General features: G+C 33.2%; 51 protein-coding genes and 1 tRNA gene (1 of these 52 cut by a window edge). 29 read left to right on the plus strand and 23 right to left on the minus strand.

Translation table 11 applies throughout. From position 1 onward, the window contains the following. Positions 1–7: 7 nt before the first annotated feature. The 9 genes from murG to EV144_RS20260 all read left to right on the plus strand — a co-directional run bounded on the left by murG (position 8) and on the right by EV144_RS20260 (position 11,371). A complete protein-coding gene (gene murG, locus EV144_RS20220; protein ID WP_134150966.1) occupies positions 8–1,093 on the plus strand; it encodes an undecaprenyldiphospho-muramoylpentapeptide beta-N-acetylglucosaminyltransferase in 1,086 nt (361 codons plus the stop codon). Positions 1,094–1,249: 156 nt separating this feature from the next. Next, positions 1,250–2,599 carry a UDP-N-acetylmuramate--L-alanine ligase gene (murC, locus tag EV144_RS20225; RefSeq protein WP_134150967.1) on the plus strand — a complete coding sequence of 450 codons (1,350 nt, stop codon included), beginning with the start codon at positions 1,250–1,252 and terminating at the stop codon, positions 2,597–2,599. Next, a complete protein-coding gene (locus tag EV144_RS20230) occupies positions 2,586–3,308 on the plus strand; it encodes a cell division protein FtsQ/DivIB (protein ID WP_134150968.1) in 723 nt (240 codons plus the stop codon). Before murC ends, EV144_RS20230 begins: the two co-directional genes overlap by 14 nt. A 6-nt stretch (positions 3,309–3,314) precedes the next feature. After that, positions 3,315–4,736 (plus strand): cell division protein FtsA, encoded by a 1,422-nt coding sequence (gene ftsA / locus EV144_RS20235; RefSeq protein WP_134150969.1) that lies wholly within the window; start codon positions 3,315–3,317, stop codon positions 4,734–4,736. 84 nt (positions 4,737–4,820) lie between these two features. After that, a complete protein-coding gene (gene ftsZ, locus EV144_RS20240; protein WP_134150970.1) occupies positions 4,821–6,815 on the plus strand; it encodes a cell division protein FtsZ in 1,995 nt (664 codons plus the stop codon). A 203-nt stretch (positions 6,816–7,018) separates the two neighbouring features. Beyond that, positions 7,019–7,468: a GatB/YqeY domain-containing protein gene (locus tag EV144_RS20245; RefSeq protein ID WP_134150971.1), complete on the plus strand. Its 450-nt coding sequence runs from the start codon at positions 7,019–7,021 to the stop codon at positions 7,466–7,468. 77 nt (positions 7,469–7,545) lie between these two features. Then, a tRNA-Arg gene (locus tag EV144_RS20250) sits at positions 7,546–7,619 on the plus strand. A 318-nt stretch (positions 7,620–7,937) separates the two neighbouring features. Beyond that, on the plus strand, positions 7,938–10,103 hold the full coding sequence (locus EV144_RS20255) for an erythromycin esterase family protein (protein WP_134150972.1): 2,166 nt from the start codon (positions 7,938–7,940) through the stop codon (positions 10,101–10,103). Between the two features lie 428 nt (positions 10,104–10,531). After that, on the plus strand, positions 10,532–11,371 hold the full coding sequence (locus tag EV144_RS20260; RefSeq protein WP_134150973.1) for an alpha/beta fold hydrolase: 840 nt from the start codon (positions 10,532–10,534) through the stop codon (positions 11,369–11,371). A 123-nt stretch (positions 11,372–11,494) separates the two neighbouring features. On the opposite strand, the gene EV144_RS20265 is transcribed toward EV144_RS20260, so the two are convergent. From EV144_RS20265 to EV144_RS20275, 3 genes are all read right to left on the minus strand, one after another. After that, positions 11,495–11,959, minus strand: coding sequence for a DUF962 domain-containing protein (locus EV144_RS20265; RefSeq protein WP_134150974.1), 465 nt, complete (start codon positions 11,957–11,959; stop codon positions 11,495–11,497). Between the two features lie 141 nt (positions 11,960–12,100). After that, positions 12,101–13,351, minus strand: a complete 1,251-nt coding sequence (locus EV144_RS20270; protein WP_134150975.1) for a TMEM143 family protein — start codon at positions 13,349–13,351, stop codon at positions 12,101–12,103. Positions 13,352–13,504: 153 nt separating this feature from the next. Then, the gene (locus tag EV144_RS20275) at positions 13,505–14,161 is read right to left on the minus strand and encodes a hypothetical protein (RefSeq protein ID WP_134150976.1); all 657 of its coding nucleotides are present in this window, start codon (positions 14,159–14,161) and stop codon (positions 13,505–13,507) included. Between the two features lie 429 nt (positions 14,162–14,590). Here EV144_RS20275 and EV144_RS20280 point away from each other — a divergent pair, with 429 nt between their 5' ends. Beyond that, positions 14,591–15,007 carry a DoxX family membrane protein gene (locus EV144_RS20280; protein ID WP_134150977.1) on the plus strand — a complete coding sequence of 139 codons (417 nt, stop codon included), beginning with the start codon at positions 14,591–14,593 and terminating at the stop codon, positions 15,005–15,007. A gap of 400 nt (positions 15,008–15,407) precedes the next feature. Here EV144_RS20280 and EV144_RS20285 read toward each other — a convergent pair whose 3' ends face one another. Beyond that, positions 15,408–15,902, minus strand: coding sequence for a hypothetical protein (locus tag EV144_RS20285; RefSeq protein ID WP_134150978.1), 495 nt, complete (start codon positions 15,900–15,902; stop codon positions 15,408–15,410). Positions 15,903–16,303: 401 nt separating this feature from the next. Here EV144_RS20285 and EV144_RS20290 point away from each other — a divergent pair, with 401 nt between their 5' ends. Then, complete coding sequence (locus EV144_RS20290; protein WP_134150979.1) at positions 16,304–16,543, plus strand: hypothetical protein; 240 nt, start codon at positions 16,304–16,306, stop codon at positions 16,541–16,543. An 868-nt stretch (positions 16,544–17,411) separates the two neighbouring features. Here EV144_RS20290 and EV144_RS20295 read toward each other — a convergent pair. Then, positions 17,412–18,122, minus strand: coding sequence for a LytR/AlgR family response regulator transcription factor (locus tag EV144_RS20295; RefSeq protein WP_134150980.1), 711 nt, complete (start codon positions 18,120–18,122; stop codon positions 17,412–17,414). Beyond that, a complete protein-coding gene (locus tag EV144_RS20300) occupies positions 18,098–19,093 on the minus strand; it encodes a sensor histidine kinase (RefSeq protein ID WP_134150981.1) in 996 nt (331 codons plus the stop codon). The genes EV144_RS20295 and EV144_RS20300 overlap by 25 nt, the downstream gene beginning before the upstream one ends. 195 nt (positions 19,094–19,288) lie before the next feature. On the opposite strand from EV144_RS20300, the gene EV144_RS20305 reads away from it, so the two are divergent. From EV144_RS20305 to EV144_RS20325, 5 genes are all read left to right on the plus strand, one after another. Next, positions 19,289–20,248, plus strand: coding sequence for a DUF6268 family outer membrane beta-barrel protein (locus EV144_RS20305; protein WP_243854719.1), 960 nt, complete (start codon positions 19,289–19,291; stop codon positions 20,246–20,248). 47 nt (positions 20,249–20,295) lie between these two features. After that, complete coding sequence (locus EV144_RS20310) at positions 20,296–20,505, plus strand: hypothetical protein (RefSeq protein ID WP_317129088.1); 210 nt, start codon at positions 20,296–20,298, stop codon at positions 20,503–20,505. A 101-nt stretch (positions 20,506–20,606) separates the two neighbouring features. Next, entirely contained in the window at positions 20,607–22,136 is a 1,530-nt protein-coding gene (locus tag EV144_RS20315) for a SulP family inorganic anion transporter (protein ID WP_134150984.1), read from the plus strand. Positions 22,137–22,468: 332 nt separating this feature from the next. Continuing rightward, positions 22,469–23,377, plus strand: a complete 909-nt coding sequence (locus tag EV144_RS20320) for a helix-turn-helix domain-containing protein (protein ID WP_134150985.1) — start codon at positions 22,469–22,471, stop codon at positions 23,375–23,377. 91 nt (positions 23,378–23,468) lie between these two features. After that, positions 23,469–24,308 carry an oxidoreductase gene (locus EV144_RS20325; RefSeq protein ID WP_134150986.1) on the plus strand — a complete coding sequence of 280 codons (840 nt, stop codon included), beginning with the start codon at positions 23,469–23,471 and terminating at the stop codon, positions 24,306–24,308. Positions 24,309–24,552: 244 nt separating this feature from the next. Here the strand turns inward: EV144_RS20325 and EV144_RS20330 are convergent, their stop codons facing one another. The 10 genes from EV144_RS20330 to miaB all read right to left on the minus strand — a co-directional run bounded on the left by EV144_RS20330 (position 24,553) and on the right by miaB (position 33,994). Continuing rightward, positions 24,553–25,749: an ectonucleotide pyrophosphatase/phosphodiesterase gene (locus EV144_RS20330; protein WP_134150987.1), complete on the minus strand. Its 1,197-nt coding sequence runs from the start codon at positions 25,747–25,749 to the stop codon at positions 24,553–24,555. A gap of 229 nt (positions 25,750–25,978) precedes the next feature. Then, positions 25,979–27,607, minus strand: coding sequence for a chaperonin GroEL (gene groL, locus EV144_RS20335; RefSeq protein ID WP_134150988.1), 1,629 nt, complete (start codon positions 27,605–27,607; stop codon positions 25,979–25,981). 89 nt (positions 27,608–27,696) lie between these two features. Beyond that, positions 27,697–27,972 (minus strand): co-chaperone GroES, encoded by a 276-nt coding sequence (gene groES / locus EV144_RS20340; protein WP_012023920.1) that lies wholly within the window; start codon positions 27,970–27,972, stop codon positions 27,697–27,699. A gap of 140 nt (positions 27,973–28,112) precedes the next feature. Further along, the gene (gene secG, locus EV144_RS20345; RefSeq protein ID WP_134150989.1) at positions 28,113–28,454 is read right to left on the minus strand and encodes a preprotein translocase subunit SecG; all 342 of its coding nucleotides are present in this window, start codon (positions 28,452–28,454) and stop codon (positions 28,113–28,115) included. A 3-nt stretch (positions 28,455–28,457) separates the two neighbouring features. Continuing rightward, complete coding sequence (locus EV144_RS24470) at positions 28,458–29,933, minus strand: tetratricopeptide repeat protein (RefSeq protein WP_134150990.1); 1,476 nt, start codon at positions 29,931–29,933, stop codon at positions 28,458–28,460. Between the two features lie 91 nt (positions 29,934–30,024). Continuing rightward, entirely contained in the window at positions 30,025–30,543 is a 519-nt protein-coding gene (locus EV144_RS20355) for an LptE family protein (RefSeq protein WP_134150991.1), read from the minus strand. Between the two features lie 116 nt (positions 30,544–30,659). Further along, complete coding sequence (locus EV144_RS20360) at positions 30,660–31,919, minus strand: sigma-54 interaction domain-containing protein (protein WP_134150992.1); 1,260 nt, start codon at positions 31,917–31,919, stop codon at positions 30,660–30,662. A gap of 123 nt (positions 31,920–32,042) precedes the next feature. After that, positions 32,043–32,216, minus strand: coding sequence for a GxxExxY protein (locus EV144_RS24430; protein ID WP_317129089.1), 174 nt, complete (start codon positions 32,214–32,216; stop codon positions 32,043–32,045). After that, on the minus strand, positions 32,164–32,415 hold the full coding sequence (locus EV144_RS20365) for a GxxExxY protein (RefSeq protein ID WP_317129090.1): 252 nt from the start codon (positions 32,413–32,415) through the stop codon (positions 32,164–32,166). Before EV144_RS20365 ends, EV144_RS24430 begins: the two co-directional genes overlap by 53 nt. A gap of 133 nt (positions 32,416–32,548) precedes the next feature. Then, on the minus strand, positions 32,549–33,994 hold the full coding sequence (gene miaB, locus EV144_RS20370) for a tRNA (N6-isopentenyl adenosine(37)-C2)-methylthiotransferase MiaB (RefSeq protein ID WP_134150993.1): 1,446 nt from the start codon (positions 33,992–33,994) through the stop codon (positions 32,549–32,551). Between the two features lie 417 nt (positions 33,995–34,411). On the opposite strand from miaB, the gene topA reads away from it, so the two are divergent. From topA to EV144_RS20410, 8 genes are all read left to right on the plus strand, one after another. Further along, complete coding sequence (gene topA, locus EV144_RS20375; RefSeq protein ID WP_134150994.1) at positions 34,412–36,946, plus strand: type I DNA topoisomerase; 2,535 nt, start codon at positions 34,412–34,414, stop codon at positions 36,944–36,946. Positions 36,947–36,949: 3 nt separating this feature from the next. Further along, complete coding sequence (locus EV144_RS20380; protein ID WP_134150995.1) at positions 36,950–38,101, plus strand: formimidoylglutamase; 1,152 nt, start codon at positions 36,950–36,952, stop codon at positions 38,099–38,101. Between the two features lie 263 nt (positions 38,102–38,364). Beyond that, positions 38,365–39,768 carry a gliding motility lipoprotein GldK gene (gldK, locus tag EV144_RS20385; RefSeq protein WP_134150996.1) on the plus strand — a complete coding sequence of 468 codons (1,404 nt, stop codon included), beginning with the start codon at positions 38,365–38,367 and terminating at the stop codon, positions 39,766–39,768. A gap of 55 nt (positions 39,769–39,823) precedes the next feature. Next, the gene (gene gldL / locus EV144_RS20390) at positions 39,824–40,471 is read left to right on the plus strand and encodes a gliding motility protein GldL (protein ID WP_134150997.1); all 648 of its coding nucleotides are present in this window, start codon (positions 39,824–39,826) and stop codon (positions 40,469–40,471) included. Between the two features lie 52 nt (positions 40,472–40,523). Beyond that, on the plus strand, positions 40,524–42,065 hold the full coding sequence (gldM, locus tag EV144_RS20395; protein WP_134150998.1) for a gliding motility protein GldM: 1,542 nt from the start codon (positions 40,524–40,526) through the stop codon (positions 42,063–42,065). A gap of 45 nt (positions 42,066–42,110) precedes the next feature. Next, entirely contained in the window at positions 42,111–43,100 is a 990-nt protein-coding gene (gene gldN, locus EV144_RS20400) for a gliding motility protein GldN (RefSeq protein ID WP_134150999.1), read from the plus strand. Positions 43,101–43,278: 178 nt separating this feature from the next. Beyond that, entirely contained in the window at positions 43,279–44,268 is a 990-nt protein-coding gene (gene gldN / locus EV144_RS20405) for a gliding motility protein GldN (RefSeq protein WP_134151000.1), read from the plus strand. A gap of 71 nt (positions 44,269–44,339) precedes the next feature. After that, on the plus strand, positions 44,340–45,389 hold the full coding sequence (locus EV144_RS20410) for an NAD(P)/FAD-dependent oxidoreductase (RefSeq protein ID WP_134151001.1): 1,050 nt from the start codon (positions 44,340–44,342) through the stop codon (positions 45,387–45,389). Positions 45,390–45,395: 6 nt separating this feature from the next. Here EV144_RS20410 and EV144_RS20415 read toward each other — a convergent pair whose 3' ends face one another. Further along, on the minus strand, positions 45,396–45,791 hold the full coding sequence (locus EV144_RS20415; RefSeq protein ID WP_134151002.1) for a DUF983 domain-containing protein: 396 nt from the start codon (positions 45,789–45,791) through the stop codon (positions 45,396–45,398). Positions 45,792–46,174: 383 nt separating this feature from the next. Between EV144_RS20415 and EV144_RS20420 the strand changes: the two genes are divergently transcribed. Next, the gene (locus EV144_RS20420; protein ID WP_134151003.1) at positions 46,175–48,088 is read left to right on the plus strand and encodes an ABC-F family ATP-binding cassette domain-containing protein; all 1,914 of its coding nucleotides are present in this window, start codon (positions 46,175–46,177) and stop codon (positions 48,086–48,088) included. A gap of 196 nt (positions 48,089–48,284) precedes the next feature. Here the strand turns inward: EV144_RS20420 and EV144_RS20425 are convergent, their stop codons facing one another. Continuing rightward, positions 48,285–49,247: an App1 family protein gene (locus EV144_RS20425; RefSeq protein WP_134151004.1), complete on the minus strand. Its 963-nt coding sequence runs from the start codon at positions 49,245–49,247 to the stop codon at positions 48,285–48,287. Positions 49,248–49,309: 62 nt separating this feature from the next. Between EV144_RS20425 and EV144_RS20430 the strand changes: the two genes are divergently transcribed. Then, on the plus strand, positions 49,310–50,179 hold the full coding sequence (locus EV144_RS20430; RefSeq protein WP_134151005.1) for a diacylglycerol/lipid kinase family protein: 870 nt from the start codon (positions 49,310–49,312) through the stop codon (positions 50,177–50,179). Between the two features lie 51 nt (positions 50,180–50,230). Here the strand turns inward: EV144_RS20430 and EV144_RS20435 are convergent, their stop codons facing one another. Continuing rightward, a complete protein-coding gene (locus EV144_RS20435; RefSeq protein WP_134151006.1) occupies positions 50,231–51,376 on the minus strand; it encodes a GNAT family N-acetyltransferase in 1,146 nt (381 codons plus the stop codon). Between the two features lie 117 nt (positions 51,377–51,493). Next, a complete protein-coding gene (locus EV144_RS20440; RefSeq protein WP_134151007.1) occupies positions 51,494–51,982 on the minus strand; it encodes a DUF1761 domain-containing protein in 489 nt (162 codons plus the stop codon). Between the two features lie 180 nt (positions 51,983–52,162). On the opposite strand from EV144_RS20440, the gene EV144_RS20445 reads away from it, so the two are divergent. From EV144_RS20445 to EV144_RS20455, 3 genes are all read left to right on the plus strand, one after another. Next, positions 52,163–53,020 carry a Two component regulator three Y domain protein gene (locus EV144_RS20445; protein ID WP_134151008.1) on the plus strand — a complete coding sequence of 286 codons (858 nt, stop codon included), beginning with the start codon at positions 52,163–52,165 and terminating at the stop codon, positions 53,018–53,020. Between the two features lie 250 nt (positions 53,021–53,270). Beyond that, entirely contained in the window at positions 53,271–53,576 is a 306-nt protein-coding gene (locus tag EV144_RS20450) for a hypothetical protein (RefSeq protein WP_134151009.1), read from the plus strand. Positions 53,577–53,725: 149 nt separating this feature from the next. Then, positions 53,726–54,730 (plus strand): hypothetical protein, encoded by a 1,005-nt coding sequence (locus tag EV144_RS20455; RefSeq protein WP_134151010.1) that lies wholly within the window; start codon positions 53,726–53,728, stop codon positions 54,728–54,730. 9 nt (positions 54,731–54,739) lie between these two features. Here EV144_RS20455 and EV144_RS20460 read toward each other — a convergent pair whose 3' ends face one another. The 3 genes from EV144_RS20460 to EV144_RS20470 form a co-directional block, all read right to left on the minus strand. Then, the gene (locus tag EV144_RS20460) at positions 54,740–56,404 is read right to left on the minus strand and encodes a serine hydrolase domain-containing protein (protein WP_243854720.1); all 1,665 of its coding nucleotides are present in this window, start codon (positions 56,402–56,404) and stop codon (positions 54,740–54,742) included. Positions 56,405–56,480: 76 nt separating this feature from the next. Next, a complete protein-coding gene (locus EV144_RS20465; RefSeq protein WP_134151011.1) occupies positions 56,481–57,293 on the minus strand; it encodes a helix-turn-helix domain-containing protein in 813 nt (270 codons plus the stop codon). A 108-nt stretch (positions 57,294–57,401) separates the two neighbouring features. Further along, a protein-coding gene (locus EV144_RS20470) for an Hsp70 family protein (RefSeq protein ID WP_134151012.1) crosses the window boundary here: on the minus strand, positions 57,402–57,671 show its 3' portion. 2,217 nt of this gene lie beyond the right edge of the window; only the last 270 of its 2,487 coding nucleotides appear in the window; the start codon falls outside the window, past its right edge; it ends in the stop codon at positions 57,402–57,404.

Raw genomic sequence — 57,671 nt, forward strand, 5'->3', positions numbered from 1 at the left:
TTTAAATATGACAAAGCATAAATTCATACTAAGCGGCGGAGGAACAGGAGGACATATTTATCCTGCAATTGCGATTGCAAATGAGTTAAAGTCACAGTTTCCAGATGCAGAATTTCTTTTTGTAGGCGCCAAAGATAAAATGGAAATGCAAAAAGTGCCTCAGGCGGGTTATGAAATAAAAGGACTGTGGATTGCAGGTTTACAAAGAAAATTGACTTTACAAAATATGATGTTTCCTCTAAAACTAGCAACCAGTTTGCTAGAATCAAGAAGAATCATCAAACAGTTTAAACCCAATGTAGTAATTGGTACGGGAGGTTTTGCAAGCGGACCTTTATTGCAAGCAGCAGGTTCTGCAGGTATACCAACAGTGGTGCAGGAACAGAATTCTTTTCCGGGCATTACAAATAAATTGTTGAGTAAAAAAGCAAACACGATTTGTGTAGCCTATGAAAATTTAGAGCGCTTTTTTCCAAAAGAAAAAATTGTTTTAACGGGAAATCCGGTTCGTCAGGATTTAATAGACATAGACAGCAAAAGAGAAGAAGCCATCAAGTTTTATGGTTTAGATCCAAATAAAAAAACATTATTGGTTTTAGGCGGCAGTTTAGGAGCCAGAAGAATCAATCAGTTAATAGAAAAAGAATTGCATAATTTCTTAGCACAGGATGTTCAAATAATCTGGCAATGCGGAAAATTATATTTTGAAGATTATAAAAAACACAATCAGCTTAATGTAAAAGTGATTGATTTTATTGAAAGAATGGATTTTGTGTACTCGGCTGCCGATGTAATTATTTCAAGAGCAGGAGCATCATCAGTTTCAGAACTATGCATTGTTGGAAAACCGGTAATTTTTATACCATCGCCTAACGTTGCAGAAGATCATCAGACAAAAAACGCACAAGCAATTGTAAATGCAAAAGGCGCTATTTTATTGAAAGAATCTGAGTTAGATACGCAATTTAGCATTGTTTTTGAAGCCTTATTAAAAGACGAAGGAAAACAAAAACAACTGAGCGAAACAATAAAAAAACTAGCAATGCCAGATGCAACAAAAGACATTGTTAAAGAAATTATAAAGTTGTTATAATGTAATTTTTAAAGAAAATTATACAACATCATTAGAAAAGGAGAGTGCTATTTTAGGCATTTTTGATTGTAAAACAAGAAAAAAATATAAAAGCTTAACAGTTAGATTCTTATTAAATATAAAAAGAAGATTTAGCTTTTAAAAAGATAGATTAAGATGAATTTAAATCAAATACAGAACGTTTATTTTATTGGTATTGGAGGCATCGGAATGAGTGCACTGGCCCGTTATTTCAAATATATTGGGAAACAGGTTTCAGGCTACGATAAAACGCCATCAATGCTGACAAGTGAACTAATCGAAAGCGGTATTGATATTCATTTTGAAGACAATATAAATTTAATTCCAACCGATTATTTTGTAGAAAACACATTAGTGATTTTTACTCCTGCTGTTCCAAAAACGCATTCAGAGTGGAATTATTTTGTTGAAAGACATTACGAAGTTAAAAAACGTGCCGAAGTTTTAGGGATCATCACCAAAGATACATTTTGTTTTGCCGTTGCCGGAACGCACGGAAAAACGACAACATCTAGTATTCTTGGACATATTTTATACCAAAGCGGTGCAGATGTTACAGCTTTTATTGGAGGAATTGTAGAGAATTACAATTCAAATTTAATCGGAAGTGGCAAAACCGTAACTGTTGTGGAAGCAGACGAATTTGACAGATCATTTTTGCATTTACATCCCAATATTGCCTGTGTAACTTCTATGGATGCGGATCACTTGGATATTTACGGAACAAGCGATGCAATCGAAGAATCGTTTAGAGAATTTGCAAATAAAGTTGAAGATAAAAACAATCTCTTTATAACCAAAGAATTACCAATTGAAGGTGTTCAATGTGCTATAAATGAAGATGCTGTATATAAGGCGTTTAATGTTAGGATAGAAGACGGAAGTTATGTTTTTGATGTACAGACGCCATCAGAAATTATAAAAGATCTTCATTTTGGACTGCCTGGAAAACACAATTTAATGAATGGATTAATGGCTATTGCGATGGCAAAAACGTACGGCACCCCGACCGATTCTATTGCAAAAGCCATTGCTTCATTCAACGGGATCAGAAGACGTTTTTCGTATCAGATTAAGAGCGAAAATTTAGTTTATATTGATGATTATGCGCATCATCCAACAGAAATTAATGCTGTACATCAAGCTGTTAGAGAATTGTATCCGGGACGTAAAGTTTTAGCTGTTTTTCAGCCGCATTTGTTTAGCAGAACAAAAGATTTTGTTGATGGATTTGCTGCAAGTTTATCGCAGTTTGACGAAGTATTTTTGATGGATATTTACCCGGCCAGAGAACTTCCTATGGAAGGAGTTACCTCAGAATGGCTGTTAGGTAAAATGACAAATTCAAATAAAAAAATTGTTGCAAAAAATGATTTATTGGGGCTGATAAAAGCCAGTGATGCACCAATAATTGTAACAATAGGAGCTGGTGATATTGGAGAGATGGTTCCGTCAATCAAAAAGATATTAAATGAAAATATTTAACTGGACAAATGTAAGATTACTACTCATTTTTGGGCTTGTACTTTTCTTATATTCATTTTCGCAGCATCGAAATGGAGATAGAAAACTGAAGAAATCTGTAGTTGTTTTTGTAGGAGAAAATACGCTTTTTGTAAAGCCAGAAACGGTTAATAAATTGTTGATAGAAAATAAAAATAACGCTTCCAGTATTAGAAAAGATGAAGTAGATTTGAATAAGATAGAAAAAACCCTAGATACACAGGCGATGATCGAAAAGTCAGACGTTTTTGTAAGTATCGACGGAGTTCTAAAAGCAGTAGTAAAACAGAAGACACCAATAGCGCGAGTTTATGATGGTGCTTCTTCGTTTTATATTGACTACGAGGGAAATAAAATGCCTTTATCAGACAATTACACTGCGCGAGTTCCTCTTGTTTCGGGGGCAATTAATGAAAAAAATAACGAAGATTTAGCAGCTCTATTTCGCACAATTTACGACGATGCGTTTTTGAAAAAAAACATCATTGCAATACAAATTATGCCTAATGGCAGCTTAAAATTGTTTAATAGAAATTATAATTACTTCATCGATTTTGGCAGAACGATGAATGTTGATAAGAAATTTAGAAACTATAAAGCCTTTTTTCAAAAAGCAGTTTTAGATAGTTCGTTATACAAATACAGCAAGATTGACCTTAGGTTTACGGAACAAGTAGTTTGCACTAAATAATAGAAAATGGAAAAAGATAACATTGCAGTAGGTCTAGATATTGGAACAACCAAAATAGTTGCCATGATAGGCAAGAAAAATGAATATGGTAAGTTAGAAATCTTGGGTATTGGTAAATCCAAAAGTTTGGGTGTTGCCAGAGGTGTTGTAAATAATATTACGCAGACAATTCAATCGATTCAGCAAGCGATCCTTGAAGCAGAAAACAATTCAGGTTACAAAATAAAAGATGTTGTTGTGGGTATTGCCGGACAACACATCAGAAGTATACAGCATACAGATTACATCAGCAGAAGTAATCCAGAAGAAGTAATTGGCGAAAATGATATTCAGTTGTTAATTGACCAAGTTAATAAACTTGCTATGTTACCAGGAGAAGAAATCATTCACGTTTTGCCGCAAGAATTTAAAATCGACGGACAATCTGAAATAAAAGAACCAATCGGAATGTACGGCGGAAGATTAGAATCTAGTTTTCACGTAGTAGTCGGGCAGGCGTCTTCAATCAGAAACGTTGGAAGATGTATTCAGAGTTCAGGAATAGAATTATCCGGATTAACATTAGAACCATTGGCTTCGGCAGATGCAGTTTTAAGTCAGGAAGAAAAAGAAGCTGGTGTAGCGCTTATCGATATTGGTGGTGGTACAACAGATTTAGCGATTTTTAAAGACGGTATCATTCGTCATACAGCAGTAATTCCGTTTGGAGGAAATGTGATTACAGATGATATCAAAGAAGGTTGTTCGATTATCGAAAAACAAGCTGAACTTTTAAAAGTAAAATTCGGATCGGCATGGCCGGGAGAAAATAAAGACAACGAAATTGTTTCTATTCCGGGATTAAGAGGAAGAGAGCCAAAAGAAATTTCGCTTAAAAACTTATCTAAAATCATCCACGCACGTGTAGTGGAAATTGTAGAACAGGTTTTTGCAGAGATTAAAGCTTACGGACACGAAGATCCTCGTAAAAAATTAATTGCAGGAATTGTTTTAACAGGTGGAGGCGCACAGCTCAAACACATTAAACAATTAGTAGAATACATTACCGGAATGGATACCAGAATTGGATACCCAAATGAGCATTTAGCTGGAAATTCCAGCGAAGAAATCTCAAGTCCGCTATTTGCAACTGCAGTTGGTTTAGTAATGAACAGTATCGAAAATAGTACGCAAAGTGCTGTGAGAATGGAACTTGTAAATGAACAGCCAAGAGTTGTTTATAAAAATGTACCAAATCCTGTACAACAGCGATACGAAGTAGAAGAAAACTACGTTGACAAAGTAGAAACATTCGAAGAAGAGCCAAGAGAAGTTAGAAATAACAAGGCTTCTGCAACGAAAGACGAATCTACAGAAACAAAAATAAGAAGATCATTTTTTGATCGCTACGTTGATAAAATCAAAGAATTTTTAGACAACGCAGAATAATAATAAGAATAAGAAGAGGATTACTTTTTGCCCCAAGTCAAGAAGTAAAAAATGTACTAAATAAGAATTGTAAAAACCAAAAAGATGATGAGCAACTCAGAATTTGGAAGTATTTCATTTGATTTACCAAAAAACCAATCAAATGTAATCAAAGTAATAGGTGTAGGTGGAGGAGGTAGTAATGCTATCAACCATATGTTTAAGCAAGGTATTAAAGGCGTTGATTTTATCGTTTGTAATACCGATTCTCAAGCATTGCAAAATAGTTCGGTTCCTAATAAAATTCAGTTAGGAATGAATCTTACAGAAGGTCTGGGAGCAGGAGCAAATCCTGACGTAGGGCAGCAATCTGCTATTGAGAGTATTGCCGATATCGAAAAAATGTTAGACCGTGGTACCAAAATGGTATTTATTACCGCTGGTATGGGTGGTGGTACAGGTACAGGAGCAGCTCCGGTAATCGCACAATTAGCAAAAGAAAGAGAAATATTAACCGTTGGTATCGTGACAATTCCGTTTCAGTTTGAAGGGAAAGTACGTCAGGAGCAAGCACTTTTAGGAATCGAAAAACTACGCAAGCAAGTCGATTCGTTAATTGTAATCAACAATAATAAATTAAGAGAAGTATACGGAAATCTTGGTTTTAAAGCCGGATTCTCTAAAGCGGATGAAGTTTTAGCAACAGCCTCTAGAGGTATTGCTGAAGTTATTACGCACCACTATACTCAAAATATCGATTTACGTGACGCAAAAACTGTTCTAGCAAACAGCGGAACTGCGATCATGGGATCTTCTGTTGCTTCGGGTGAAAACAGAGCAAAAGATGCAATCGTTACTGCATTGGATTCTCCGTTGTTAAACGACAACAAAATTACAGGAGCCAAAAACGTATTGTTGCTTATCGTTTCTGGATCAAACGAAATTACATTGGATGAAATCGGAGAAATCAACGATCACATTCAGGCAGAAGCTGGTTACAATGCCAATATTATCATGGGAGTTGGTGAAGACGAAACTCTTGGTGAAGCTATTGCTGTAACTATTATTGCAACAGGTTTTGATGTAGAACAACAAAACGAAATTGTAAATACTGAGCCTAAAAAAATCATTCATACATTAGAAGACGAGCAGAGAAGTGTTCATAATTTAACAAACAGATCGCTTACTTCTTTTGATTTAAATGCTGAAACTCCGATTGCAAAAACAGAAGAAAAGATTGTTTTTGATTTAATGGAAGATACGGTTGCTCCCGTAGTTCCTACGCCAGTTGCGCCTGTTACACCAGTTGCAGTTGCACCGGCAATCAACCAGGAAGAATTGGTAGTAATGTCAGAATTCATCAAAAATCTTGATGTAACTTTTGAAATCGTTTCGCCAATAACAGATATTGATTTTACTATTTCTGCTCCAGAAACACAACGTTTTGAAGAAACAAGACAAGTGCAGCAAAGAGTTTTTGAAAAAGAGGAACAAACGACTTTTTCATTCGATTTGCCATTATTCAGAGCAGAACCAGAAGTAAAAAGAGAGCCAGTTGTAGAACAGGAAAATAAAATTTTATTCGAATTAACGAATGAAACCCGTAATATCAAAGTAAATGATCCGGTACAATTTGTTCCGGTAACAGAGCTTTCTGATAACGGAATCATCAAATATTCGTTAGAAGAATACATGGAAGTTGAAAATGATTTAATTTCATCTAAACCTGTAGAAAAACCTGTTGTAGAAACAATTCCAGAAGAATTAAACATCACGCTGAAACCAAGAGTTGATTTTGCTCAGGAAGCTTCATTTACAACGACAGACGCCGTTTCTCCATTAGAATTAACAATCGAAGAAACATTACGTCTAAGAGCAGAAGAAAGAAGAAAAAAATTAAAGGAATTTAATTATAAATTCCATAACAATGTTTCTAGAATAGACGAGCTTGAAAAAGAGCCAGCATACAAAAGATTAGGTATCGATTTATCAAATACACAGTCTAATGTTACTAATTCTAGAATCTCTGTGGGTACCGATAGTAATAATGATTTACAATTACGTTCAAATAATTCATTTTTGCACGACAACGTAGATTAATTTTTCTTACATCATAATTAAGGTAACCCGAAAATTGGATTTAATTTTCGGGTTATTTTTTTTATCTTCGCACAGAATTTAGAAATTTGACTTCCTTAATAGGTATTTAAAGTGAATCTTATTGTCAGTTCGAGCGAAGTCGAGAACAATTCAAATAATAATATCAATATATAAGCACCTGCTTATTCAAATAAAAAGCTAAAATGAGTTTATCAACATTAATCATGGATGAAATTAAAACAGCCATGAGAGCCAAAGATACAGTAGCATTAGAAGCATTAAGAGCCATTAAATCTGAAATGTTATTAGCAGCAACTGCATCAGGATCTAAAGAAGAATTAACAGAAGACGATGAAGTTAAATTACTTCAGAAATTAGTAAAAACACGTAAAGAAAGCGCAAGAATCTTTACAGAACAAAATCGTCCAGACCTTGCAGAACCAGAATTGGCGCAAGTAGCTGTAATCGAGAAGTTTTTACCGGCACAATTAAGCGAAGAAGAAGTAGAAGCTGTAATTGCAAAAATTATTGCAGATACAGGAGCTTCTGGAATTGCATCTATGGGAAAAGTTATGGGATTAGCTTCTGCACAATTAGGCGGAACTGCTGAAGGAAAAACGATTTCTACAATTGTAAAAAAATTATTGTCTTAAGAAATTCCAATAAAAAATTCCAAATTCCAAGCTTTAAATTGGAATTTGGATTTTAAAAATTGAATATTAATATTTTTGACCTCGTAGTTCAACTGGATAGAATATCAGATTTCGGCTCTGAGGGTTGGGGGTTCGAACCCCTCCGGGGTCACTATAAAATTTAAAAAGCCTGAGAATTTATATTCTCAGGCTTTTTTATGGCATGTAAAAATCTTTTTACATTTTTAATTTCAGCAAAAATCAATATTTGTGTGAGATTAAGGTTAGAAATCAGTGAGAAAGTATCATTTTAGAATAATGATTTCAAAGAAAATCTAAAACTTTTTTGGTTATTAAATTAATTCTGAATATTTATTTTAGAAGATTTTGATTGTTAATTTTTTATGTTATTTTTGGTATAAATAGCCAAACTAGTTTCGGAAAAAGAATACTTTTTAACATTCAAAACAAATCTGCCACACCCTGAAAAATGAAAATACCACTATTAATTTTTAGTCTTTTTTGTACTATTAGCAATGCACAAAATTTTAATCCAAAAATTTTAAATCTAACTGAAATTCCTGCAGATAAAGATTTTTCTTTTTTAAAAGAAGAATTAAATGGAGTACAAGTAGTGATGCTTGGCGAAAAAACACATTTTGATGGAAATGTTTTCGAGATGAAAACCAAGATTATTGAGTATCTACACAAAGAACTTGGATATAATACGATTGCATTTGAATCGGGAGTTTATGATGTTTGGAAAGCTCAAAATGAAATAAACAAAGGAGTCGATGTTCAATTGGCTTTAAAAAATTCCTTATTTCCTATTTGGATAAAAACGAATGAGTTTCAGAGTTTTGTTCAATTATATAATACAAATAAATCAAATCTAAAACTCTTTGGGTTTGACAATCAAATTACAGGAAAATACGGAGACGAAAACCTGTTTATTGACCTGTTTGAATATTGTAATAAGAATCAATTAGAATTAAAACTCGACCGAGGAGATTTAGAATTGTTAATTGAATCGATCAATTATTCTAATGTTTTTGATGAAAATGACATAAGTTATAGTCAATACAAAATTTCGTTTGAAAAATTACTAAAGGATATTCAAAAAAAGCCAAATACAGAAGAAAGTTTTTACTGGGCTCAAATTTTAAAAAGTTTGCTGTCATTGGGCGAAAAATATCATGATAAAAAGGCTCGTATTGAAAGTCCATTTAATACAACTTCAAGTGACAATAGTAGAGACAAACAAATGGCAGATAACCTTTTGGAGTATATTAAAAAGCATCCAAATGAAAAAATAATATGTTGGGGAGCAAATCAGCATTTTGCGAATGATATGTCTTCTATTACGACTCCAGTTCTTAAAGATTTTGTTCCTATGGGATCGTATATTAAAAAAGCGCTAAAAGAAAAGGTTTATAGTTTAGCGGCGGTAACTGCAGCAGATTCGATTTTCTTGGGAGGAGAATGGAATAAAACAGTAATTGACCCAAAATCTTTTGAGTTTTATCTGAAAAGTAAAGGTAAGCCTTATATGTTCATTTCTTCAAAACAGGAAGAAATGCAAAAATCACAATTGAATAGGCTCTTTAGTCCTGAGGTTTTTGTTGAAGCAAAATTAAATTCAATTCATGATGGTTATTTTTATTTTAACAAAGTTACTCCATCTACCATAATTCCAACTGATGAAAATGAATTGAAAACCAGAAACGACAGTTTCTTAAGCAACAATAATATAGCCATTGTAGATAATCAAAATAAAATCAGTAATAAGGCTATTGTCCTTGATCAGATTATAGTGCATAATAAAAAATATCCATATACGATTGTAAAAAAGGCAATTGAACAAATAACAAAAAATTATCCGTCTAAAGATTTTAATTCACAATTAACTTCAAATATTGATGTCAAGGTTGAGGATACAACGATGCTAAATTTTGATTTTGTAGCAAAACAATACCAGTATGGTTACCATAAAGAAAATAGAAGTTACACGCAAATTGAAGAAATTAGATGGAATGTAAAAAACGGTTACGCACCAAAAAGTTTACGTACCGATTTTTTTTACATTTATGGTGGTAATCCAATATCTTATGGCAGGTATTTAGATGGAAAAAAGTTTAAAAAATTTGTTTTTAAGGAAGATGACGAAATAATGTATAATAACAAAGAAGTCTATGTAATTAATTTTTCTACACTTCGTGACCAATACAGCTATACACATAGAAGTTTTTTGTGTGATTTTTCGGGAACTTTGTATATAAATAAAGATGATTATGCTATTGTGAAAGTAATTGAAAAGTGGGACATTAAACAGTATAACGATAGTGAAGATAAAAGAATGGAGCTTTTAGGCTGGCCAGAAAAATACATTTTAAAAGAATCTAAAATTGAAATCAAAGAGACCGATTTTAAAAAAATAGATGATTTTTATTATATAAGTCAAGTTAAAAATGAGAATCACGGAAACATTGTAGATAAGAACAATCGTAATCATCCTTTTCAGATTATTGTGAATTCATTCTGGAATAATTTTATTATCACTCAGCCTGAGGTGTTTACCTATAAGCAGGAGAAAACTCTTTTAGAAAAAGTAGAATACAACAAAATATTTTGGGATAATTATAAAGCTTTTAAGTGATTATTTTAATAAATATTATTTGAGTAAATCTGTTTTTCTTCAAAAATTAAAAATACTTCTTCTAGGATTTCATTATTCTAAATACTTCCTGACTCATAATGAAATGTACCTCTAAAGAGAAAGAAAGGATGACCTATAAAGAAAAAACACCTGCAAATCTATTGCAGGTGTCTAATTAATATTTTGTCTGATAAAATCTGTGCCGATTATATAAACGAATTATTAGTGTTAATTCGTAAAATCCAAGATAAAAAAAACACTCAAAAATAAATAACAATACATTGTATTACAATTACTTAATATTAAAACAAAAATAAATTTAGTATATTTAACAAGTTGAATGTTGAGTTTTTCAATATTCTGCAAATTTCCCCATAATTTAAAACTGTTTTGCAATCTTAAAAAGCCTAATCTTTAAATTATATTGTATGAAAAAAATCTATGAAACCAAAACGAGTTTCGCCGATTTAGGAGATAGAAAAATCGCATATCGCTCTTACGGCAAAGGCACCCCCATAATTTTTGTAAATCGTTTTAGAGGAACTCTCGATACCTGGGATCCCTTATTTATAAAACACATGAGCAAAAGATTTAATGTCATCACCTTTGATTACACCGGAGTTGGCTATTCTACAGGAAAAATGCTGCCCGAAATCGTACTTGTTGCCCAAGATATAAAAGACCTTGCAGATGCTTTAAAATTAGATACCATTATAGTTTTGGGCTGGTCGTATGGCGGATTAGTTGCAGAAGCAGCAACCTTATTGTATCCAAATTTAATAACACATTCTATACTAGTAGGAACAAATCCTCCCGGTCAAAACGAAATTCCATTAGAGCAGGTTTTCCTAGATTCGGCATTAAAACCGATAAATGATTTTGATGATGAAATTATCCTATTCTTCGAACCAAAATCAGCTTTTAGCCGTGCAGCTGCAAAAGCTTCACACGATAGAATTCATAAACAAATTGATGTTTCTAAAATACCATCAACAATGGAAGCTTTTCAAATTTATTTTGATGGAGGAGCAGGCTTTAGAGAAGACATATTAAATTTTAGGGAACAGCTCAAAAAAACAAAAACACCAATCTTAATTATCTGTGGAGATCATGACGTTAGTTTTGCAGTAGAAAATTGGTATGCCATTTTCAATCAAATGACAAACGCACAAATAATTGTATACAGCGGTACAGGACACGGACCACAACATCAATATCCAGAATTAACAGCAAAATCTATTATTAGTTTTGTAAAACACATACACTAGATTTAAAAACTTTTAAATATAAAAAACAAGCCCAATCTCTATTGCAGAAATTGGGCTTGTTTTTTATTCTTCAAAATAGAATCTCATTTGAGGTATAAGTGGTTATGTTGCAATCCAAAAAACTTACTTTCTGGAAAACAAATTTTCTACAACCCAAGCAGGGCCAATCATTAAAAACTGAAGATCTTTTAAGAAAGAAGGTTTTTTACCTTCAATATTATGTCCGTAAAATTGCCCGATCCAGGCGACAACAAAAACACCAATAGAAAACATCCACAAAGGTACAAATTGACCGATATAATAATTAACAATCAAGCAAAGCGCAGAAAAAATAGCAATTTTAATCGCCATTGCAATTGATAATCTAATGTAGAAAATGAGCACAAAAAGTAAAACAACAACCGCCCAGTTTTCTATAATCGGCGCATTTAGTTGCAGCGTACTGGCGATTAAACCACTCGGAATACTCATTAATAAACCCACTATAGAAAAGTAAATAGCCGGCACACAAACATAATGTATGGCCTTGTTTTTTGGGTTCTGATGACTTACAGCATATTCTTCAAACCATTGTTCTAGTGTTCTCATTTTATTAAATTTAGGTATGTAAATCTAATAAAATTTCCTTTTGGTTTGTTAATACCGTAATTAATATGAGTGTTTTTTGTTGAATTTTTATATAAAAGTCAATTGCAATTCGAATAATATAATCGGTTTAGAAGTTTAATATTAAAACCCTTCTACAGTTTTTTTATTATAATCAAAAACATTATCCCATAATTCGTCAATAGTAACAAGCGCTTTTTCTAAGCCTATCACTTCCCATTTTCCGTTTGTTTCTATTCCTAAACCAATCTTTTCCAGTTTTGATAAAGCATCTTTTACATCAAAATCTAAATCTGTATTTAGTTTAGTAGAAAACCAGGATTCAATTTGTGTGTCAAGTTCTTCGGCAGTTAAAGGATTTGGACTTCTTTCTAAAAAAGCATACGCCAGAATGGTTTCCTTAAGTACTTCTTCTTCTGAAGAATTTAAAAGCGAATAAAACGCACCACTATTGTTTCCGAGATTCTTAAAATAAAGACTGTCAGAAAGCATTTTGCCGTATTTTATTTTCTTATTTACAAAGTTGTTGTACTGACGAAACAAGTACAAACACAAAATTCCCAAAGCAATTAAACCCTGATTTAGCGAAGCTTTACTGTTTAATAAATCTATAGCTTCGCCCGATTGATAGGCGGCATACATACCAATTAAAGCCGGAATTACTGTAGTACTCAACAACGAAATTCCACCGCCGATTCCCGGAACCCAAAAGAATAGTTTATCTCGGGTTGACATTCTCGGAATCGCGTTTGGAAATATTGTTTCGAGATCGTTTTTAGGAACACGTTTAAAGATTTTTAAACCAATAGAACCCGGATCAATTGGCATTTTACCCAATTTGACTTTATTTTCCTTTAGATAATCCGCCTCATTATAATTTAGGTAAATCATCACGCGTTCGTAATATTCTACCTCAATTTCTTTCGTCCAGAAAATATTTTTTTTAACCTTTTCTTTTGCCTTATGCTGTCCGCGAACATACAATTCGTAATCCTTAAAAGCATTAAAATCAATAGAAAGATTTAAGCCAATTAAATCCGATTCTTTAAAAGCTTTGTCCAAAGTTTCCTTTTCGATACGCGTATAATTGCCATGCGCCAAAACAGTAAGAAGCGTTTCCTTAAAAATCGAAAAATCACTTTTACCAACAAAACTTTGTCGTTCTTTCAGACTTAAATCAGGATCGAATAAAGCGTAGTTTTGTTTTAGGTTTCGGTTGAGATTAAAAGCCTCATAATGATAATAATGTTCAACAATATCAAACAGTTTTTTAAAATCATTCACCTTTTTTTCGGTAGGAGCAAAAGTAGCGATCTGCTGTTCGAGTAAGAATTCCTTATTAAAAGGAATATAATGTTCTCGTTTTGTATTCATTTTTGTGGCATTTATTTTTTTTAGGCACATAAGTGCTAAGGCTCAAAGGTACAAAGTGTTTCTTGTAATTCTTAAACGCAAAAATACCACTCCAAATTTGATTTTTGAGTGGTATTTATATTAAAGTTTGGTTATAGTTTTTAGCAGTAAACCTTATAAGCTCTTCGTAATCGGTTCGTTATTAATAATTCTAAAACGTCCTGGGTATTTACCCCAAATGTTCTTTTTATTACCGTAATAATCCATGTATTCTTCGCAAACAAAAACCGCATGTGCAGTAGACCACGCTACAACCCCGCAAAATTCACTTCCAGACAATCGCTTTAGAGTTTGAATTTGTTTGTCTTTTTCGAAACCTAAATATTTATAAATTGTAGGTGTATATACTTCGCCGTCTTCTAAATCTTCCAAAGCTCTGTCGAAAGTAGACTCTCTGTCGATAATTTGCTTGTATTTTGCCATCACAGCATACGTCAGTACCGCATAATCTGTAATTTGTTTGCTGTCTTCATTATCTTTAATAAATACAAAACCAGCCGAAAATCTGGCTTTATTTAATTCCTCATTTTTAAGATTAAAAGAAGCATTATTTTTTAATGTTATTTTATATAAACTATCGTTTATTTTTTCGGTAATAAAAAGATTATCCAATCCAAAAATGTTCAGCGAAGCCTTAATAAATGCAATCGACGAACAATTGGTACGCTCTCCTTGTTTAAAACTTTCAAATATTTTATCAGAACTCAATTGTGCATACGAAGTTGAACCAACAAACATTAAAAATAAAAATGTTGAAGTAAAAGATCTCATTGTTTTTAAATTTTATTATTCTTTCCCGATTGATTTTGGGAATTTTACAAAGCTAAAAAAATCAACGAATAGTTGGCGTTTTTACTTCTTAAGTTTTAAGAAAAACTTCAATTAAAATGTAATTCTTTTTAGAAATAGTTACAATTAAATATTACATCTAATTTGTCATTTCGAGCGAAGTCGAGAAACCGCGCCAGAAGCTCACACAAAGCTTGCAGAATAAAAATACTATTTATCGACTCCGCTCAGTTTTTCGTCTCCGCTCTAAATGACAAGATGTTGTAAAAATATTGAGCTTATAAACATGGAGATTAAACAAACTCCAAACATAAAATTTACAAAATATCTTACAACTTATATTCGTAAATTTGAGTAGAACTTCAAAAAGAACTTCATTTAAAACTGAAAAACAAAATTTCATTTTAAGCTATGGAAAATACAAACACCTCAACACTTCAAAATTTCTTTAGAATACTATTGGGATTATTTATGATAACCGCCGCTCTGGGACATTTTACTTTTCAGAGACAAGATTTTCAGGCGCAGGTTCCTAATTGGGTTCCTTTAGACAAAGATTTGGTTGTAATACTTTCTGGAATTGTAGAAATTATTTTAGGCTTAGTGCTTATATTCTTAACCCAATACAAAGTAAAAATCGGAATTGGACTTGCTATATTTTACGTTTTGGTTTTTCCGGGTAATATTGCACAATACGTAAACGGAACTTCTGCTTTGGGACTTGACACAGACGAATCGCGTTTAATTCGATTGTTTTTTCAGCCTGTTTTAATTTTTTGGGCATTGTGGTCAACGGGCGCGCTTGCTGTTTTACTTAAAAAGAAATAAAACGATATACACATTAAGGGTAAAGAATAAAATAGCATTCTAAAGACGTAAAATTAGATACTAAAAGAGAAAACTTTACTTCATGATCAGGGATTGATCTATGAATAATAAGAAGAGTTGGCGTCTTAGACGTAAAAAATTACGTTGCGTCATTCGTTGTTGTCGTACAAACAGCGGTGTTTTGGGTTTCAGACGTGAAATTTAACGTTTGTAACGTCTAAATTGGAATGCGTTCATTCTCGCTTTGGTTTTACAGCGTGACGGTTTATATTACCGAGGTATAATTATACGTAGCCTTACGTTAATTGTGTATGATTTGACGTATCTGATTGATGATTTAACGTAGGTAACGCGCATAAAAAAACCTCTCAAAATTTAACTTCAGAGAGGTTTTGTTTTATTATTCGATTTCTTTTATTGTGGGTTCTTCTATTTTCTTTGTATTTGATCGTTTAAAGAATTGTGCCAGTTCGTTTACTTTTACCTGATAACCCGTAGCTTTTGTTCCGAGTTTATATTTGCTGTAATCGTAATCGGTAAGTGCTGCTTGATAACATTCGTAATCGTGCAGGATTTTATTGTTTTTAAGACTGTCTGCAAGACTTTCTAATCGCATTATGGTATTTTGAAGAAACTCTCTGGAGTCAACATCATTTTGAAATTCTATCCAATCTATATCGGGACTGCTCAATACGGGCTGACTTGCTCTAAAATCTTTTACCTTATTAATGACCAATTTGTTTTGTTCGTTTACACTTCCGTATTTAGTGCGTTCTTCTGGTTTTAGGTTTTTAAATTTTTCCGAAAGAGAGCTTTCTATACTTGCTAAACATGATGCAACAGTCGTTTTTTCGGTTTCTGAATAATGCTGTAAATTTAAATTTTCAATAGACATAGGTTTCGATTTATTATTTTGTTTATGTCTGTAAACTTAGATTTCAACGTAAGAACAAAAAGACTTGATAAGGTATAATTGTATCAAATTAAGCTTTATTAATGATTGTAGATTCTTGTTATAATTATTAAATTTGTAATTATTTGATGTTTAAATAATTAAATCTTCTACTAATTTAAAGTAAGAAAAAACCTAATTTTTAATTTTGTTATACAATTTATATTTGTAAGTTTGTTTTGACAAAATGCAATATTATAAAGGTTAATACTAAAGTTTTTAGAAGTTAACATAAGCGAGCCCTCGCCATGATGAGTAGTTTAAACCGAAAGGCTAGTAAATCTGCTTTTATAAGCATTTTGTCACATCTAAAGCGAGGGTTTCGTATATCTAATATTTTCGAAATGACAAGAGAAAATCAACCAACATCAAATGACGATGTAATGCCATCAGTAGCGAATTTCATTTCAAATCTAAATTTTGAAGTAAATTTAAAAGAACTACCAATTTACCTGCAGGAAATCTTCGAGTTATTACTCGACACAGAATACGGCAACGATCTGGATTTAAGGCGAAAAATGCTAAGCTGTCTCAGAACCAGCAGATATGTTGCTGAAACTTTATCACCATTTACAGATAAGTAAATTCAAAAAACTTGCGAAATGCAACAATAGTAAAAGCAGTTTGATCTGTATTATTTTATAACAAAAAAGCTTCGCAATTTGCGAAGCTTTTTTGTCTTAACTAATTTGAAATCTTATAAATATCTCCTAAAAAACTCCACAATAATTCTTCGATTTTCCCCAAAAAAAGGAAGTATACTGCGGAGTTATTTACGAAGATTTTCTCGTTTTTAAACTGCTTGTTCCACTAGGATTATTTCTTACAATTATAATAATAAATAAAAATCCGTAAGCAAGTATAAATACCTGTTTTTGATTAAATGATTAAATAAAGTTTAGGGGCTTTTAGTATGTCGCTAGCGCGAGCATCCCGCTCGTGCCCACAATCAGAATCAATTTCCAATCTTTGCGGGCACGAGCGAGACGCTCGCGCTAGCGGGTGAACGAGAAATCACACGAGATATTCCAGCATTGTGGTTACGAGTGCGATTTCTCGTTCCTCGAAATGACAAGATTGGGTCTTTTAGTATGTCGCTAGCGCGAGCGTCCCGCTCGTGCCCACAATCAGAATCAATTTTCTAATCTTTGCGGGCACGAGCGGGACGCTAGCGCTAGCGGGGGAGTGTGATTTCTCGTTGCTCGAAATAATAAGATTGTGTCTTTTAGTATGTCGCTAGCGCGAGCGTCCCGCTCGTGCCCACAATCAGAATCAATTTTTCAATCTTTGCGGGCACGAGCGGGACGCTCGCGCTAGCAATGGACTACTTACCACTCATAATTTTTAATTGATCTTTAATTTCTTTTGAAAGTTTCCAACTATACCTTTCAAGTAAAGTAGATCTCAACTATTTAAAGTTGAGATTTTTGTGAATTTATAGTTAGAGAATTATTACCTAAAAAAACTATCCAATAAAATCTGATATTTCCTTCCAACAGGAATAATTTCAGCATTAGACATCGTAAGATTTTTATAAGTTACAGAAGTAATTTCGCGGGTGTTTACAATGTAGGAACGATGCACTTGTATAAAATCAGAATGGTCAATTTCTTCGCAAATACTGGCTAAAGAGCCGTAAATTATCGTGGGCGATTTTAGTTTGGTACTGTAGAGTTTCATGTAGTTGCCCAGACTTTCGATATAAACAATATCACTGAGCAAAATATCAATCATTTGGCCATTGGCGCGGTAAGAGAGGACTTTTCCGCAGGCGGTGTTTTCTTTTTTGAGGTTGTTTCCAGAATAAAAAGTTCTGGCTTTTTCTATCGCTTTAGAGAATTTTTCGAACGAAATAGGTTTCATCAAATAATCTATAGCATCGTTTTGATACGCCGAAAGCGCAAAGTCAGAATAAGCCGTTGTAACAATCGTAAGCGGACGGTTGGGTTGAGATTCCATCAATTCTACACCCGAAATTACGGGCATATTGATATCTAGAAATATAATATCGTATTTGTTTTCGTTGAGCATTTTTAGCGCTTCCATACCGCTAAAGGCACTTCCGGAATGTTCCAGATCGTCAAATTTGGCAATATGCGATGCGAGTGCCTTATGTGCGGGCGATTCGTCGTCTATGATCAAACAGCGGTAGGTAAATTCCATATGCTTAATTTTACTGTAAAAGTATTTTTTTCTTTCTTGCAGGTAAACTCGTGTCTTAGGCCGTAAACTTCTAGACGTCTTTTTAGGTTTTCGATCCCGATTCCGGTGCTCGAAAGTCTTGATCCCGATTCCAGAAAGTTATTCTTTAGTGTAAAAGTAAGGTTTCTGCAAGCCAATTTTAGATTTACGTTGATAAAAGGTTCCGGAGTTTCTGCCGAAAACTTAACGGCATTTTCTACCAAAGGCAGAAAGAACAACGGCGGAATCTCAAAATTATCAAAAGAGCCTTCGTAATCCTGAGTTATCGCAAGTCTTTCGTTTTGGAACGTATAATATTCCATGTATTTTTTTATGAAATCTATTTCCTCGCCAACAAAGACAAAATCTTTTTTGGTGGCTTCAATTTGATAACGCAGAAGATCAGAAAGATTTAGGATTCTGTCTGGTAGTTTATCCGGCTCAGATAGAGATTCTCCGTAGAGATTATTCATAGCATTCAACAAAAAATGCGGATTGAGCTGTTGTTTCAAAAACGAAAGTTCAGACTTAAAATTCATAATATCTTTATCGGTCTGAGAAACTTTCTTCATAATAATAGAATGAAGAAAATAAAAGGCAATTCCGTTGACAACGAGTGATATAATAGGTAAAGTTTTAAATTTTCCTAATCCAGAGAATGGAAAATACCAACCCATGAAATAATAAAAAGTTGTCCAATAGAGTACAAAAAGTATAAAAAAGGTTTTAACTCTTTTTTTGAATAGAAAGGGTTTTATGACGAACAGGTTAAAAGAAGTAATCCAGATAATACACGGAAAAAAACCTATTGCAATTTTAGAAACCATATAAGTCCATGGATGTCCATCTAGTTTTATTTCGTCATAAACACAGACAAAAATAAGCAGAAACAGAATGGTATTCAGAATAAGGTTTCGGAGGAAAAAGTTCTTGTAAATATTAAGAATCGTCATAACGGCAAAATTAAGGTAATATTATAGTTTTTAATACTTTGTAGCAGGAAATTATTCGAATGGCGTTGGTATAAAACATACGCCGTTGGTATAATTATACTATTATAATAGACGCTTCGCAATTACATTTGTCTGGAATTTATTGATTCTTCAAAAACGTATTTATTTCAATTCATGAAAACAAAAATCATTTGTATGGTATTCGTTTTTGTGTCGCTTAAATCGGCGGCGCAGGACAAGGACGCGCCAATAAAAAAACTAGCCAATTTTGTAACAGAGAAATTTCCGAATACTAGAATTTTTGATGTGCAGTACGAGCAATTAGGACCAACAGATTTTAGCTCAAAGCTTTATGGAAATCGTTTTGAAAGAGGTAGAATAGAAAGTCATAATCGCGTAAAAGTCGCTTTTAATATGCCGTTTTTTACTTCAGAGTCTAAGCGTTTTGTCCTTACGAGTTCGTTGCGTTATAAATACGAATCGTATGATTTTGGTGAAGTTTACAATTACAATTCAGATCTGACTTATAAAAAGGAAAGAGAAGAATTTCATTTTTTCGCAGCAGCATTGAGTGCTACTTATATGTCAACGCTTTTTCGTAAACCCATTATTTACAATGCTACAATTACGACAGACGGAAACGAAGAGAATGTACAGCGTGTAAAAGGATTTGTGAGCGCGAGTTTGGTTCTTAAAAGAACGCCAAATACCACAATGACTATTGGCGTTTTGGCTTTACTGGATCCTTCGTCTATTGTTCCGGTAACACCGCTTTTTACCTACAATCATAAATTTGAAGATTCTAAATGGGATTTTGATTTTATACTGCCGCAACGGATTTTGTTTAGAAGAGAATTACTGGAAAACGGACGTCTTGGTCTGGGAACGGAACTAAATACAGAAAGTTTTTATATTAATATTGACCAGCCGGGAAATAAAGGTGTTTATGAGCTGAACCAGCTGGAATTAAAGTCTGGCATAACATACGAATATCATTTTGCACCCAAATTAATCGGCACATTTAAGGCTGGAATAAATAATGTTATGAGTGTACGTGTAACAGAAAGGGGTGAACGAACGTCTAAGTATATATATGATCATAAAGAAGATGCTCAAGGTTATTTTAGATTCGGAATATCGTACAATCCATTTTAGAAGAATCGTTTTTAATTAAAAATAGTAGTGTTTAAAATTAGGTAATCATGGTTGAAGTTTTTAAAACAAATGTTCAAAAAGAAACCGATACAAATTATATCGTCGCCGTTATTCAGAGACAGTTTCCGGCTTATAAAATCAATTTTGATTTGGAAGACTGTGATAAAATATTACGTGTAGAAGGTGTAGATTTACAATCTAATAACATTATAGAATATGTAAATTGTTTGGGGTATATTTGTGTCCAATTAGAATAATAGAATATGATAAATCTTATTGTTACCCTGTTTTTACTTTTGTTGGAACAGTTGTAAAGTGTTTTAGGTTTGTGTGCATTATTTTTTAATTTTGTGCTCTTATGAAAAACGCCTTCCAACTCTTCGACTTTACTCAGAAAGTAAATTATAAAAATGAAATTTTAGCGGGTTTTACCGTGGCTATGACGATGATACCAGAATCATTGTCTTTTGCTATTTTGGCTGGATTTCCGCCTTTGGTTGGTTTGTACGCCGCTTTTATTGCCGGTTTGGTTACTGCTATTTTTGGCGGTAGACCGGGAATGATTTCTGGCGGTGCCGGAGCAACGGTTATTGTTTTGATTGCTTTAATGAAATCGCACGGCATAGAATATGTTTTTGCCGCCGTGGCGCTTGGTGGTGTGGTACAAATCTGTATCGGACTTTTTAAACTCGGAAAATTTATTAGATTAGTTCCTCAGCCCGTGATGTTTGGTTTTGTAAACGGTCTTGCTGTCGTGATTTTTATGTCGCAGCTGGAGCAGTTTAAAACTATTGTAAACGGACAAACGGCCTGGCTTTCGGGAACACCGCTTTATATTATGCTGGGTTTGGTTGCACTTACTATTGGTATTGTATTGCTTTTTCCTAAAATTACAAAAGCAGTTCCAGCTTCTTTGGTTGCGATTATGGTTGTTTTTGCTTTGGTTTTGATCTTTAATATTGATACTAAAACGGTGCAGGATATTGCTTCTGTACAAGGTGGATTTCCTCCGTTTCATATTCCTAATATTCCGATTTCTTTTGATACTTTAAAAATTATATTTCCGTATTCGGTAATTGTTGCAGCGGTTGGTTTAACCGAAGGGCTGCTAACGCTGAATCTGGTTGACGAAATAACAGGTACGCGTGGTAACAGTAACCGCGAATGTATTGCTCAGGGAAGTTCTAATATTCTAAATGGTTTCTTTTTCGGAATGGGAGGATGCCCAATGATTGCGCAGACTTTGGTGAATCTTGGTGCAGGATCAAGAGCCAGACTTTCGGGGATTATTGCTTCTTTGACTATTTTATTGATTATACTTTTTGGCGCGCCTGTAATTGGGAAATTGCCAATGGCAGCGCTTGTTGGTGTTATGATGATGGTTGCGATTACTACTTTTGAATGGGCAAGTTTTAGGGTTATAAACAAAATGCCCAGACATGACATTTTTGTCGGGATTCTGGTTGCTGTAATTACTATTCTATTGCATAATCTGGCTTTGGCAGTTTTGATTGGTGTGATTATTTCGGCTTTGGTTTTTGCGTGGGAAAGTGCTAAACGTATTCGTGCGCGTCATTTTATTGATGAAAACGGAGTGAAACAATATCAGATTTACGGACCGTTATTTTTTGGTTCTATAACTGCTTTTACAGAGAAGTTTGATATTGCCAATGATCCAAGTCATGTTATTATAGATTTTAAAGAAAGCCGTGTTGCCGATATGTCGGCAATTGAAGCGCTTAATAATTTAACTGCAAAATACAATCAGCTGAATAAAGTTGTGGAGCTAAAACATTTAAGTCCAGACTGCCGTGAATTACTTAAAAATGCAGAAGCTGTGATTAAGGTTAATGTGATTGAAGATCCGACTTATAAGGTGGTTTCTTAAAATTAGAAAATTAGATAATGTGTCAATTTGATAATTAGATAATTTTACAAATTAGGATTAGTTTGTCAGGCTGAGCGTAGTCGAAGCCCGCTTGCCAATTGGAGCGCCCTTCGACTCCGCTCAGGGTGACATTTGTTAAATTAGATAATGTGTCAATTTGATAATTAGATAATTTTACAAATTGGGATTAGTTTGTCAGGCTGAGCGTAGTCGAAGCCCTCGTGCCAATTGGAGTGCCCTTCGACTCCACTCAGGATGACATTCGTTAAATTATCTAATTATCAAATTGACACATTATCTAATTAATAATTTGATTTTCGTAACTTTGTAAAATGAAACTAACAGAAACCTTAGAAGATTTTTACACGATCAAAGTAAATGGAATGCCTGAGAATCTTAAAAAAGAAATCGGACATTTTAATGTTTTCAAATTGGATGATTTTGTTGGGAGTATCTGCAAACCATTTCCTTACACTAGAAAAGACTTTTATAAAATAAGTTTGATCATCGGAAAAAACAAAGTGCATTATGCGGATAAAATTTCGGTTATAGAAGATCAGGCTTTGTTCTTTGCAAATCCTCAGATTCCGTATAACTGGGAGCAGGTTGATGAAAATCAAACTGGTTTTTTCTGCATTTTTACCGAAGCTTTTTTTAGTCAGTTTGGGAATTTAAAAGAGTATCCTTTGTTTCAGCCGGGCGGAAATCCGATTGTGCCTATTACGCCAGAACTGGCAGAATCTCTGAAGTCGGTTTATTTAAGAATGTTTGATGAAATTAATTCGGATTACGCTTTTAAATATGATGTACTTCGGAATCTGGTTTTCGAAATTATTCATCTGGCTTTAAAAACACAGACTGTAACTACTTCATTATACAGTAAATCGAATGCGACGATAAGAGTTTCTTCTTTATTTTTGGAATTATTAGAACGTCAGTTTCCGATTGAATCTATTTCGCAGCAAATCTTTTTTCGTTCGCCTTCAGAATTTGCAGGACAGTTGAATGTGCATGTAAATCATTTGAATAAAGCTTTAAAAGAAACTACAGGAAAAACCACTTCGCAGATTATATCAGAAAGAATTGTTCAGGAAGCTATGATTTTATTGAAGCAGACGAATTGGAATATTAATGAAATTGCATGGTGTCTTGGTTTTGATGAATTGTCTCATTTTATTAATTTCTTCAAGAAAAATACGCGTGTTTCGCCAAAAACATATCGTGTAGCCGAAATTGTTTGATTTTCGTAACTTCTTACTTGATTGCTTTAATTCCTTAGAAGCACTTTGCTAATACCTTTGTCCTGTAATTAATACTTAAAAAATTAAGATCATGGAAAATAGTAAAGTGTGGTTCATTACAGGAGCCTCAAAAGGAATCGGATTATTATTGGCTAAAAAATTATTGGCTCAAGGCCAAAAAGTAGCAGCTACATCAAGAAGTGAAGCAGGATTGATTAAAGCAATTGGTAATGCATCAGAAAACTTTATTCCGCTGGAAATGGATTTGGTTGATGAAAAAAGCGTTAAAAATGCTATCGATAAAACTATAAGTCATTTTAAAACTATCGATGTTTTGGTAAACAATGCCGGTTATGGTTTGTTGGGAACATTGGAAGAACTAACGGATGCCGAATCTAGAAAAAATTACGATGTAAATGTTTTCGGATTATTAAATGTAATTCGTAATACAATGCCATTCATGCGTGCCAACAGATCAGGACATATTTTTAATATTTCTTCTATTGGTGGTTACAACGGAGGTTTTCCGGGTTGGGGAATTTATTGTTCTACAAAATTTGCGGTTGCGGGTTTAACAGAATCTTTGGCTGCAGAGGTTAAGTCTTTCGGAATTAATGTTACGTTGGTTTATCCGGGTTATTTTAGAACTGATTTTTTAACAGATTCTTCATTGCAATTGCCAGCAAATGCCATTGCAGATTATAAAGAAGTAAGAGATTCTGAGAATGCACATAAAAACAACATTGACGGAAACCAGCCGGGTGATCCAGAGAAATTAGCAGATGCTTTGATTAACATGAGCAAAGAAGAAAATCCTGCATTGCATTTGTTTTTAGGACAAGATGCGTATGATATGGCAAATCTAAAAATTGAAAGCGTTCAGGCTGATTTAGAAAAATGGAAATCAGTTTCTGTTTCTACTGGGTTTTAATTAGAGAATTAGATAATGTGTCAATTTGATAATTAGATAATTGATACACACAGATTGAATTGCTTCCTGCTTTAGCTGGAGGAATAGGATTATATTGATTATTAAAAAGGCTTTAGCCGAACTTTAAGTTTGGCTAAAGCCTTTTGTATTTTTGAAATTATTAACCTCCAGCTAAAGCAGGAGGCAATTTCATTATTAGAAAATTATCTAATTATCAAATTGACACATTTTCTAATTAAGAACATTATCTAATTAACATATTCTCTACATCACTAAATTTACCATCAACTTCTTCGATTTTTAATCCTAATAAATGTGCAATTAGCGGATAAACAGAAACGTTCTGAAATGTTCCGACTTCTTTATCGACTTTAAAAGCTGGGCCTTTTGCGTAGAAAATAGCGTGCATATCTTTGTTTTTATTGTCGTAACCGTGTGTGCCGCCTTTTATGTTTTGATCTTTTTTAGTCACTAAGCTATAACCTTTTTCGGCTTCGATTACAAAATCGTGTACGCGTGGATTTGTTCCGTAATGAAGTCTTTTTGGAACTTCGCTTGATTTCCAAAACTTGATATGTGGTACTTTTTTTAATGCTTGCGCAATAGAATCTGTATAACCTGATTTTGCCTGAAGGCTCATAATTGGGTTTATAACTTCTTTGTAACCCAGCCATTCTGGTTTTAGGTAATCCAAAACAGCTACTTTTTTGTCATTGCTGATAGCAGCCATTCCGTGATCAGAAACGATGATTAAATTGATTTGTTTTCCGATGGCTAACTGATCTAATTTTCGGGATAATTCTCCCATAATAGAATCCATTTTGATGACCATTTTTTTGTTTTCCGGAGAAAGCGGGCCAAAATTATGACCTGTATGATCTGGTTCGTCAAAATATAAAGTAATAAGATGCGGTCTTTCTTTTTCAGGAAGTTCTAACCATTTTATTACGGTGTCAATTCTGGTTTCGTATGGAATTTTGTTATCGTAATTCTTGTAAATACTTGGATTTTTTTGATCGATATCTGATCCCGGCCAGAAGAAAGAAGCAGCTTTTACGCCTTGTTGCTCAGCAACATTCCAAATTGGATTTCCACCATAAAATCTCGAGTCATTTTTAGCTTTTGTAGATAATGAAAAAGATTCGTTTAAGGCGCTGTCGTAAAAAACATTGTTTATAATACCGTGATGATCCGGATAAAGTCCGGTTACAATTGCGTAATGATTGGGAAAGGTTTTGCTAGGGTAGGACGGACGCATTGATTTTGCGTGTACGCCTTGTTTTGAAATCTGCTTTAAATTGGGAAGATTAAATTGCTTGCCATAATCCCAACGGAATCCATCCATAGAAACTAAAACAACATAAGTGTCTTTGCTGTTTTGTGAATGGAGAAATGAAATAAAGAACGTGAAAAGTAAAAGTGTAAGGATTTGCTTTTTCATTTTGAAATAAAATTATAATAGCAAAGTTACCGCTAAACGTTTTTTTAATTAAAAAGAGAATGTTAAACTAATGAAAAAAGTTTGTCGTAATGTTTGAAAAAGGTTGCCGCAAATTACACGAATTTGCACGAATTCATTTTTCTTATCGAATGTAAAAATTAGTGTAATTCGTGGCAAAAAAAAGCGCCAGATAATTCCGGCGCTTTAAATTTTAAGAAGTTAAGAACGATTACATCATTCCTGGCATACCGCCACCCATTGGCATTCCGCCAGCGCTTTCTTCTTTAATATCAATTAATGCACATTCTGTAGTTAAGATCATTCCAGAAACAGATGCAGCATTTTCTAATGCAACACGAGTTACTTTTTTAGGATCGATAATTCCAGCTTTTAGCATGTCAACATATTCGTCAGTTTTTGCATTGTATCCAAAATCACCAGAACCTTCTGCAACTTTAGCTACAACAACAGAACCTTCAAGACCAGCATTTTCTACGATAGTTCTCAAAGGAGATTCTACAGCGCGAGAAACGATTTGAATTCCTGTAGCTTCATCAGCGTTGTCTGCTTTTAAAGCTGCTAAAGCAAGTTTTGCTCTTAATAAAGCAACACCTCCACCAGCAACGATTCCTTCTTCAACAGCTGCACGAGTAGCGTGTAATGCATCATCAACTCTGTCTTTTTTCTCTTTCATTTCAACTTCAGAAGCCGCACCAACATAAAGAACAGCAACACCACCAGCTAATTTAGCCAAACGCTCTTGCAATTTTTCTTTATCGTAATCAGATGTAGTTGTTTCCATCTGACCTTTAATTTGGTTTACACGGTTTTTGATGATATCTGCTTCACCAGCACCGCTTACAATTGTAGTGTTATCTTTATCGATAGAAACTCTTTTTGCAGTTCCTAACATTTCGATAGTTGTATTTTCAAGCGTATATCCTCTTTCTTCAGAGATTACAGTTCCGCCAGTTAAGATTGCGATATCTTCTAGCATTGCTTTTCTTCTGTCTCCAAAACCTGGTGCTTTTACAGCAGCAATTTTAAGAGCACCTCTTAATTTGTTTACTACTAATGTAGAAAGAGCTTCTCCGTCAACATCTTCAGCAATAATCAATAAAGGTTTTCCAGATTGAGCAACTGGCTCTAAAACAGGTAGTAATTCTTTAAGAGAAGATACTTTTTTATCGTATAATAAAATGTAAGGAGAATCTAATTCAACTTCCATTTTTTCAGGATTTGTAACAAAATAAGGAGAAAGGTATCCTCTGTCAAACTGCATTCCTTCAACAACATCCACAAAAGTGTCAGTTCCTTTAGCTTCTTCAACAGTAATTACACCTTCTTTTCCAACTTTAGCGAAAGCTGTAGCGATTAAATCACCAATAACTTCGTCATTATTTGCAGAGATAGAAGCAATTTGTTTGATTTTATCAGAATCACTTCCTACTACTTTAGCTTGTTTTGCTAAGTCAGCAACGATAGCTTCAACCGCTTTGTCGATACCGCGTTTCAAATCCATTGGATTTGCTCCTGCAGCAACGTTTTTAAGACCTTCTTTTACGATAGCCTGAGCTAAAACGGTAGCAGTTGTAGTTCCGTCTCCAGCTAAATCATTGGTTTTAGAAGCAACTTCTTTAACCATTTGTGCACCCATGTTTTCTAATGGATCTTTTAATTCGATTTCTTTTGCAACAGAAACACCATCTTTAGTAACAGTTGGTCCACCAAATGATTTTCCGATAATTACGTTACGACCTTTTGGTCCAAGAGTTACTTTTACAGCATTTGCCAATGCATCAACACCACGTTTTAATCCGTCACGTGCTTCAATATCAAATTTTATATCTTTTGCCATCTTTTAATTTTTTGTTTAAAGTTTAGTTTGTTTCAAGTTCTATGGGTACTTAGTACTGAGTACTGAGTGGTTAGTACTTAATACTATTTTTAGATTATCGCAAGAATATCGTCTTCACGCATAATTAGGTAATCTGTACCTTCTAATTTTAATTCTGTACCTGCATATTTTCCGTAAAGTACAGTGTCTCCAACTTTTACAGTCATAGTGTGATCTTTAGATCCGTTTCCTACAGCTACGACAGTTCCTTTTTGTGGTTTTTCTTTGGCAGTATCTGGAATAAAGATTCCCGAAGCAGTTTTAGTTTCTGCAGCAACAGGCTCGATAAGTACGCGGTCTGAAAGCGGTTTAATGTTTAATGCCATAATTTTTTTATATGTTATAAGGTTATACTTTTTAATGTTCAAAAACTTTCAGAAATTATGCCATGCTGGTAAAACTGACATTTTTTCCTAAAAAAAATGCCAGCTTTGACAGGCTGGCATTTCATTTTATATCAAATAAATTATTTCGCTGCTGGTGTTGTTGGCGCAGGAGTTCCTTGAGCTGGAGCTGCTGGTGCGTTTGTTGCAGGAGCTTCTGTTTTTTCAATTAATTTAGACTCTGTATCGCTTAATGATCCTGAGAAACTTAAGCTAGAAAGTAAGATTAAAGCAATTAAGATAGTAGCCAATGTCCAAGTACTTTTATCTAAAAAGTCTGTTGTTTTTTGTACTCCACCTAACATTTGAGTTCCACTAATTGTAGACGATAATCCGCCACCTTTAGGGTTCTGTACCATAATAACTACGATCAATAGAAAACAAACTATTGTGATTAAAACTAAAAAAATTGAAAATGTGCTCATTACTTAATTATTGTTATTGTTATTTTGTTGTAAAATCTTAATATCCGAAATACGGTCTGCAAAGAAACTAATTTTTTCTGGATATTTCAAAATTAATATTTCATATGCTTGTATCGCTTTTGTATATTTTTTTTGTTCCAAATATACTCTGGCTAAAGTCTCTGTCATTAAATACGAATTGTCCTCGTCTTTATTGGGATCAAGCTGTACTGTCGGTGTAATTGCAGTTGGTTTTATAGGTGGAATTTTCGGGTTTGTTTCGATAAATTTATCTATAATTTCTGCTTTTTTTCTTCTTTCTTCGTCTTCTATTTCAATTTGAGCCGCTTTTTCTTCATCTGTACTTTCGGTAAAAGTTTCGTTTGATCGGTCAATAGGCTCTGTTCTGGATAGTTGCAGCCATTCCTGAAAAGAATGTTTTTCATTAAGAGAAAAATCCAATGGTTTTCCTATTTCTAAATGCTCGATGGCAGTTAGTACAGGCTCATTAATTTTTTCTTCTTCAGCTTCTTGTTCTTTTACTTCTTCAAAAGCTACAGTTGAAGCTTCTTCTATATTTGTAGATACAGCTTGTTCTATATCATCAACGCGAACTTCAGGAATTCTGGCTTCTATTTCTTTTATAGCGGCAAGAACATGTTCTTCGGCTTCGATTTCTGGTTCTTCCGTTTTTAGCTCTTCAACTTTTTCTGGCTCCTCAAAAGTCACAGATTCAATTGTTTTTACGGCATCCAAAACAGACTGATCGATAACAGGCTCGATTTTGATTTCAATTTTTTCCGGTTCTTCAAAAGTTACCGTTTCAATTGTCTTTACTGCATCCAGAATAGATTGCTCAACAACAGGATCAATTTTAGTTTCTTCGATTTTAGAAGGCTCTTCAAAAGTAACCGTTTCGATTTTTTTAATCGCGTCTAAAATAGATTGTTCTGCAATTGGATCTGTTTTTATTTCTATAACTTTTACAATTGGTTCTTCAAAAGTAACAGCTTCGATTTTTTTGATGGCTTCGATAATAGGCTGTTCTGGAACAGATTCGATTTTATCTTCAGCTATTGGTGCTTTTTCAAAAGTAACGGTTGTTGCTTCTTTAATAGAATCTAAAATTGATTTTTCTATAGGATCAATTTTAACTTCACTGATTTTCTTAATTTCAGATGAAACTACTACTTCGCTGTCAACAACATTAATTTGCAGTAGTTCTTTAAGTTTTTGCTCATAAAATTCAGCTTGAATAGCTGTAAAGCTTTCTGAAGTTAAAAAATCAAACAAAACTGAACGATCTGCTGTATGTGCAGCGGTAACTTTTAGCGCATAATTATACTTAAAACTGTTTTGACTGTAAAGTCCTTTTAATCGCAATGCTCTCGCACTTTGAAAATACGGAAATTCATTCAAAACACTTCCTAATGCGTCCGTCTGCTTTTCTGTAATAGCATCGGGTTTGTTCATTAAGTAGGTATAATCAGTTACGTTCATTTTTTAATCTTTATTCTTTTATTTAATTGTTTTATATTTTGTTTAATCGTTTAAATTAATTTGAAATTTAAGCGATTATCAAATTAATGTTTTACCATTTTGCTAATGACGCATTAAAAATATCCTGCGTAATTCTCTCAAAAATAACCCTGATCGCCTCGTTTAATACTGAACCTGTTGGCAGATCTCTTCCTGGAAAGTCATAGTAAAATTCGAAAGGTTTTTCAAAATCATCGGTTTCTTTCTTTTTGTTTGTAAATCGAACATTCACACGAATCGTCAAGCGGTTTTGTGCAGCTCCCACATTACCAGTTGCATCTACAGCAGTTGCAGTCATTGGTGATATTCTGTAATCTACAATTTCGCCTTCATAAACTAATTCTCCACCATTACTCACTAAACTTAAGTTCGTTTGATTTTGAATTAAATCCTGTAAACCGATTGTGAAAGTTCTGTCGATACCGGGTTCAATCAAATCAGCATTATTCTGGAAAAAGTTAACTTGAAAAGTTTTTGCATCAATAGCTCCTGTTCCTGTAAAATTGTAGAATTTACAGCCACTTAACATAAATAAGCTCATGAATGCGAATAAAAGATATATTTTTTTCATAACAGTTTTTAAAGAATCCAATTTTAGAAATTCCAATTTCCAATTTTTTTCAAATATACTAATTTGGAATTTGGAATTTATTTTTTGGGATTTGCTTTAATATGGAATTTATAAGTTTATAAATCGAATTGTTTGATTTTACGGTATAAAGTTCTTTCAGAAATGCCTAATTCATCTGCAGCAGCTTTACGTTTTCCTTTGTTTTTTTCTAATGATTTTTTGATCATTTCGATTTCTTTCTGTTCTAAACGTAAAATTTCTTCTTCTTCAATTGTTTCAGCATCCAAATAATTATTGTCATCCTGAATTTGATAATTATCTTCGCGAACGGCAGGCGTCATTACAGCGGTTCTTGGTTCTTCTTCAAAATCTATTTCGCTGTCAGTTTGCTGAGAGCCATATATCTTTTGAATTAAGTTTGGATTGATGTCCTGCACTTTTGATGAACCGTTTTGCATTAATTCTAAAGTGAGTTTTTTTAAATCATTCAAATCGCTTTTCATGTCAAAAAGAACCTTATATAATATGTCTCTTTCGGTACTAAAATCACTTTCTTTTTTCTTGTCGCTAATTACAGAAGGTAAATTTGTTCCTTCAGCCGGAAGATAAGATTGTAAAGTAGCCAAAGTAATATCGCGATTGGTTTCTAAAACCGAAATCTGCTCCGCCACATTTCGCAATTGACGGATATTTCCATTCCATCTAAATTTTTGCAGCAATTGTACAGCGTCATCGTCTAATTTTAACGGAGGCATTTTGTATTTGTGAGCAAAATCGGCAACAAATTTTCTGAATAACAAATGAATATCATCGTTTCTTTCTCGTAATGGAGGTAATGTGATTTCAACCGTAGTCAAACGATAATACAAATCTTCACGGAATTTCCCTTTTTCGATTGCATTGAATAGATTCACATTGGTCGCGGCAACAATTCTCACATTAGTTTTCTGAACCTGAGATGAACCTACTTTTATAAATTCTCCGTTTTCAAGTACACGTAATAATCTAACCTGAGTTGTTAATGGTAATTCTCCAACTTCATCCAAGAAAATAGTACCGCCGTCAGCTACTTCAAAATAACCTTCACGTGTACTTGTAGCACCTGTAAAAGCTCCTTTTTCGTGTCCGAAAAGTTCACTGTCAATCGTTCCTTCCGGAATTGCACCACAGTTTACAGCAATATATTTTCCGTGCTTTCTGTGAGAAAGTGAATGGATGATTCTCGGAATGTTTTCTTTACCAACACCGCTTTCTCCAGTTACCATTACCGAAATATCAGTAGGAGCAACCTGAATCGCTTTTTCAATAGCGCGGTTTAATTTTGGATCATTTCCAATAATTTCAAAACGTTGTTTTATTGCTTGAACTGTTTCCATGTATTTTTTGTTTCAAGTTTTTATTTGTTTCAGGTTTCAAGTTTTAATTTGAACCGACACAATTTTGGCTTATATTTTTTTAGCCACGAATTTCTCGAATTTCACTAATTTTTTGAAATGTGGTTAATGGATTACTCTTTTATGTTGTAATGTCTTTTTATTAAAGTTAACTATAATTCCTAAATCACTATCAGCAAGTCTTAAATAATTTATTGTTTGAGCAGTGTGTTCATCCACAATTTCTTTAGATGCTTTGACTTCTAAAAATAATTTCATCATAAATAACAAAATCAGCATAGAAATGATGTGCTAAAACAATTTCTTTATAATGAATGTCATATTTTTTTTCGCGTTCATAAGGAATGTTATGTTTTTTAAATTCATACTCTAAAGCATCTTTATAAACAATTTCTAAAAGTCCGCCACCCAATATTCTATGAACTTCCATGCAAATGCCAACAATCTTATAATATTCTTCTTTTCTGTATAATTCCATATTTTGTTTTTAACAAAACTAAAAATAAAATAAAGAAAAATACTACTTTTTATTTCTGCATTTTCAATTTAAATCTATCTCAACAGATTCTAAAAATTTGTGAAATTCGAGAAATTCGTGGCAAAAAAACTTTTTAATTCATGCCGCTCAACCCCACAGCTTCACCTTTAAGAGTTCCGCTGGTACAGCTTGTGATTTTTACATTTACGAAATCTCCAATTTTATAATTTTCTTTTGGGAAAACTACCGTAATACTCTGCGAGTTTCTTCCTGAGAATTCTGCTGCTGATTTTTTAGAAACTTTTTCTACTAAAACTTCTACAACCTGTCCCACAAATTCTTCACTTCTAAACCAAGCATGTTTTTGCTGTAAATCTACAATTTCCTGCAATCTTCTTGCTTTAGTTTCTTCTGGAACATCATCTTCCATTTTTCTTCCGGCCAAAGTTCCTGGACGCTCCGAATACGAATACATATAACCGAAATTATATTTCACATATTCCATTAAACTCATGGTGTCTTGGTGATCTTCTTCAGTTTCTGTTGGGAAACCGGCGATCATATCCTGTGAAATCGAAGCATTCGGAACAATTGCTCTGATTTTATCAATCAAAGCCATATATTCTTCACGAGAATGCAGACGATTCATTTCTTTTAAAATTCTGTTGCTTCCAGACTGAACTGGTAAGTGAATATGTTTACAGATATTTGGATATTTGGCAATGACATGCAAAATACTCTCATGCATATCTTGTGGATTAGACGTTGAAAAACGAATACGCATTTTAGGAAAACCAACAGCAACCATTTCAAGCAATTGATCAAAATCTACTGCTGTTGCTTTTTGCATTTCAGAAGCATTTACGAAATCTTTTTTCAAACCGCCGCCGTACCAAAGGTAACTGTCAACGTTTTGACCTAAAAGAGTGATTTCTTTAAAACCTTTATTCCACAAATCCTGAATTTCCTTCATGATACTTTGAGGTTCACGGCTGCGTTCGCGTCCGCGTGTAAAAGGCACAACACAAAACGTACACATATTGTCGCATCCACGCGTAATCGAAACCAAAGCGGTAATTCCGTTGCTCATTAAACGAACAGGCGAAATATCTCCATAAGTTTCTTCTTTCGATAAAATTACATTGATTGCGTCGCGGCCTTCTTCAACTTCCGCCAATAAATTCGGTAAATCTTTGTAAGCATCAGGACCAACAACAAGATCGACTATTTTTTCTTCTTCCAAAAATTGACTTTTTAAACGCTCGGCCATACAGCCCAAAACGCCAACTTTCATTTTCGGATTAATGCGTTTTACCGCATTATATTTCTCCAAACGCTTACGGATTGTTTGCTCGGCTTTATCTCGAATAGAACAAGTATTTACTAAAACCAAATCAGCTTCTTCAAGAACAGACGTGGTGTTATAACCGCCTTCAGACAAAATGGAAGCTACGACCTCACTGTCCGAAAAATTCATCGCACAGCCGTAACTTTCTATAAAAAGTTTTTTAGTATTCTCAGGTTTATTTTCTAAAACAAGACTTTCGCCCTGCTTGCTTTCTTCAATAATCTTTTCCATTGTGTAATTTCAAAGTGCAAAGATAACGCAAAACCTATAATTGTGACAAGATGTCAGATAAAGAATTAACAATGTTTTGAGAATTTTAGATTTCAGGGTTTAGATTGCAGATTTTCTAAAAAGGGGATTATTAATTCTAAATCAATTGAGGTATTTTTTTCTTAATCAAAAATCTAAACTCTAAAATCTAAACTCTAAAATCTGCAATCTAAATTCTAAACTCCTGAAATCTAAAATTTCAAAAAAAGCGATATTCTCATACATCAAACGATTAAAAATTACTCCTATATATATAATAGATGTGTTTATAATTAAATATGCAATTTTAGGAATCATAATATTAAAATAACTCAAAAATGCATTCGCTAGGCAGTTATTTAAAAAAAATAGATACTTTTGTTGCAGAAAAATGAACCAATGGCAAAGAATTTAGTAATAGTTGAGTCACCTGCAAAGGCCAAAACAATCGAGAAGTTTTTAGGAAGCGATTATCAGGTTGAGTCGAGTTATGGTCACATAGCCGACTTACCATCAAAGGAAATAGGTGTAGATGTAGAAAACGGATTTAAGCCTAAGTACGAGGTATCACCAGATAAAAAAGCTTTAGTAAGTAAACTAAAAACACTTTCTAAGAATGCCGAAATGGTTTGGTTAGCGAGCGATGAGGACCGCGAGGGGGAGGCTATTTCTTGGCACTTGGCGGAAGAATTAAAACTAGATACTAAAAAAACCAAAAGAATTGTTTTTCACGAAATTACCAAAACTGCGATTCTTAAAGCAATTGATAATCCGAGAGAAATTGATTACAATTTAGTAAATGCACAACAAGCGCGTCGTGTTTTAGACCGTTTAGTGGGTTATGAATTATCGCCAGTTCTATGGAGAAAAATTAAAGGCGGACTTTCTGCCGGACGTGTACAATCTGTTTCTGTTCGTTTGATTGTAGAAAGAGAACGTGAAATTCAGAATTTTAATGCAATTGCCAGTTATTCAGTTGTAGCAGAATTTGTAAACGAAGCAGGAAAAACGCTAAAAGCAAAACTGCCAAAAAACTTCAATACAAAAAAAGAAGCCGAAGATTTCTTAAAACAAAATATCGGTTCTATATATAAGGTAGCAGATTTAGAAACTAAACCTACCAAAAAATCACCAACAGCACCATTTACAACATCTACTTTACAACAGGAAGCAGCAAGAAAGCTGTATTTGCCAGTTGGAATCACGATGCAATTGGCGCAGCGTTTGTACGAAGCCGGACTTATTACGTATATGAGAACGGATAGTGTAAATCTTTCTAAAGATGCTATGGACGCTGCAGAAGCTGAAATCATCAAATCTTACGGAAAAGAATTTTCTAAACCTCGAACTTTTGCAAACAAAAGTAAAGGAGCACAAGAAGCGCACGAAGCAATTCGTCCGACAGATATGTCGCGTCATACTGTAAATATCGACCGTGATCAGGCTCGTTTGTACGATTTGATCTGGAAAAGAACTTTGGCGTCTCAAATGAGTGATGCACAATTAGAAAGAACTAACGTAAAAATTGAAGCTAATAATCACAGCGAAATTTTTACCGCTTCTGGAGAAGTTTTACTTTTTGAAGGTTTCTTAAAAGTATATTTAGAAGGTCACGATGATGATGAAGAAGAGCAGGAAGGAATGCTTCCGGCACTTAAAGTAAATGAGAAATTAGTTAATAATTACATTACTGCAACTGAAAGATATTCTAGACCGCCTGCAAGATATACAGAGGCATCTTTGGTGAAAAAATTAGAAGAATTAGGAATCGGACGTCCGTCTACGTATGCACCGACTATTTCTACAATCATCAACAGAAACTATGTAGAAAAAGGAACTCTTGAAGGTCAAGAACGTAATTACACGCAGCTTACATTACAAGCAAGTAAAGTTGACGAGAAACTACTAAAAGAAAATACAGGTTCTGATAAAGGAAAATTAGTTCCAACAGATATCGGAACTATTGTTACTGATTTCTTAGTTAAGAACTTCGGAAATATATTAGACTATAATTTTACTGCAAAAGTAGAACAGGATTTTGATGAGATTGCCGAAGGAAATATTGACTGGGCAAAAATGATGCAGGAGTTCTACAATAAATTTCATCCAAATGTAAAAGAGGTTGAAGCTAATGCAGAACGTGAAAGCGGCGAAAGAATTTTAGGAAAAGATGCAGACGGAAGACAAGTATCTGTTCGTTTAGGAAAATTTGGGCCAATGGCTCAGATTGGAGAAGCGGATGACGAGGATAAAAAGTTTGCCAGCTTAATGGCAGATCAAAATATTGGGAATATTACGCTAGAAGAAGCTTTGAATTTATTTTTGCTTCCAAAAAGTTTAGGTGAATATAAAGGAGAAGAAGTTGAAGTAAATAATGGTCGTTATGGTCCTTATGTACGTCACGGAAGTGTTTTTATTTCATTGCCAAGAGGAGAAGATCCGCTTGGAGTTTCTAAAGAAAGAGCTCAGGAATTAATTGATGAAAAAGAATTGGCTGATGCTCCAATTGCTGTTTACAAAGGAGAAGGAGTGCAGAAAGGTGTGGGGCGTTTTGGTCCTTTCATTAAATGGAACGGTCTTTTTGTAAATGTAAGTAAAAAATACAATTTTGATAATTTATCTCAAGCTGATGTTGAAGAACTAATCGAAGATAAATTACAAAAGAATATTGATAAAGTTCTTCACAATTGGGAAGAAGAAGGAATTGTTGTTGAAAAAGCACGTTGGGGACGCTCGGTTATCCTTAAAGGAAAAATCAAAATTGAACTTAGTAAAGATGTTGATGCCACAAAATTGACATTGGCTCAGGTTCAGGAAATGATTGCAGCAAAAACTCCTGCTAAAAAAACGGCAGCTAAAAAGACCACTGCAGCAAAGAAAACAACAACAGCTAAGAAAGCTCCGGCAAAAACGGCAGCTGCTAAAAAGAAATAATAAATGGAATTTGATTTTCTAGAACCGGTAAACGATTCAATGCTAAAATTCATCAGCTCATTGTCTTCACAAGAGTTGGGGAGTAAAGTTGTCTTTCATACCCAAGATCAGTTTCCGGATATCAGCAAAATAAATATTGCAATTGTAGGCGTTTTAGAAGATCGTCGCAACATTAATATGGTTAATGAAGTTAACCTAACGGCTGTTCGTAAGAAGTTTTACAGTATGTTTCCTGGTAACTGGGATGCATCTATTGCTGATTTAGGTGATATTCTTGCAGGAGATTCTGTAGAAGATACTTACTTCGCACTTCAAAAAGTAACTGCAGCATTAATCAAAAATAAAATCATTCCTATAGTTCTAGGAGGTTCGCAGGATTTAACTTATGCCATGTATCGTGCATATGATAGTCTTGAACAGATGGTAAATTTTGTTGCTGTAGACAATAGATTTGATTTTGGAAAAGAAAATGAATCTGTTTCTGCAAATTCCTATTTAACAAAAATTATAATAGACGAACCTAATAACTTGTTTAACTACTGTAACATAGGATATCAGACCTATTATAACTCGCAGGAAGAAATTGACTTAATAGAAAAGTTGTTTTTTGATGCGTATCGTTTAGGTGAAATTTCAAATAAAATTGCGCTTGCAGAGCCTGTATTTAGAGATGCAGATTTAGTTTCTATAGATTTAAATTCAGTAAAGTCTTCAGATTCAGGAAATGCAATATCTTTTGAGCCAAACGGATTTAATGGAAAAGAGATTTGTGCTTTGGCCAGATATGCCGGTATTAGTGATAAAGTATCTTCTTTTGGAATTTTTAATCACAATAGTACATTGCAGGAATCAGCAATTATTGCGCAAATAGCTTGGTATTTTATAGAAGGGTATCATTATCGTTCAAAAGAATATCCTTTTGGAAGCAGAACAAACTATTTAAAATATATAGTTCCTCTTGAAGATGAAGAACTTATTTTTTACAAAAGTGACAAAACAGATCGTTGGTGGATAGAAATTCCTTACGAAACGAATGGTCACAATAAATTGAAAAGAAATACGTTATTACCGTGTTCTTACGACGAATATTTGTCGGCTTGCAATCAAGAATTGCCAGAAAGATGGTGGAAAGCACAGCGGAAAAACGCTTTGTAGAAGAAAATTTCAAAAGAAATCTTAAATTTTTAGAATTCTTTAAAAAAAAGTTAAAAAAATTAGTAGGAAAATTAATATAATGTATAAAATTTAACGTTTTACGTCGATTTTTTTAATCAGTTTATCGAGGAAATATTTTTTTTTTATTTTATTTAACATTATTTTTGACCGGTAAAAGAAAATTCGCAAATAGCTATTGTTTTTTAATGAAATAATAAATACGTTTACGGACTTTTAGTAATGAATAGATAATCCAAATTTATATGAAGAAGTTTATTGCATTTGCAGCAATGTTAACACTAGTAATCGGCTGTGGTAAGTCAGGCGACAAAGGTGAATTAGTAGGTGTTACAGGAGGGAAATGGCACCCTGAGAAACCATACGGGATGACTTTGGTTCCTGGTGGATCTTTTATCATGGGAAAAGCAGATGCTGATTTAGCAAATGTTGAAGATGCTCCAACTAAAACAGTAACAGTTCGTTCATTTTACATGGATGAAACTGAGATTACTAACAGTGAATATCGTCAGTTTGTGGAGTGGGTAAAAGACTCTACAATGAGAGTTCGTTTAGCTATTTTGGCTGATGAAACTGGTCAAAAAGGAACTCCAGATGCTAAAGGTAAAAAAGGCGGAAGTATTGCTGATTATGCTTTTAACGACTCAGATCCAGAAAAAATGACAGCTTATGATAAATACATGTACGATAACTATTATAGTGTTGGTACAAAAGATGATCCATATGCTGGAAGAAAATTGAACAAAAAAGTAAAATTAATTAAAGATACTAAAGCGTATCCAGATGAATATTACACTGAAGTAATGGATTCTATGTATTTGCCAATTGAAGAATCTTACAACGGATTGAGAACAATTGACGTAAATAAATTGAAATTCCGTTATTCTTGGATGGATATTCAGGCTGCTGCAAAAGCTAAAGTTGGAAAAAGAAGCGATTTCGTTAAAACAGAACAAGTTAGCGTTTATCCTGATACTGCAGTTTGGATTAAAGATTTCTCTTATTCATATAATGAGCCAATGCACAATGATTATTTCTGGCATAAAGCTTATGGAGATTATCCTGTAGTTGGAGTTACTTGGAAACAAGCTAAAGCATTCTGTGCTTGGAGAACTTTAAACAAAAACAGTTATATCAAATCTAAGAAAAAAGGGCGTGACCTAGTAAATGCTTTCAGATTACCTACTGAAGCAGAATGGGAATATGCTGCTAGAGGAGGTCTGGAATCTGCAACTTATCCTTGGGGAGGTCCTTACACTAAAAGTGATAGAGGATGTTTCTTAGCAAACTTCAAACCAAGCAGAGGAGATTATGCAGCTGATGAAGCTTTATATACTGTTGAAGCTAAATCATACGAAGTAAATGGTTACGGATTATACAATATGGCAGGAAACGTTTCAGAGTGGACAGATTCAGCTTACAATCCAAATGCATACGAGTATGTTTCTACAATGAATCCAAACGTAATCGATGGTAAAAACCAAAGAAAAGTAGTTCGTGGAGGTTCTTGGAAGGATGTTGCTTATTTCTTACAAGTAAGTACTCGTGACCACGAATATGCAGATTCAGCTAGAAGTTACATCGGATTCAGAACAGTTCAGGATTACATGGGAACTCAAGTTACTGGAGGCGGTAAAAGAAAAAAGTAAATTAATTAAATTCAATATCCAACAAATCTATTTTAAAACCTAAAAAAAAGTTATTATGGCATTATTAAGTAAAAAAGCAATGAATTTCGCTTATGGTATGGGAGCGGCAGTGGTAATCGTTGGAGCATTATTCAAAATTACTCACTTTGAAATTGGACCATTAACAGGGACTCTTATGCTTTCTGTCGGATTGCTTACAGAGGCATTAATTTTCGCGTTATCTGCTTTTGAACCAGTTGATGATGAGTTAGACTGGACTCTTGTTTACCCAGAATTAGCAAACGGTCAAGCTAGAAAAAAGACTGAAAAAACTGAAACTCCATCTGATGCCCAAGGATTGTTGTCTCAAAAATTAGATACGATGTTGAAAGAAGCTAAAATTGACGGTGAGTTAATGTCTAGCTTAGGAAACTCTATCAAAAACTTCGAAGGAGCTGCAAAAGCAATTTCTCCAACAGTAGATTCTATTGCAGGACAAAAGAAATATGCTGAAGAAATGTCTATGGCTGCTGCACAAATGGAATCATTAAACAGTTTATATAAAGTTCAATTAGAAAGTGCTTCAAGAAATGCACAAGCAAACAGCGAAATTGCTGACAATGCTGCTAAATTGAAAGAACAAATGCAATCTATGACTGCAAACATTGCTTCTTTAAACAGTGTTTACGGTGGTATGCTTTCTGCAATGAGTAACAAAGGATAATTAGTTTTTAACTATTATATTAAAATTATTAATAAGAACTAATTAGAAAAAAATGGCAGGAGGAAAATTAACCCCTAGACAGAAGATGATTAACCTGATGTACCTGGTTTTCATCGCGATGTTAGCAATGAACATGTCAAAAGAAGTATTATCTGCTTTTGGTTTGATGAATGAAAAATTCGAAAGCGCAAATACATCTTCAGTACAATCAAATTCTTCTTTGTTGATGTCTTTAGATCAAAAGGCAGCTGAAGCAAAAGGAGAATTCGCAACTGCAGCAGTTACTGCTCATAAAGTTGAAACAGCTTCAAAAGATTTCTACGGATACGTTGGTTCTTTAAAAGGTGAAGTATTAAAAGGTTTCGAAACTGATAAAGAAACTGGAAAATTACCTTACGAGTCTATGGACAAAGGTGATAATATCGACGACTGGTTTACTGGTGAAGGATACACTAAAAAAGGTAATGAAATAATCGCTAAAATTGAAAAATATAAAGCGGATATGAAAGCTGCTTTAGGTACAGACAAAAAATATGCTGCAATTTTAGCTGAAGTAGAGAAAAAATTTGATCTTTCTGATGTTAAAAATAAAGAAGGTTTAAAAGATAAATATCTTGCTTACCACTTTAAAGGTTTCCCTGCGGTTGCTTCATTAGCTAAACTTTCTGCTTGGCAAAATGACGTTCAAAAAACAGAAACTGATGTTTATAATAGTGCTTTAGGAAAAGCGGCTGTTGCTGCTGCATCTTACAGCAATTATCAAGCAATTGTAGTTTTAGATAAAAGTGCTTACTTCCAAGGAGAGAAAGTTACAGGTAAAGTTGTTTTAGGTCGTTATGACGAAAACACAAAACCAACTTCATTCCAAGGTCCTGGGCAAATCGTAAACGGACAAGCTGTTATCTCTTTAACTGCTGGTGCAGTTGGAGAACAAGATATCAACGGACAGTTTTCATTCTTAGAAGATGGAAAAAACATTCCACTTAAATTCCAAGGAAAATATGTTGTAGTACCAAGACCAAACTCAGCTACTATTTCTGCTGATAAAATGAATGTTGTTTATAGAGGTGTTGTTAACCCAATCTCTGTATCATTCGCTGGTGTTGCTGATAATAAAGTTGTTGCAAGTGCTCCTGGTTTATCTTCTGCTGGAAAAGCTGGAAAATATAACATGAGCCCTGGTTCAGGTAACGAAACTACAATTTCTGTAACTGGTACATTGCCAAACGGTGATAAAGTTTCAGATAAGAAAACATTCAGAATTAAAGGTATTCCTGGACCAACAGGTACAATTAGAGGAGATATGGGTGTTGTTAAAGGACCTAAATCTAACTTAGAAATTGCTACTATTGGTGCTAAATTACTAGACTTTGATTTCGAAGTTGGTTTAGATGTTGTTGGATTTAATATGAAAATTGCTGGACAGCCTACAGTTGTAGTTTCTGGTAATAAATTGAATGCACAATGTAAATCAGTTCTTGCTAGAGCAGGTAGAGGAGACCAGGTTACTATTTCTGAAATTAAAACTAAACTTGTTGGAGCTGGAAGTTATTTATTACCAAGAACTGCTCCGGTAATTTACGAAATACAATAATAAATGTAGATAAAACTACATTCAATATCTTATAATGATACCACGATGAAAGTAAGAAATTTTTTAATAGCTATTGTTTCTATCGCAGGAGGTTTTGCTTCTAATGCGCAATCTAATTTGCTAAACGCAAAAACACCAGCTCAGATAGGACTTAAGACTCCTGCTCAACTTATCTCAGACAATGATAAGCCATTGGCTTATGGTTATGTAGATGATAGAGATGTCTTGATGGGGAAAACTACATGGGAAATCATCGATTTGAATGAAAAAATCAATTTTCCTTTATACTTTCCTGTAGATACAGCTAATATTGGTTCTAACAGACGTTCTCTTTATGACGTTTTGACGAAAGCCGTTAAAAACGGTAAAGTAACTGAAGTGTATACTGATAGTTATTTCAATACTAAAAAATCTATGAAAGACATCGAAGGATCATTATCTCGAATTGATACAACAGATGCTGGTAGAGAATTAATTAACCAATATCCAGACGACTATAAATCACATGTTGTGAAGAAAAAAGTGGTTACTGGTACTGGTAAAAAGAAAGTTGTTTCTTATGTTGAAGAAACTGTAGGTGCAACCAGAACAGTTCCTTCTGAATACATCTTGAAACAAGATCTTACTGCAGCTGATGTAACTCAGTATAAAATTAAAGGATACTGGTATTTTGACAAACGTCAAAGTGAATTGAAATATCGTTTACTTGGAATTTGTCCAGTAACTCCTGATGTTTATACAATGAATAGTGACGAAAAGGATTATATTGAGTTATTCTGGGTTTTCTTCCCAAATGCTCGAGATGTATTACACGAAGCAAAAGCTTTTAATGATAGTAATTCTGCACTTCCAATTTCATTCGATCAGATCTTAAATTCAAGACGTTTTAATGCGATTGTCTATAAAGAAGAAAACTTGTACCAAGATCGTGAGATCAAAGATTACATGAAAGACAATGCTCAAAATCAATTGTTAGAATCTGAAAGAGTAAAAGAGAAGATTCGTAATTTCGAACAAGATATGTGGAACTACTAAGTAGCTGCATTCAAAAAATAAGAAAAGCCCTTACTGTTTGCAGTAAGGGCTTTTTGTTTTAAATTACGTCATAAATTTTTTTTCATGTACGGATATTACTTTCAAAATAAAAAAATGTAAGAAAAATACAATAAAACAAATAATACTGCGTTACCTTTGTTACCTAATATGTATTATGATGAAAGTGAAATTTTTTTTAATGAGTATTGTTTTTATCGCTGGAGCTTTTGTTTCTAACGCTCAGTCTAATTTGCTAAATGCGAAAACAGCAGATCAAATTGGTCAAAAGAATGCTGCACAGCTGATTTCTGATAATGATAAGCCTTTGGCTTATGGTTACATAGACGATAGAGATGTCTTAATGGGAAAAACAGTTTGGGAAATCATTGATCTAAATGAAAAGATCAACTTTCCTCTATATTACCCGGTTGATACAGTAAACATTGGTTCTGACAGGCGTTCACTTTATGATGTTTTAGCAAAAGCCATCAGAACGGGAAAAATAACAGAAGTGTATACAGATAGTTATTTCAATACTAAAAAATCAATGAAAGATATTGAAGGTTCGTTATCCAGAGTTGATACAACAGATGCTGGTAGAGAACTAATAAATCAGTATCCGGATGATTATAGAAGTCATGTTGTCAAGAAAAAAGTAGTAACCGGTACTGGTAAAAAGAAAGTCGTTTCTTATGTAGATCAAACGGTTGGACCAACTAGAACTGTTCCTGCTGAATACATTCTAAAACAAGATCTTACTGCAGCTGATGTTTCAGAATATAAAATAAAAGGATACTGGTATTTTGATAAACGTATGAGTGAATTAAAATATCGTTTACTTGGAATCTGCCCTGTAACTCCTGATGTTTACACCATGAATAGCGATGAAAAAGATTATATCGAGTTATTTTGGGTTTTCTTTCCAAATGCCAGAGACGCTTTGCATGAAGCCAAGGCTTTTAACGATAGTAATTCAGCTAATCCAATTTCATTTGATCAGATCTTAAATTCCAGACATTTTAATGCCATTATTTATAAAGAAGAAAATATGTACGGAGATCGTGAGATTAAAGATTACATGAAAGACAATGCGCAAAACCAATTGTTAGAATCGGAAAGAGTAAAAGAGAAGATTCGTAATTTTGAAGAAGATATGTGGAACTACTAACCACTTATTACATAATAACAAAAACTCTTGCTACATTTGTGGCAAGAGTTTTTCTATTTTACCTTTTATAAATGATTGATTATTTAATTGTCGGATCTGGATTAGCAGGAATTTCATTTTCTGAAATTGCCCTTAAAAACAATAAATCTATTGTAGTAATAGATGACAAATCCCAAATATCTTCCAGAGTTGCAGGAGGTTTGTATAATCCTGTTATTTTAAAGCGTTTTAGTGAAGTCTGGAAAGCAGAAGAGCAGTTGGCTTTAATGGAAGATTTTTACAGCGAAATAGAGCTTAAATTACAGACAAAAGTCAATTTTAAACTTCCGATTTTGAGAAAGTTCTTTTCTATTGAAGAACAGAATAATTGGTTTGCAGCTTCTGATAAACCGCTTCTTGCTCCTTTTCTTTCAACAAAACTTATCTTTACTAAATTTGATGGTATAAATTCTCCATATGATTATGGCGAAGTTTTGCATACGGGTTATGTTGATACCGCTCTTTTATTAGATAAATATCAAGAATATTTAATTGAAAATAATCTATTGCTTAAAGAATCTTTTGATTATTCTAAATTGATTATTAATAATGATCATGTAGAATACAAAAATCATAAAGCTAAACATATAATTTTTGCAGAAGGTTTTGGTCTGCATGCAAATCCTTTTTTTCAGGATCTTCCACTTGACGGGACAAAGGGAGAATTGTTTGTTATAAAAGCACCAAAACTTAATTTGGATGTCATTGTAAATACGAGTGTTTTTATTCTTCCTTTAGGTAATGATTTGTTTAAAGTTGGTGCAACCTACAATTGGAAAGATAAAACGGATCTGCCAACAGAAGAAGGCAAAACAGAATTAGTAGAACGTATTCAGGAAATAATTAATTGCGATTTTGAAATCGTTTCTCATTTTGGAGGCGTGAGACCTACCGTGCGCGATCGCCGGCCAATAATAGGTACACATGACCTGCATAAATCATTGCATATACTAAATGGTTTAGGAACTCGTGGTGTAATGCTTGGTCCTGCTATGGCCAAAGATTTGTTTGATTATATCGAAAACAAAACAGCGTTAGATCCTGTTATTGACATTCATCGATTTTATAAAAAAAGAAAATAATCCGGGTTACTTAATCTTTGCTTTTGGATCTGCCTGAGGATCATAAGAGACAAACATATTAATATAAATGTTTCTGGAAAGACGTAAAACAAAGGGAAACAAAACAACCAGCGTTATAATTATGCTTAAAAAAGATTGTTCTATAGTTGCTCCAAAAAACATAAACGACACAATAAAAGCAGCGATTCCTACCGCAACATTTAATCCGTAGCTTACATACATTGCGCCATAAAAAAACGAAGGTTCAATTTGGTATTTTAATCCGCAGTGGCTGCAATGATCATTCATTTTTAAAACTTTAGTTAAATGAAGTGGATTCTGATCAGAATACATACTTTCATTTTGACATCTTGGACAACTTCCAGAAAAAATGCTTTTTATTTTAGATCCTTTATTAAACATCGTATATGTGCTGTATTTGTAAATAATGTTTTAAAATAAGTTAAAACTTACAGATTTGTACTTTAAAATAGACTGTAAAGATAGTGATTAAGTTTGTTTTTTATGAATTGAATATCTTTTGGATATATAATTTTTAATAAATTCATTGATAGCGTTTAGTCATCAATCAAAGGTCTTAAAAGTGAAAATACTATAAATACATTACGCTTAATAATATTGCAAAAGCTATTGTTTTTCAGCGTAGAAACTTCAATTAATTGTTATACTTTTGCACTTTCAAAACGTTGAGCAAAAAAAGCCTTTTTTAAAGCTTCTTTGCGCGTTAAATTAATAAATAACAATGGTTTGTTAAACCATTACATCTTACAGCAATAGTTTACATTATGCTTAATATACACAATCTGTCGGTTTCTTTTGGAGGAACATATTTATTTGAAGAAGTTACTTTTCGTTTAGGAGCCGGAGACCGCGTTGGTCTGGTTGGAAAAAATGGAGCAGGTAAATCTACAATGCTTAAAATGCTGGCAAGAGATTTTGCCCCAGATTCTGGCGTTATTTCTCAGGAGAAAGATATCAGAATGGGTTTCTTGCGTCAGGATATTGATTTTGAACAAGGAAGAACTGTATTAGAAGAAGCGTATGAAGCTTTTACTGAAATTAAAGTTGTAGAAAAAAAGCTGGAAGAAATCAATCATCAATTGGTTACCAGAACCGATTATGAAAGTGAAGAATACGGCCAGATTATAGAAGATTTATCGGATTACACCCATCGTTTTGATCTTCTTGGAGGTTACAATTATGTTGGGGATACCGAAAAAATTCTTTTAGGTTTAGGTTTTAAAAGAGAAGTTTTTAATAACCAAACCGAAACTTTTTCCGGAGGTTGGAGAATGCGTATTGAGCTTGCTAAACTTTTATTACAATCAAACGATGTATTGTTGCTGGATGAGCCTACCAACCACTTGGACATCGAGAGTATTATTTGGTTAGAAAGTTTCCTTCGTAATTATCCTGGCGTTGTGGTAATTGTATCACACGATAAAATGTTTTTGGATAATGTTACAAACAGAACGATTGAAATTTCTTTAGGAAAAGCATACGATTTCAATAAACCCTATTCTGAGTATTTAGAATTACGTCATGAAATTCGTGAAAAACAATTGGCAACCCAAAAAAATCAAGCCAAAAAAATTGAAGAAACAGAAAAATTAATCGAGAAATTCCGTGCAAAAGCTTCAAAAGCTTCGATGGCGCAATCGTTGATTAAAAAATTAGATAAAGTAGAAAGGATTGAAGTTGATGAAGACGACAATTCTGTAATGAATATTTCATTTCCGGTTTCTAAAGAGCCAGGAAAAGTGGTAATTGAAGCTGAAGATGTAACTAAAGCATACGGCGATAAAGTAATTTTAAAAGACATTAGTCTGCTTGTAGAAAGAGGAAGTAAAATTGCGTTTGTTGGTCAAAACGGGCAAGGAAAATCTACTTTTATTAAAGCTTTGGTTAATGAATTTGAATATCAAGGAAACATTAAATTAGGACACAATGTTCAGTTAGGGTATTTTGCCCAAAATCAGGCAGAATATCTTGATGGTGAGATTACATTACTTCGAACAATGGAAGATGCAGCAACCGACACCAATCGTTCTAAAGTACGAGATATGTTAGGTTCGTTTTTATTCCGTGGCGATGATGTAGAGAAAAAAGTAAAAGTACTTTCTGGAGGCGAGCGTAACCGTTTGGCACTTTGTAAATTATTATTACAGCCAATCAATGTATTGCTGATGGATGAGCCTACGAATCACTTGGATATTAAATCTAAAAACGTTCTAAAAGCAGCACTTCAGAAATTTGGCGGTACTTTATTATTAGTTTCTCACGACAGGGATTTCCTTCAGGGAATGTCGAATATTGTTTACGAATTTAAAGATCAAAAAATCAAAGAATATCTAGGTGATATCAATTATTTTTTAGAACAGCGTAACCTTGAAAACATGCGCGAAGTCGAGAAAAAAGATGTTGCAAAAGCTGCTGCTCCAAAAGAAAACAATAAAACTTCATACGAAGATCAGAAAAAAGGAAAAGCGCTTCAAAACAGATTGAGTAAAGTCGAAAGTCAAATCAAACAATTAGAAAAAGACATTCAACACGACGATAAAATGCTGGCTTCTAATTATGACAAACATATAGAAGACGCTTCATTCTTTACCGCATACAACAAAAAGAAAGCAGATTTAGATCAATTGCTTTTGGATTGGGAAATCGTTCAGGAAGAAATTGATAATTTCAACGCTTAAAATAAGAATCAGGAGCTAATCCAGCTTTTCGATCGGGACACAAAAAAAGACCGTATTTCTAATGTTGCAAAAAGAGCTTCTTTTAGTCGCTTTTTTCAACAAGAAATACGGTTTTTTTGTTTCAAGTTTGAAGTTTCAGGTTTCAAGTTTACAAAATGACTTTGCGAACTTTGCGGTTAATTTTCTTTCCTAAAAATCACTTTATAATCCCAATAGATTTGGAGTGCATAATCGCCTCATTACTATCTTTAAAATAACAAACAGCAACTTCCAGATTTTCTAAGTTTTTCAAAATTGCTTTCGTTTTTTCTTTCTGATGTTTCCCTGTCTGCCTGATATAAACCGCTTTTACAGTCACTGGAAATATTTTGCAAATCTGTTCGTATAAAATAGGATCGTGCTGCGAATCATCGCCCAGTAAAACATATTTAAGATTTGGATAAAACTCTAATACATGTTTTATTTTATCAAATTTATGATTGTGGTTTCCTCTGCCGCTCATAAAAAAGTCAGCAATCCCGCGTTTAATATCCTTCAATAAAAGAACGGCTCTTGGGAGATTGTGTATTTTAGTAAATTTTACAATAAAACGATATAGATTCCATTCGCTGCTCGAAATATAAAAAAAAGCATTTTCTTCTTCTTTGTTGTTTCGTCCTGCAGAACTTAAAGCCTGATAATGCGGTACAACATCTTTAAAAACCTTGCGATCGTTTACATTTTTAAACAATAAAATGTAAATCTTCATAAAGAAATTATGCGTGTGCGAAATCAAAAAAGTATCATCAATGTCCGAAATAATTCCGAGATTCCCTTTGTGTGGTCTAATGAAACTGCCTTTTGCCAGTATAGTTTCATTATTATAAACCATTTTCACTTCATATTCCATCCATCCAAAATGAGTTGGTTTTTCGAGCGGAATACAAAATTTAAAATAACCGTCGTCTAAAGTTTTAGTATGGATTTCTTCACCTCCATATTTCAGGTAAATATCAAAATTCTCGAGTGTTTTTATTCGAAACTGATTAATTATAGATTTAGCATTTTTGAAGTTTTTCTTCTGAAAATCATAGTCATAGTCTCTTTTAAAGACATGACCCATTACAATTAATTCTTGCTCATTTGCATAACCTCGATATAATTGTAGTATTGGTTTCATTAATTGCGTACTTTTATATAGGTTGTAAATTAATTAAATTAATCGGTTTTAAGAATAAAATTTTGAAAAAGAACATCATATTTGTTGTAAATCCAATTTCTGGCGATTTGGATAAATCAGATTTAATAGACGCTGTAAGTGAATTTTCTGCTGTAAATCATTTTCATCTGGAGGTTTATGAAACTTCTGGAAAAAATGATATCGCAGCAATACAAAAACTATATAAAGAATATCAGCCAGAACGAATTGTTGTGGCGGGCGGTGACGGAACCATTAAAATGGTTGCCGAAGCTATGGAAGAAAATGATATAATAATCGGGATTTTGCCGGCGGGTTCTGCCAATGGTTTATCTGTCGATTTAAATCTGCCCACCACGATAGAAGAAAATCTAAAAGTTGCTTTTTTACATCATTATATCGAAATGGATATGATTTGTATTAATGGCAAAAAAAGTATTCATTTAAGCGATATTGGGCTAAATGCAAACCTGGTTAAAAACTATGAAGAAAGCAATATGCGTGGTATTTGGGGTTATGCAATGCAGGCATTTACGACATTAAAAGAATCTGAAGAACCTTTTGTAGCCACAATAACTGCTAATAACGAAACTGTAGAACATGTTGCAAGAATGATTGTAATTGCCAATTCTCAAAAATACGGAACAGGCGTAATTATCAATCCGAATGGTGCAATGAATGACGGAAAATTTGAGTTGGTAATTTTAAAAAATCTGGATCTGCTCTTAATCGGAAAAATTATTACAGGTAATATGCCTATTGATTCTGATGATGTTGTGATTATTTCGACAGATAAAGCCACTATTAAAACCGATTATGCGGTTAATTTTCAGATTGATGGAGAATATTGCGGCTCGCAGTCTTTATTAGATATTTATATTCTGCACAAGCAAATGAAAATAGCAATTCCTTAAGAACTTTGGCAAAGTTCAAAACTTTGTCAAAGATGCTAATACTGCATAATTTTATTTAAATGGATTTCGTTCCTGCCAATCTGTTTTTGGTTCCAGATAATTAAATAACTTGGCAATATTATGATTGATTAAAGCATTACTATGCGTTATTAAGCCATACATTTTTATAGGTTTTGCACCAACAGAACTCTTGATTTCAAGAGCCGTTCGGGCAAAAATAATTTCCTTAAAACCTTGATTGATAGAATAAGCAATCATATCGTACAACATGTTTAAATAAAGCATTTTTTCGCGTTGTAAACCTTCATCATAGCCTAAAAAATAAGTGTCCATGACAGCTCCATTTTTGATTAAAGTATTGAAACCAATAAGTTTTCCTTCCAGAAAATAACCATAAAAAAGAAAATTGTCTTTCATGATTTCTTTAAAAACCCGGAAATGATTTTTGGTTAGGAAAAAAGTATTAAAAGGCGCATTTTTGGCAACATGAAAATACAAATCATAAATCGCATCTTCATGTTTAATGATATCTTCTAAAGACATTTTCTGCTTTTCAATTCCTTCGGCTTTTTTGCGGGCACGCTTGTATTGGTCGCGGTATTTTTTTAATAAAGCATCAATATAATCCTGTTCGTTTTTCCAGTTTTCATGAATGTCGAAAACCATATTGGGCTGAGTCGAAAAAGTATAATTGTTTTTGAATTCTACTTGTAAAGGTTCAATCTCGGCTTTTGTAAAATCCTTTATGCTGGTAATATGAACTTTTCTGCCTTTTGCTTTTAAATCTTTCTTTAACTGATTTATAGCTTTGTGCAGCATTTTTACAGCTTTAGACTGATTTGTATTAGGATCAAAAGCAAAAGCATTTTGTCCTGTAAGCATATTATTGCCGACGAATAAAACATGTGATGCAAATTTTTTGAATGCAAAATTACGAACCGATGTTTTAAGACATTGATCGCGTTCTCCAAACGATTCTAATTTTTCTGCAAATAGAAATTGCGTTAAGGCAATTCCGACCAATTTCTCCTGTTTGAAAATTCCAATAAAATGACAAAGCATATTTATCGGAGAAGATTTTTCTAATACTTCGAGATATTCCCGAGTTAAAAAAATATTATCAGCAGTCAGCGAATTCCATTCTAAAGGCAGTAATGATACGCTGGTGTATATTTCGAAAGAATAATTTGTACTCAAGTGTAGCAGCTAATTTCTTCAAAATTAGATAATAATTATAATAACTAAACAGCTTTAAGTTATTATTAAGAAAAACCCGTTTGAATTTAGACTTCAAACGGGTTTCATTTATAAATTTTATGCAAATTGACAGATAATACCACCCATTAGAGTTAGGGTAATCATCCAGAATCCTGCATGAATAAAAATGTATTTCCAAGATTTTCTTTCAAATAATCCGTTAATTCCAATTATAGGAAAAGCAAAAAACAGGCCCGACATAAAACCGTGGAGTGCGCCGTGTTTAAAAGTGCGGTAAGCAGTTCCGTAATCCGCCATAAAAGCATGAAAAGATGGTTTTGCGCTGGCTAACAATGGTGGTCCGCCAACCATACCGATTGCTCCTGACTGATGAATGGTTAGTGACATCAAAGTCATAGCGATCATTAAAGAGAAAACATACGTCAATCCGAATATTTTGAGCATATTTCCCTTTCTAAGATCATCTTGCGTGAAATTATTTTCTTTCATCCAGATGGTTCCGAAGACACTGGGATGGTACCAAATAAAACCAACGAATAATGATACTAAAGCAGCACCAAAAAATGCAATAAAGTTAATTTCCATAATATGAGGTTTTTAGATTAGTTGATCAAATTTAATCAAAAAAAGCAAATATCTTTATATTTTAAAATTAGTAATAAAAATAGTGTTAATTATTTACTTATTAACACTTTGTCGACATTTAACGCTTTATAACTATGAAATTTATAATTTAGCCCCGAAAACAAAGCCCAAATCTTGTTTATGAAATACCTTGCTATCTTATTTTTATCGCTTGTTTTTTCGCTTACAATTTACGCAGATACTGTTTCAGATAAAGAAAAAGATGCACTGATTCAATTTTATCACGCAACAAACGGATCGCAGTGGAAAATTAAATGGGATTTATCTTTATCCGTATCAACCTGGTATGGTGTTCAGACGGAAAATGGAAAAGTTGTTGCGCTGCATTTAGCAGACAATAATCTGGAAGGACAATTACCAAATGATTTTTTTGATTTGGTGAATTTGGTCGCTATCGATTTACACAAAAATAAACTTGCAGGAGCAATACCAAATACCATTCAAAATTTTAAGGAATTAGAAGTTTTAGACGTTTCTGTTAATGAGTTTTCTGGCGTGATTCCGGAAACAATCTGCGAGTTGAAAAAGCTTAAAAATTTAGAACTTTTTGAAAATAAAATTTCTGGAAAACTGCCTTTGGAAATTGGTCAGTTAAACAAACTAGAAACGCTGGCATTGTTTAAAAATAAGATTGAAGGAACGTTGCCAAGTTCGCTTTATAAAATGCGAGCATTAAAAGTTTTGCTTTTAAACAATAATAAGTTGTCTGGAAATCTGAGTAATGAAATTAGAAATTTTACTGCTTTGCAAAACCTCAGCTTATTTGATAATAATTTTGAAGGAGCGATTCCGGCTGGAATTGAAAAATTGCATAATTTGTCTGAATTGAATCTTTCGTACAATAAGTTTAAAGGCAGCGTTTCAAAAAATATAGCTTTGTTAGATTCTTTAAATATGACGATGCTTGACGAAAATGAAAATCCCTTTTTATTAGAAATAAATACAGAAAAACCAACAACAATTGTTACCGAAAATTAATCGTGCTTATGAATTGAATTTTACTATTTAAAAAAAGTTGATTAAATATATTTAGTTAATTGCCAAAACCGTAATTCGTTACGGTTTTTTTATTTTTTATGAATTACCGAATTGAAAAAATGGAGTTAAATTAAGACTGCGATTTCTATGATTAGATATTTTTTTAATAACTTTATTAAAGTATTCGGCATTATTCAAAAAGTTGAATATATTTGAAGCATAAATTTATAAACGTTAATACTATAATATTATGGTAATAAAATATCAGGGTAAACAGCACGGAAAATCTACGACGTTTACATTAAGAATTATTGGCAATAATTTATCTAAAAGCAGTTCTAATTACCAGATTGATCTTTTGGTAGGAGATAAGCAATTACCAACTTTTACGACAGAAATTCACCAAAGTTTGTCTAACTGCCTAAAAGAAATCTATTTATTCACAAAACACAACGGAATTACTTTTGAAGCTTCGTCAGAAGAAATAGCGCCAAAATTAGTGCCTTATGATTTGGTTTTGTTTAACCATAATAAATACGCTTTGTTTAGAGCTTAAATTTATTTTGTTTAAGAAAATAATATAAAGACTGTTCTCTTGTAGAATGGTCTTTTTTTTGAATTTAAGCGGAAAAACGTTTGATATTATCTGCGTTATCGTTGTGTAAATAGAATAAGAATAACAAACAGCATTGATATAGAAGCTCCATGATAAAAAAATACAAATCATTAATTATTTTTATCCTGATAGAAATTGTTTTAGCCTCAATAGGTTATACTAGTTCAAGTTTAAATAATCCGATTTTACTCTCGGTAGTAACAGCTTTGTTTTTAATAGCGGCGCCGGCTGTTTATTATTTAATGGAACAAAAAAAACAAACCGAATTTACTACGTGGTTTGTATTTTATTTAGCGTTTAAAATAACACCGTATTTGTTTTCGATGGAAGGGAATTATTTTCAACTTCTGTTTCGTTTTAAAATCTATTTTAATATTCTGTTTCTGTGTTATTTAAGTTTTAAGGCAATAACGTTTATTATAAATTTCAAAAAGAAGGTAAGAGAAAAAAATAATGCAGATGTAGATGAATATACTTTTATCTCAAATTCATTGCAAGAAGCTATAAAATTTAAAAGTTTAGGAAAAATGATCGCTTTTGAAGTCTGCTCTTTTTACTATTGTTTTATAAAATGGACTTCGAATAAAAATACCGAAACTTATTTTACGGGTTATAAAGACAGCGGCGTAGTTTCGGTTTACATCGGATTAATGCTTGTTTCTGTGATAGAAGCGGTGGGCGTGCACCATTTATTAATTTCCTGGAATAAAATCTTTGCAATAGTTTTTCTTGTACTTCACATCTATTTATTGATCAATTTAACCGGACATCTAAAAGCTATGTTTTTTAGAAAGCATTACATTTCAAACGGAAAACTCATAATTCGGTACGGTCTTTTTGAAACATTAGAAATACCAATAGAAGCTATTGATACAATCCAGAAGTTTGAAGGTGATTATGAAAAAAACAAAGAACTTGTAAAGTTTGCATTTTTAGGGAAATTAGAACCTCATAATATTTCTCTTAAACTGAAAGACAGCATACCGATAAATCTGCCTTTTGGAATTGTTAGAAAACCAAAAAACGTATTGCTTTATATCGATAATGAAAGTAGTTTTATAAAAGCAATTACAGATAAAATGGTAGTCAATTAAATAAAAATATTACTTCAATATTGCTGGTAAAAGATATTCACTTATAATTTTAACCGCCTGCGGATGTCCATAAGGTCTGGCATAGGCTTTTGATGTAATAATAATAACAAGCGGAAGATCTTTAAAAATAACAAACTCATTACCACCGTTACCCGCACAATAAAAAGCTTCATAGTTTTTGCCGTTGTAAGGGAAAGTTTTATTCCAAAACAAATAGCCATAATATTCCTGATCTCTATTCGGAATCTGAATTTGTTTTGTAAAAGTCTTTTGTACCCAATCTGCAGGAATTATTTGCTTGCCATTCCATACACCATTATTTTTATACAATTGCGCGTATTTGGCATATTCAAGTGAAGTCATTTGCAGGCTTCCGGCTGTATTTACAACATTTTGAGGCGTGTACTGCCATTTATAATTCGTTATATTTAGAGGTTTAAAAAGTTTTTCGGCAGCGTAGTTTTCTAAACCTTTTGGAACCGATTTATTCAATATATCTCCCATTAATACAACTCCTGCCGTAAAATAATCCCATTGACCGCCATTGGTTTTTGTTTTATCGATTGGAAGATCCAAAGTAAATTTTACCCAATTGTCTGTAGGATACATGTTTTCTTCGTTTCCAGGCGATTCGCTATGGCTGTCAGAACCTTCAAAAGCTGAACTCATTTTGAGCAAGTCTTTAATCTTGATGCTGTCTTTTTTGGGTTCATAATTAGCAAAATTCTTCAAGTCGTAGAATTTATTTAGCGTCTGGTTTTCATCTTTAATATATCCGTCTTTTATGGCAATTCCCATAAATGTCGATGTAAATGATTTTGTGGCAGATCGGGTATCGTGAAGCGTATTTCTATCTGCATCATTAAAATATTCTTCCAGCATTAGTTTGCCTTCTCGAATTACGACAACACTTGTTATTTCTTTCAAACTATAATTGCCGATTGCTGTATTCAGTAATTCAATTTTCTTTTTATCAAAAGGCAATGTTGAAATTTTCCAGTCACTATTGGGTTTTATCTGCTGCATTTCAATTTGCTTGGCTGTTAATTCAGGTGTTTTTATAACCAATTTTACTTCTCCTTCGGCGATTAAATTTCCTGTTTTAATATTCTTATTTCCATCCAAATCAATATAAGGTCTGATTTCAATTTTAAGTTGATGTGTGCCTTCTGTCAAAACTTTTTCACCGCCATTACTTTTAAATCGGTCCCACATATACATGGCCCACCAATCTTCGCCTTTTGAACTTGTAAGCGGCACTCTAAAAGTAGTAGAAGTATTTTTGTTTCCTCCAGATCCAAAATTGCATCCGAAATTAATATTCTCTTTATAAATAAATTGATGGTCTATATAAAAGGAAAACTGAAGATTTCCCATTTTTAATAATTTTTCTGCCGACAGTTCTGGTGCTAATTGATGCAAATAATTCACAACAGAATTATCCATAAAAACTCTTATATTCAAATCTGATCTGTATTTTAAATCAAAAGATTTCAAGAAATCAGTTTCTTTATATTGATCCAAAGGAATATTTCCGTTCATAAAAGTGACCTTCCCGATATTTGATTTATGAAGATCATTAGTAATTAAATCCGGTTGGTACAGATTATTGTTTTGGGCATTTACAGAGCTGTACAACGACAATATTAAAAAGACTAGAATTTGCTTCATCATTTGATTTTTATAAAAAATTATAGTCCAAAATTACAATGCCGAAAACATTAAAAATTGTACAGAATTAACATTGTACTTATTTTTTAAAAAGTATTTTTTTATGATAGGAAGGATTGATATTATTTACTTCCTTAAAACAGCGATTAAAATGACTTTGATCTGAAAACCCGCATTGATAAGCGATTTCTGTAAAAGATTGTTTTTGTAACGCAATTAATGAAAGTGCTTTTTCGACTTTTAATTTTCGTACATATTCACTTAGGCTGCAGTTAAAATATTTAGCAAAATCTCGGGAAAGATGTACCGGATGTATGTCCAGCAATTGAGACAAATATTCGAGCGTTAGGTTATCTGCAAATTGCTCATGAAGAATTTCGTCTACCATAGTAACCCATTTAGGCTTTTTATGTAAAACGCTTTGAGCCTCATTTTGTAATTTTGATAGAATTTCAAGTAAAATAGTTTGTGTAGAAAAGTCAGAATTGATTTCGTCTATTTTAGATGCTCTAAAAATCTTATACATCAAGAGTTTAATATCGGGATTCAAAATTTTACTGCTTCCTTCTAAATCATCAATGTTTAAAGCTAAACCATCAAACCATTGTTTTTCTATTTCGAGATGAAAACCTCTTGTAAATCCTTCGGGTTTAATATTATAATGTGATTCCTGGCAATTATGAAACAGCAGGCTTCCGGGTGTACAATTATAAACTTCTTTTTTGTTTCCTTCAATCACATTTCCCTGAAGAATAAAAGTAAAATAAGCGTGTTCATGATAATGCCAGTCCACTTTAGGATGCGTGTAAACAGTATCTGTCAAAGTAATTCCATCAAAGCAGATCTTTTTGTTTGTATCACCGAAAAATTCTCCTTTTTGTAAATGTTTCATGATTATTATACACTTAGCTTCTAAAAGTAAATATAAAAGAAAAAGCTTCAGAGAAAATCTGAAGCTTTTTCTTTTATTTTGATCGATTTACTAAAATACCTCAACAACTTATTTTATACCAAGATTTCCATCAAAAGTATTAAAGTCATCTTTTCTTTTTGGTTTCACAATCAGCAAATTATAGAGTTGATGACAAATTGATTTTAATTCGACTAAGTTGGATTTGTCAATTGCTTTTTCTCCTAATTCTATCAATTGGCTGTGTTTTGATCTGTCTCTAAAGGCGCTAGGATCTTCAAATCGCAAATAATAAAAATAATCGATATAGCTTTCATCCTGATTTTGATAGATGTTTTCTAATAGGTTTTCTAATTCTTT

Source organism: Flavobacterium sp. 270 (assembly GCF_004368785.1).
GTDB lineage: Bacteria > Bacteroidota > Bacteroidia > Flavobacteriales > Flavobacteriaceae > Flavobacterium.

Excerpts from the sequence above, each read along its gene's own strand:
- murG (WP_134150966.1), top strand. The coding sequence starts at position 8 with ATGACAAAGCATAAATTCATACTAAGCGGCGGAGGAACAGGAGGACAT.
- murC (WP_134150967.1), top strand. The coding sequence starts at position 1,250 with ATGAATTTAAATCAAATACAGAACGTTTATTTTATTGGTATTGGAGGC.
- EV144_RS20230 (WP_134150968.1), top strand. The coding sequence starts at position 2,586 with ATGAAAATATTTAACTGGACAAATGTAAGATTACTACTCATTTTTGGG.
- ftsA (WP_134150969.1), top strand. The coding sequence starts at position 3,315 with ATGGAAAAAGATAACATTGCAGTAGGTCTAGATATTGGAACAACCAAA.
- ftsZ (WP_134150970.1), top strand. The coding sequence starts at position 4,821 with ATGATGAGCAACTCAGAATTTGGAAGTATTTCATTTGATTTACCAAAA.
- EV144_RS20245 (WP_134150971.1), top strand. The coding sequence starts at position 7,019 with ATGAGTTTATCAACATTAATCATGGATGAAATTAAAACAGCCATGAGA.
- EV144_RS20255 (WP_134150972.1), top strand. The coding sequence starts at position 7,938 with ATGAAAATACCACTATTAATTTTTAGTCTTTTTTGTACTATTAGCAAT.
- EV144_RS20260 (WP_134150973.1), top strand. The coding sequence starts at position 10,532 with ATGAAAAAAATCTATGAAACCAAAACGAGTTTCGCCGATTTAGGAGAT.
- EV144_RS20265 (WP_134150974.1), bottom strand. The coding sequence starts at position 11,959 with ATGAGAACACTAGAACAATGGTTTGAAGAATATGCTGTAAGTCATCAG.
- EV144_RS20270 (WP_134150975.1), bottom strand. The coding sequence starts at position 13,351 with ATGAATACAAAACGAGAACATTATATTCCTTTTAATAAGGAATTCTTA.
- EV144_RS20275 (WP_134150976.1), bottom strand. The coding sequence starts at position 14,161 with ATGAGATCTTTTACTTCAACATTTTTATTTTTAATGTTTGTTGGTTCA.
- EV144_RS20280 (WP_134150977.1), top strand. The coding sequence starts at position 14,591 with ATGGAAAATACAAACACCTCAACACTTCAAAATTTCTTTAGAATACTA.
- EV144_RS20285 (WP_134150978.1), bottom strand. The coding sequence starts at position 15,902 with ATGTCTATTGAAAATTTAAATTTACAGCATTATTCAGAAACCGAAAAA.
- EV144_RS20290 (WP_134150979.1), top strand. The coding sequence starts at position 16,304 with ATGACAAGAGAAAATCAACCAACATCAAATGACGATGTAATGCCATCA.
- EV144_RS20295 (WP_134150980.1), bottom strand. The coding sequence starts at position 18,122 with ATGGAATTTACCTACCGCTGTTTGATCATAGACGACGAATCGCCCGCA.
- EV144_RS20300 (WP_134150981.1), bottom strand. The coding sequence starts at position 19,093 with ATGACGATTCTTAATATTTACAAGAACTTTTTCCTCCGAAACCTTATT.
- EV144_RS20305 (WP_243854719.1), top strand. The coding sequence starts at position 19,289 with ATGGTATTCGTTTTTGTGTCGCTTAAATCGGCGGCGCAGGACAAGGAC.
- EV144_RS20310 (WP_317129088.1), top strand. The coding sequence starts at position 20,296 with ATGGTTGAAGTTTTTAAAACAAATGTTCAAAAAGAAACCGATACAAAT.
- EV144_RS20315 (WP_134150984.1), top strand. The coding sequence starts at position 20,607 with ATGAAAAACGCCTTCCAACTCTTCGACTTTACTCAGAAAGTAAATTAT.
- EV144_RS20320 (WP_134150985.1), top strand. The coding sequence starts at position 22,469 with ATGAAACTAACAGAAACCTTAGAAGATTTTTACACGATCAAAGTAAAT.
- EV144_RS20325 (WP_134150986.1), top strand. The coding sequence starts at position 23,469 with ATGGAAAATAGTAAAGTGTGGTTCATTACAGGAGCCTCAAAAGGAATC.
- EV144_RS20330 (WP_134150987.1), bottom strand. The coding sequence starts at position 25,749 with ATGAAAAAGCAAATCCTTACACTTTTACTTTTCACGTTCTTTATTTCA.
- groL (WP_134150988.1), bottom strand. The coding sequence starts at position 27,607 with ATGGCAAAAGATATAAAATTTGATATTGAAGCACGTGACGGATTAAAA.
- groES (WP_012023920.1), bottom strand. The coding sequence starts at position 27,972 with ATGGCATTAAACATTAAACCGCTTTCAGACCGCGTACTTATCGAGCCT.
- secG (WP_134150989.1), bottom strand. The coding sequence starts at position 28,454 with ATGAGCACATTTTCAATTTTTTTAGTTTTAATCACAATAGTTTGTTTT.
- EV144_RS24470 (WP_134150990.1), bottom strand. The coding sequence starts at position 29,933 with ATGAACGTAACTGATTATACCTACTTAATGAACAAACCCGATGCTATT.
- EV144_RS20355 (WP_134150991.1), bottom strand. The coding sequence starts at position 30,543 with ATGAAAAAAATATATCTTTTATTCGCATTCATGAGCTTATTTATGTTA.
- EV144_RS20360 (WP_134150992.1), bottom strand. The coding sequence starts at position 31,919 with ATGGAAACAGTTCAAGCAATAAAACAACGTTTTGAAATTATTGGAAAT.
- EV144_RS24430 (WP_317129089.1), bottom strand. The coding sequence starts at position 32,216 with ATGCTGATTTTGTTATTTATGATGAAATTATTTTTAGAAGTCAAAGCA.
- EV144_RS20365 (WP_317129090.1), bottom strand. The coding sequence starts at position 32,415 with ATGGAATTATACAGAAAAGAAGAATATTATAAGATTGTTGGCATTTGC.
- miaB (WP_134150993.1), bottom strand. The coding sequence starts at position 33,994 with ATGGAAAAGATTATTGAAGAAAGCAAGCAGGGCGAAAGTCTTGTTTTA.
- topA (WP_134150994.1), top strand. The coding sequence starts at position 34,412 with ATGGCAAAGAATTTAGTAATAGTTGAGTCACCTGCAAAGGCCAAAACA.
- EV144_RS20380 (WP_134150995.1), top strand. The coding sequence starts at position 36,950 with ATGGAATTTGATTTTCTAGAACCGGTAAACGATTCAATGCTAAAATTC.
- gldK (WP_134150996.1), top strand. The coding sequence starts at position 38,365 with ATGAAGAAGTTTATTGCATTTGCAGCAATGTTAACACTAGTAATCGGC.
- gldL (WP_134150997.1), top strand. The coding sequence starts at position 39,824 with ATGGCATTATTAAGTAAAAAAGCAATGAATTTCGCTTATGGTATGGGA.
- gldM (WP_134150998.1), top strand. The coding sequence starts at position 40,524 with ATGGCAGGAGGAAAATTAACCCCTAGACAGAAGATGATTAACCTGATG.
- gldN (WP_134150999.1), top strand. The coding sequence starts at position 42,111 with ATGAAAGTAAGAAATTTTTTAATAGCTATTGTTTCTATCGCAGGAGGT.
- gldN (WP_134151000.1), top strand. The coding sequence starts at position 43,279 with ATGAAAGTGAAATTTTTTTTAATGAGTATTGTTTTTATCGCTGGAGCT.
- EV144_RS20410 (WP_134151001.1), top strand. The coding sequence starts at position 44,340 with ATGATTGATTATTTAATTGTCGGATCTGGATTAGCAGGAATTTCATTT.
- EV144_RS20415 (WP_134151002.1), bottom strand. The coding sequence starts at position 45,791 with ATGTTTAATAAAGGATCTAAAATAAAAAGCATTTTTTCTGGAAGTTGT.
- EV144_RS20420 (WP_134151003.1), top strand. The coding sequence starts at position 46,175 with ATGCTTAATATACACAATCTGTCGGTTTCTTTTGGAGGAACATATTTA.
- EV144_RS20425 (WP_134151004.1), bottom strand. The coding sequence starts at position 49,247 with ATGAAACCAATACTACAATTATATCGAGGTTATGCAAATGAGCAAGAA.
- EV144_RS20440 (WP_134151007.1), bottom strand. The coding sequence starts at position 51,982 with ATGGAAATTAACTTTATTGCATTTTTTGGTGCTGCTTTAGTATCATTA.
- EV144_RS20445 (WP_134151008.1), top strand. The coding sequence starts at position 52,163 with ATGAAATACCTTGCTATCTTATTTTTATCGCTTGTTTTTTCGCTTACA.
- EV144_RS20450 (WP_134151009.1), top strand. The coding sequence starts at position 53,271 with ATGGTAATAAAATATCAGGGTAAACAGCACGGAAAATCTACGACGTTT.
- EV144_RS20455 (WP_134151010.1), top strand. The coding sequence starts at position 53,726 with ATGATAAAAAAATACAAATCATTAATTATTTTTATCCTGATAGAAATT.
- EV144_RS20460 (WP_243854720.1), bottom strand. The coding sequence starts at position 56,404 with ATGATGAAGCAAATTCTAGTCTTTTTAATATTGTCGTTGTACAGCTCT.
- EV144_RS20465 (WP_134151011.1), bottom strand. The coding sequence starts at position 57,293 with ATGAAACATTTACAAAAAGGAGAATTTTTCGGTGATACAAACAAAAAG.